This is a genomic window from Candidatus Brachybacter algidus, assembly GCF_016707225.1.
Lineage (GTDB): Bacteria > Bacteroidota > Bacteroidia > Chitinophagales > Saprospiraceae > Parvibacillus > Parvibacillus algidus.
The window spans coordinates 346028-403698 of record NZ_JADJID010000005.1; the positions used below are offsets into that span (position 1 = coordinate 346028).

Consider the following 57671-nt stretch of genomic DNA (forward strand, 5'->3'; position numbering starts at 1 on the left):
CATTCCATAATTGAAAGTTAACAACCTTTTCATGCCGAATGACTCCACCGCAATCAATAAAGTCCTTAGTGATCATACCGACCTCGGTGACATGGAAATGCTCCGGTACAAAGCTTCCATCACTTAACTGGAATTCGACATTGTCCAAATTGGTTAAAATGTCCTTAATTTCTGATAATTTCATTTTTAGAGTTTTTAATTATGTCAAAAAAATTTAGTTGTATGTGGATTATTAGCAACAACTTGAATCTTTGCTTTTAATTTTCTCAATAGCATTATCAAAGTATGAGGCTATTTTTTGCAATGCACCCTCTTCGATGCAATAGCAAATAGTCTTGCCGTCAATATTTCCTTTAATTATTCCTGCCCCTTTTAATTCCTTCAGGTGCAGTGAAATAGTTGGTTGAGCTAGATTAATTTCATCCACGATGTCATTACAAATGCATCCATCCACTTTTAGTAGATATTCCAGAATAGCTATTCTGGCGGGATGGCCTAAGACCTTAAGCATTGACGCCGTTTCATTTTGACTGTCTGTAAATATATCTGATCTTGTAGCACCCATGACTTATATTTTTATATTGCAATATTACAATATGTTTTCAATACGAAATACATTTTATCCAAATTTGTTTCAAATTATTTTTGAATTATAGAAATAGTTCGCCTGTAATGTGGTCAGCTACTAGCTTTCCGTTCAGACTGAGAGTGTATATATCATTATGTAAGATGATGTCACCTGAGGTGATAAAGGGGTGTGATTCTGTTAAAAAATGTTCAACATACAATGGATCGATTTTTGAAACATCGGACAGTGAAACTCCCCATTTCGTTCTCAATCTGGTTAGAATTAATTCATTATAAGCAGTTTTTTCATCGATAATTTCTTCAGTTTGAGGTAAAATCCTCAACTCAATTGACTTAATATATTGAGCATTGTTCGCCACATTCCAATATCGTTTACCATCATAAAATGAATGAGCGGAAGGGCCAATCCCTATGTAAGCAATACCTTTCCAGTAATTACCATTGTGAATAGCATTAAAGTCAGGGAGAGAATAATTGGATATTTCATAATGTTCATATCCATTTTTGACAAGAAATTCAGAAATCATGATGAATTGATCAGCAGCATGTTCAGAATCCGGCATTTTGTCCAAACCAAGTTTTACACTTTTGAGCAAAGGAGTTTTATCCTCAACGGTTAAACTATATGCCGAAACATGTTTTACCTTCCAATTATTTAGTAGATCGAGATTGTATTTTAATTTTTCATTCGTGAGAAGTTCGTAACCAAAGATCAGGTCGACAGAGAGGTTTTTGAATCCATGCTTGTATGCTAGTGGTATACATTCCATCGCCTGTCTTACATCATGGACTCTTCCCATCCATGCAAGATCATCCGCGTGAAAAGACTGGACACCAATACTCAATCTATTGATTGGCGTATCTTTTAATCCTATTAAATATGCTTCAGTTAAGTCATCCGGATTGGCTTCCATTGTGATTTCTGTAACTTCACTTAGGTCATAATTTTCCCCTATTATTTCAAATAAATGATTTATTTCATCCGCATTTAATAGGGATGGAGTGCCACCTCCGAAATAAATTGTTTGAAGTTTTTTTGTGCTAAATAATTTTCCAGACAACTCTATTTCTTTTGAGAGTGCAGCAAGTAAATTAGGCTTGTGCGCAAGGGATGTCGTAAAATGGAAATTACAATATTTACAGGCTTTCTTACAGAAGGGAATGTGGAGGTATAATCCTCCCTCGAAATTATTCAAGTTCATCTCCAATGTCGTCTAAGCTGATCTCTTTAGTGCTCGCCAAACCATCCAAATATTCGAGTTGCTCATAGAAACCTTCACCGAATTTTCTAATTAATGCAGCTTTGACGAATTTATATAATTGTATTTTATCAGCACCTATCTGATCACATGAATTGGAGCAAATGCTCCACCGATCATAATTCAAGGCATAATCAAAACCGCCCTTATTTTTCAAAACCCTTACCGGATATAAGTGACAACTGATAGGCTTATAGAAATCTATCACTCCATCTTTGTATGCTTGCTCTATGCCGCAACCAGCGATGCCAAGTTCATTTTTGGTCATAAATACACATGCCCCATTCGGCATCAATGAAGTACCAAAATCATCCATTCCTTCGAAAAATGTGGAAGTGCCTTTCTGGCGGATCATTTCGTTTGATTCATCTGAAAGATAGGGAGCAACTTTATCTTTGATGGAATCTAGGATATCAAGTTCATCAAATTCAAGCGGAGCACCAAAGTCTCCTTCCCAGCAGCATGCGCCTTTACAAGACTTGAGATTGCAGGCAAAGTGCTCTTTTACAACATCATCACTCACCAGCATGTCATCCACCATCAACATAATAACAAAGATTTAGGGTGCAAAGGTAAGGAATTCAGTTAAATAGTATTAGAGTAGAATAGTTTTGTAGTTAACCAGTAGAATAGTTAACCATTAGAATAGTATTATAGTTAACCAGTGTACCCGTGGATAGTGCACCAGTTCAATAGCCGGTAACCCCAAAAAAAATGTAGATACAATGCTTGTCGTTTTCCGAAAAAGTTTGGATACTTTAAGTTGACAAGTAATATACTTGACAAGTATTAGAGTTAACGAACATACCGTTAACTAGAAAGTTTAGCTTTCATATTAATAAAGTTTCAACAAGCAATTCTAGTGTCATGTAATTTAAAAATGGCTTCTGTAGGGACAGGTCGCGACCTTTCTCTACAGAAGCCATTTTTAAATTACTCTAATACTATCCACTCTAATACTATTATACTCTAATACTATAATCCTAGCTTTGTCTGAATAGTATCGTACTTAGGTAAAAATAGTATTAGTGATTTGAGGCATTTAAAATAATTTTGTATTTCAATTTTATTTTAGAATTCATCGATTTTAATATGAAATATTTAATACATTTTTTGTTGTTTCTTTTGCTCAATTCTTGTTCGAAAAAGGAAATAGAAATAGTTATAGATCCGGTAGAAATTCGGAATATGATGGTGGATAAAAATGCTACAGATGAGACTACAGCTTTGTTTTACAATCTTAAAACTTTTGCAAAAACGAATTTTGCTATCGGGCAGCAGGACGCATTCAACCATTTTTACCAAAATATTTCAGGGCCTTCTGACATCAAAAAGAATACAGGGAAAGATGTTGCAATGATTGGTTTGGATTTTTCATTCATCAATGATGATTTGAACACTGGTCAGCCGGAAAATTGGTTCTATCAACAAGAAATTAAGATCAGGCAAGACGCAATTAAAGCATATGATCAGGGTAGTTTTGTTACCTTCTGTTGGCACTTCAGAGAGCCATACAAAGGACTCGATTTTTACACAGACAAAATGGATGATTTTACCAAACAAAATGCATTCAAAAGTATTTTGCCGGGCGGTGAAAATCATGAATATTACAAAAAGAAGCTAGATAAAATCGCAGATTTTACAACTAATCTTCGTGGAAGCGATGGCAAACAAATACCAATCATCTTCAGGCCTTTTCACGAATTCGATGGAAGCTGGTTCTGGTGGGGAGCCGACTATTGTACTTCTGCAGAATACAAATCAATGTATACATTTACCGTAGAATATTTGCGGGATACAAAAGGTGTTCACAATATTATTTATGCTTTTTCTCCGGACAATAGGTTCTTTACAATACCCGACTATTTGTATAGATATCCCGGAGACAGTTATGTGGATGTGCTTGGAATGGACAACTATGGCGATTTTGATAATCAAGGTGACGCTGGTGTTGAAAGAGCAAACAATAAGTTGAAAATAATCTCGGATCTGGCAAGACAACGTAATAAAATTGCAGCTTTGACAGAGACCGGTTATCAAATAACAGAAAGCAGAGCGCCTCAAATTCAATTTTTTTCTTCCAAAATATACAAGGCACTCACAAATCAAAACATCGAAATAGCATATGTTCAGTTCTGGGGTAACAGCGAAAAAGCATACTTCGTCCCTGCAGCCAACCTTCCCGACTCTCAGGATTTTATTGATTTTATAAATCAACCAAGAGCGGCATTATTGGATGATTTAACTGATATTTACAGGATTAATAAATAAACCAAAGATTAATTGAGTGGATAGAAGGCATTTTATACAAAACAGTAGTTACGCATTGGGCGCTTTGCTATTTAGCGAAGTAGTTCCAAATGGCTTATTCTCTAATACTGAGAAGACCTTAATCACATATCCCGACAGCGTTTCGGCTATCCTCGGGGAACAAGTGGTACAATTAAAAGGTTCAGGCGCAAAATGGATCTACAATAACCTGACTGTTACTTTGGAAAAAAGTAAAACAGGCATACAGGTGTTTATTCGAAGCCCAAATGTTAGTTTAGAAAAAGTAATACTTAATTGGATTACACCTGATAAGACAAAATCAACTGTGCTGAATGACCACTGGGAAAGAACATATGGAGACATTTCTTGGCATCCAACAAAGTCAGAAGAAATGCTTCCTTGGTATTTCATGGAAATTGAAGGGGATGAAACTTTTGGCTTTGGAGTAAAGACAGGGACGAATAGTTTCTGTTCGTGGAATATTGGTATAAATAATTTAGCCTTACATCTCGATACAAGATCAGGTGGTAATGGTGTGAAACTGGGTGATCGAAAGCTAAAGGCCGCCGAAATAGTGACTATAAGTAGTAATACAGGGGAAACTGTTTTCCAAACGACACAAAGATTTATGGGCCTTATGTGTCCGGTGGCAAGAATGCCTGCAGATCCTGTCTACGGTATAAATGATTGGTATTTCAGCTATGGAAATAATTCAGAAAAATTAATTCTCGAGCACACATCTTTGATGTCGCCAATGGCTGAAGGTTTGAATAACAAACCCTTTTCTGTTATTGATGCCGGATGGTTTGCCACTTCACCATATCATCCTGATGACAGAAGCTGGGGTAATGTGGGAAAGAGTAATGAATTTTTTCCGGACATGGCGGGACTAGCGAGTAAAATAAGAGATCTAGGAATGCGTCCGGGACTTTGGACACGACCTTTATGTGGAAAGGAATCAGACAATAAAAATTTATTCCTGCCTATTAATAGTGGAAATACTCCAAATATGCCTGTCCTCGATCCCAGTATTCCCGAAAACCTGGAGACTATTGCAGGCTATTTTAAACTATATAACGAGTGGAATTATGATTTGGTGAAATTTGATTATACCACCTTTGACATCTTTGGTAATTGGGGTTTCCAAATGATGCAAAAAGGTGCATTGACTCAAAAAGGTTGGCATATGAATGATGTGACAAAAACAAATGCAGAAATAATTTTGGGACTTTATAAAACAATTAAAAAAGCAGCGGGAAATACCTATATAATCGCTTGTAATACTTTTAGCCATCTTTCCGCAGGAATTTTCGAAATATCAAGAATAGGCGATGACACTTCGGGAAATGAATGGGATCGCACACTCAAGATGGGAGTCAACACGCTTGCCTTCCGCGGACTTCAACATGGCAAATTCTATGCTTCAGACGCAGACTGTGTAGGACTTACCACGAAAGTCCCTTGGGAGAAAAATAAACAATGGATGGAATTAGTTGCTAAAAGTGGTACGCCATTATTCATTTCTGCTCAACCCGATGCCATAGGCAGTGAACAAAAAGAGACCATCAAAAAATGTTTTGAATTAGCATCAAAAAAACTCCCAGTTGGTGAGCCTTTGGATTGGTTGACAAATGCTTTTCCTAATAATTGGAAGTTAAATGGAAAGAATGAATCATTTAATTGGTAAATTATTTAATGTTTGGCATTTGGAGTTTGAACATCAGTTACAATATATAATTCTCCAAATTAAAATTTAATTAAAATCGCCAACTCTATTACTGGAAGAATTAATTAAAAAGTAATTAGTTTAAATATGAAGAAAATTCTATTAAAAGGTGCGATCACTTATTTTTTAATTTTGCTAATGGCGTCTATATGCCATGCACAATCTGTTAAAGATGCAGGGCAATTAAGAGTCATCGGAACTCAATTATCAGATCAACGTGGAAATGCAATAGCATTGCACGGTGCCAGTTTGGGCTGGAGTTGTTTTCACCCAAGATTTTACACTGAAGGAACAGTTAAATGGCTTAAAAAAGACTGGAATTGCACAATAATAAGGGCTGCAATGGGTGTAGAGCCCAAAAAAGGGTATTTGGAAGACAAACATACGTCTGAAGCTTTAATTACAGCAGTGGTTGATGCCGCCATCAAAGCAGATTTGTATGTAATCATTGATTGGCATAGCCATAATATTAGGACGGAAGGGGCAGTAGATTTCTTTGACAGAATGTCGAAAAAATACAATAAATACCCACATGTCATTTACGAAATATTCAATGAACCTGAGCGAATTGAATGGTCAGAAGTGAAAGCATATTCGGAAAAACTTATCAAAACGATCCGAACCAACGACCCTGACAATATTATTCTTGTAGGATGCCCGCATTGGGATCAGGACATAGATAAAGTGGCTGCGGATCCTATTAAAAATGTAACAAATGTCATGTACACTATGCATTTTTATGCTGGGACACATAAAAAATGGTTACGTGACAGAACGGATGAAGCCATGCAAAAAGGAATCCCGGTTTTTATATCCGAATGTGCCGGAGTGGAGGCCACGGGCGATGGCCCGCTTGATCTGGCTGAATGGCATGCGTATGTCGAATGGATGGATAAACACAAATTAAGTTGGCTCACCTGGTCAGTTTCTGATAAGAATGAAACCTGCTCCATGTTAAATACCACAGCATCTTCAAAAGGTAATTGGAAGAAAGAAGATCTAAAAGAATCAGGTATTCGCACCAGAAACTACCTCAGAAATTATGACAGTGGAGGAAGTAAAAAGAACATTTTCGAATGTAAGGGTCGTGTTGAGAAATTATCAGATTCAGAAGTAATTTTAATTGGTTCAGCTTCGTCGGTTAGTTTTAAAATAACAGGAAACAAATGTGATATCAATCTAAAAAGCTTGGACAATCATCACAATTGGGTTTCAATAGAAGTCGATGGAATCTATAAAGGTAGAGTGAAAGTAGAAGTAGGGGAGGCAAGAAATTATCCAATTTCAATTGCAAATAAAAATGAATCTTTGCAATTAAATTCAGATACAGTCAGTCATATTATCACTATTTACAAGGCTACTGAAGCAAGTAATGGAGGAGTTTTATTTAATGGGGATGATTTAATTACTGAAGAATTAGCTCCACAAACAATAAAGAAGAAAATTGAATTTATAGGGAATTCTATTACTTGTGGATATGGTGCTGATGAAACTGAAATCACTTGTGGTAAAGGAGAATGGTACGACCAGCACAATGCATATCTTGGCTATGGCCCCATTGTTTCCCGGATGATGAATGTTGACTATTTGCTTAGTTCAGTTTCCGGAATTGGCATGTATCGCAATTGGAATAATGAAAATCAGGAAGAAGCAAATATGCCTGACGTTTATCAAAATTTATATTTAGATAAAAATGTAAATAAGCCATTTTCCAATGATTATCAACCTGATCTTGTTAGCATTTGTCTCGGTACAAATGATCTTTCAGAAGGAGATGGAATAAAAAATCGAGTTACATTTAATGAAGATAAATTCATTTCTAATTATATTGAATTTGTCAAAATGATTTACAAAAAATATCCTGATACGCGCATTATTTTGTTGTCTAGCCCTATGCTATCAGGAGAGAAAAATCAACTTTTAATTAATTGTTTGAATAAAATAAAGGCTGAATTTAACACAGATTCAACTCTTAAAGCTATAGAGATATTTCAATTCAAACCTATGATTCCTGCTGGGTGTGATTATCATCCAAGTGCGGAGGACCATGCAAAGATGGCGGAGGAGTTTGAGCCATTTATTAGGAAAATGCTGGAATAAGGGACTAAAGTCATTTCACTTCTTGTTTCATATTTGTTGATTAAATCCGTTGACTAAAGTCAACGGCAATCTATCTTGAGCAATTCATTATTTAGATTTAATCAAGGAATAATTTGCCGTCGGTTTTAACCAACGGACCAAGAAATACACTCCACTTCCAACTTTAGTCGTCTTTAAAATTTGCTCGACCTAACTGCTTTAGCTGTTCAAGATATTAGGGGACTAAAGTCCGAGTTAAGCAACACTTTGGTCCGTTGACTGAAGTCAACGGCAAGCTATCAATAGCAATTTATTATTAAATTATATCAAAAAAAAATGTCATCAGCTCTCACCAATGACATTTTTTTCTCTCTATTAATTTCTTTTTAAAAAAACAACGTCGCATTCAACCTTGCAAAAAACGGAGTGCCAGGCGTAAAATGTATCTCTGATATTGCTTCCGGTTCATCTTGCAATCTACTTTCTGTGTCAAATTGTGTTTCCTTCCATTTTGTATTAAATACATTCTGGATAGCAATTCCTATTTCAAATCTTTTAGTAGTATAATTAACCGAAGCATCAGTGATAAAATAACCTTTCGCCTCTACAGAATTGTCTTCATTTGCCGGGCGGTCACCCATGTATCTATATCTTAGACTGCCATTCCATCCAACTTGTGTTTTATATGAAATACCACCGGTACTCGTAAAAGTTGGAGCCAAAGGAAGATAATTCGCTCCTTCAGGTTCTCCTAATGCTCTTGGTTTTGTAAAATTCAAATCCGCATCTACGTAGAAGTTCTTAAAAGGTTCATATCTTAATGATAAATCATAGCCATATCTTTGCGTTTCACCACTTGGCTCTACAACACCTTCATCACCTACATATACAAATTCCTGTTTCAAATATAGATACCAAACTGCTGTTTGTACCACTACTTTATCACCTAATTTTACCAATGTACCTAAGTCACTTCCCCATGCAGGAGTCACTACTTCTTTACCGTTTTGCAACACGGCAACTCTTGTATCATTGCTATGGAATCCCTTACCGTTGTATAGATACAATTGCCATTTTTCATTGACTTTATAATTAAAATTCAACTTCGGACTTACGATGAAAGAATTTGATTTTAGCTTAAGATCATTCTGTAAGTGATCCGTATATTGATTAGTAAAATAATCCAACCTTGCTCCAATTGATATATCCAAGCCTCCTCTTAATTTGATTGACTGTGTCGTCCACAATGCAGGATTTACTTCTATAATATCTCCTTTTTTAATAGGATCTAAAAGCTCTGTTCTTTCCTTTGTATGTGACAATTCGATATTGTCCACCATGTCAGCTCTGACTTGTACACCAATTGCAGACTCTGCATTTAAATTGCCAAGATTATAAGCATGCAAATATTTTGTATTTAAACCTACAATATCTCTTGATTCCTTTTGTTTGATCTGATCTCCATTAAGAGAGTCATTTTTAAAAAAAGTAAAATTGGAATATAATTCAAATGCATATTTGGTGTAAAAAAGCTGATTCGTCAATGTTGCTCCATTATTTAATTTTGTAGATAATTCTACATTCGCATTATATCTGCTGGTCTGACCACCTTCTTTATCATCAATCGCACCATAGAATCCTATTGAACCATTTTCCACCGCCCTGTCAGGGATTTGTCCACTTGCATCCCATGATGAGGTGAAACCACTTCCTGTCACTGACAAATAATTATTGTCATTTATTTTAGTTCTGAATTTGGCCATGCCATTGAACCTTTGGAAATTCTGTGGACTATCGAAGAAACCTTTTGTATATGACCCTTCTCCAGCGACGAATAAAGTTTGATTAGAGTTGGCAGGATCTAAAAGATTTGCACCTAATATACCTCTAAATGTATTGAACTGACCTGCTTCGACTTTCACAAAGTTATTATCAAGGAAGTTCTTAGTTTTAAATTCGACATAACCTGCAGTAGCAAGATTGCCATGTTCTGCGAAATAGGGACCTTTATTAAAATTAACTTTATCTATTAATTCAGGTATAACAAAATGCAGATCAGCATATCCTTGTCCATGAGCATGACTCACCATATTAACCGGCATACCATCCACAGCGACCTGTATATCTGTGCCGTGATCAATATCGAATCCTCTTAAAAAGATCTGCTCCGCCTTTCCTCCACCAGCGTGTTGACCGATAAAAAGACCAGGTACCATACGTAGTACTTCCTGGCTATTTACGATAGGTCGCAAATGAATATCAAGGTCTGATATCGTTTTAAATATACCTGACTGTGCAGAAGCCCTTATTTCTACTTCAGCAAGACTGGTGATTTTTTGAGTTAAATAAACAGTTGCAATCCCAGCATCAAAAGTAAGTGATGAAAGATCGATAGACATTCCTTCATATCCTATTCCAGAGATCAAGATAGTGGATATCTGTTGCTTCAAATTGTCAAGTCTGATATATCCGGCCGGATCCACATCCATTAAATACTGACCATCCCCTGACAGCACTATTACATCAAGAACAGGCTTTTTTGTCTCGGAACTTTTAAGATAAATACCCCGAGTTGCATTTTGCGCGAATGCTCCGAAAGAGCAGGTTAATAGCAAAATAATTAGTAAATTTAATTTCATGATATTTAAATATTTAATAGATTTTCAAATTTAGAAAAAAATACGCTCTACAGTCCAGTAAGAAGCTATTAATATAATTATTATTGACATTGGGATTACCACTCTTTTCCTATACACTATAGGATGAGCTTTAAATAATCTTATTATGATGGTTAGTAATAATATTATAGACAATTGTGCCATTTCTACACCGATATTAAATCCAACCAACGCCTTTACAAAATCAACTTTAGGAAGGTTTAAACTGGTCAATGCACTTGCGAATCCCATACCGTGCACTAATCCGAATAGAAATATTAAAATAATTCTTCCCGGTTTTACTTTATCGACAAATAGATTTTCTGCAGCAAGAAAAACGATGGACATAGCGATCAATGCTTCAACCCATTTGGTCGGTGGATCAATGATATCAAACATTACCAGTCCCAATGTAATGGTGTGCGCCAAAGTAAACATGGATGCCTGGAGAATGACTTTCTTAGTCGAAGTGCTTAGGAAAAATATACAGAGGATAAACAGAATATGATCCAGCCCCAGGGGAATAATGTGCCTTACACCTTCCCAAATATAAAATCCAAAAGAATTGGATTCTTGTTCGAGAACGTAGTCTATCGTGTGTGCCTGCATTGTAAACATACCAATACAGAGACAGAGAAGAAGTATATATCTTTTCAACATGTCTAATTTATATTTGCACTTTACTTACGAATGAAATTAACGTTTGGTTTTCATAAAAATAAAAAAGGGGAAACTGTTTAAAACAGCTGCCCCCCAATACGTGTAAAATATTCAAAAAATGAAATTTCAGAATTAATTTACCATTATTTTTGGATCTATATATTTCGAAATAGCAAGTGCCTCTTTTTTAAGTTCTTCAGCTTTTGCAGAGTTACCTGCTTTTGAATTGATGAGACTTGCTTTGTAAAGCATATCAGCGCTTTTTATTTTAGTAGTAAATACCTTATCTGAATAAACCATTGCTGATTTGTAATCTCCCTTCTTATAATTTATCCATGCCATCAAATCATTTGCATCTATATTATCAGGACGAATATCATAATCTTTCTTAGCATATTCAAGTGCTTTATCATACTGTTTAGCATCCATATAAGCCATTGCAAATTCTCTCGCGGCATTGTGACTGATATTGCCAACAACTGGTTTATTTTGAGCCTCAGCCAACAATTTTATCACATCAGAAAATACTTTATCCGCCTTATCTTGTTCTCCATTTAATTCATATAATTCACCTAAGAATGATACAAAAGCCGCTTCACTCATTTGTGTAATTGCTTTTTTTGCATGAACAATAGCAGATGGATAGTTTTTATTTAATTTATCGACTCTGGCAAGACCCATTTCTGCATGTGGATAATCCGGTCTGAATGAAAGTGATTGTTGATATAATGCAGCAGCTTCATTGATTTTTCCTGTGTATAAATAAAGGTCGGCCAAATGAATTCTGGTCCACTCTGTATTTTCATTACCAGGTATTCCTGCTTCCAGTGCCATCTTCATAGCATCTATAGCGGCTTGATTGTCACCATATATCTGTCTTAAATAAGATGCTCTTGAATAAGAACGCAAATCAGGACGAATGCTCAACATTTTATCACAATAAGCCACGGCTTCTTTATACTGACCTAGTTCTACACTTGCATCTACCAGTGCACCATAAAGACCTGCATTGACAGGATTGATCTTAATGCCTTCAAGTGCCATTTTACGACCTTCTTCGAATTGATGCATATTGAGGTAAACTGCAGATTTGAGACTATATGACTCTAGCTTACTATTGACATCCGATGCAGGATTATTGATCACTTTGTCCAGCATTTGAACTGCGGCATGATTGTAATAGTCTGCATTCCCGGTGATCCTACATTCTGTAATATAGATGGATGCCAAGGCAATGTAGGCTTTTGCATCAAAACCTTTTTCTTTGAGGGTATTTACAGATTCCTGATATTTATTACGGAGCATATCATACTCCTCTTTTCCTTCTTTGTCATTTTTCCTTGGCAATAATGCCGCAATAGATTCTTCGTCACTTATTTTTATTTCTAGATTACTTCCCTCACCTCTACTTTGAGTGCAAGAAGAAAAAGAAATAGTAGTGATTGTAAAAAGGAAAAATATAAGTGATAAATAGTGTAATTTTTTCATTGTTTTTGTGAATTATATTTTTTAAAAATGGGGTCATCCTTTAAAGTGAATGACCCCTGGAATTAACTGTTATCTATCAATTTTTGTCACTTTGACACTTTGGATCATTTTGTCATTCAACTGAATGTTAGCGAAGTAAGTACCTGATGGTAATTTACTTTGTTTGAATCTAGAAGTGTATTCACCCGGAGATTTAACACCTTCATTAATAGTCTGAATTACTCTACCTGAGATATCAACCAAATTAATTCTGATTGTACCGCTTTGAGCAAGTTTGTACTTAACGTTCAACTCTGCAGTAAATGGACTAGGATATGCGTTCAACATTACTTTTGGTGTATTAAGACCAAGATTTTTAGTGGCTAATACATCTCCTGCATAGCTATCTCCTTTGAAACTCTCCCATGGAGCAGCTACGAAAGGAAAACATGCCTGGAATGGCTTATCATTCTTAGTTACACCTGCATTGAAGCTCAATACACTTACTAGATTTGGAGTTACAGGGCTTTCACCTACCACATAATCATCATACCATAGACCTATTGCTGCAAGAGCAACACCAGATACTGCTTGTAATTCGATAGTCGTAACATCATCTTCCAATCTTCTTCCATTAGGAAATCCATCCATGTTTGGAATAAACTGAATGTCAGTAGTACCATTATATTTAGGATCTGTAAGACCCAATACTGCTGCGTTCACTATACCCAAAGAACTGAAATTAGGATCATCTCTCGGTGTAGCAGGAACAGCCATATTTAATCTCAACATGTCACCCAATGAAGGAAGAAAGTTGTTGATAAATGGTTTGCCAGCTGCTAGTGGATTACCATTTTTGCCTGTAGCTAATTGGTAAGGAGCTAAGTTTGGAACACCAGTATAAAATATTGGTAAAAGATCCACTGCACGAGGGCTGTGATCATCCGGAAGTAAAATTGTACCAAACAAAGCATCATCCAATGCAGTTCCGGCTAATGCAGGATTGCCTTTCAAAGGAAATAAGCCTGGTTGTCCATTTCTAAAGTCAAAAGCACCAAGTGATTTTGATTGGATTCTCAAAGCAGATAGACCTGGTACGGCACCACCGAATTGTGAATCATCCATGTAAAGAGCTAGCTCAGGATTCGTAAAGTATGGAGCGAATTGAATATCATCACCGTAAGGTGTAACTATGTTCCATAAGTCTTTTGATCCGATTGGAATAATCGCTTCATTAGTCAAAGGCATTCCAAGTCTTGAAACCTGGATCCAGTTGCCTGAAGTAGTTGGTTCTGTTCCATCAGCACTCAATACTGTCATCGCAGGACGGCTAGAAGAAGCCCATACACCAATCACAAATTCAGGATCAAGGATGCTTGCTGCTTTGTCAACTGTCTTACCATCTTTCTGAAGATTTTCAATCGGAACTTCGATTACGATTGAATGGCAATTAAATTTAGCCACTCCATCTCTCGCTTCACCTTCTTTTCTGAACCCACCAGCATCGAATATACCTCCTAGGTCAACAAAAAATGGATCGTCAACAGGACCGCAGAATACTTTTTCACCGGTGGTTGCTTCAGAAACTGCTGCTGCCATTAGAGCACTGTATGTAGTGCCAAGACCTACTGTAGAATTCTCGATAGAGCGTGGACCGATATTCGGTGGAGGTACTACTCCATTGATGATGATCGGTGTAAATGTTACACCTGCATCAGTACTTTTTTCACAAGTATAGGTTGTTTTAACATTCTGTAAACCTAATCTGATATTGAAGAAAGTAGAAGGATCTTCATCTATTCTACTGAAAGTGAATCTGTATGTGACTTCGTCACCAAGTTTAGAAGCGTCATTGTCGACGTGGATCTCATATCTGATATTCTGACCGAAAGTGTACCAATTTGGTCCACCTGCAGGATGCTCGAATGGAATGTAATTTGCAACCAAGATGATTGAATTAGTATTACATGGACTTCTGAAAGCATATACATCCGTATTATCCGCTAATGCATCATAAGAGATTAATGGTGCTTCTCTGTGCGAGGAAGCTAGTAAAGAATTATTCAGGATCAAGCACATGAATATGCCCAATAATGAAGTATATATTAATTTTTTCATTGAAAATTTATTTTATTATTTCAGTTTAACACTTGTTGTAAATTCAACTTTGGTCAATTATGAAATATATTAATTAAACTAATTTCTGTTTTTAAAATCTGTCCTGAAGTGTGTAATCGTAACCTCTCCATGGAATCTGAACATATGGGAAAGATTTCTTGAAAGGAACATCATTTTTAGTAGGTCCTGCTGTAAAGCTTAATACACTTACTAAATGAGGAGTCACAGGACTAGGATCGCCAGGTACATAATCATCATACCAAAGTCCGATAGCTGCAAGAGCGACACCGGCTACTGCCTGAAGCTCTATTGTAGTAACATCATCTTCAAGTCTTCTTCCATTTGGAAAACCATCCATGTTAGGAATAAACTGGATATCAGTCGTACCATTATATGCAGGATCTGTAAGACCAAGTACTGCTGCATTTACAATACCTAATGAACTGAAGGCTGGATCATTTCTATCTGTAGGAGGTACAGCCATATTCAATCTCAACATATCACCTAAAGTAGGTAGAAAGTTGTTGATAAAAGGCTTACCGGCTGCAAGAGGATTACCACCTTTACCTGTAGCTAATTGGTAAGGAGCAAGGTTAGGAACACCTGTGTAGAATATTGGTAGTAGATCTACTGCGCGAGGACTTTTTTCATCCGGCAAAAGAATAGTACCAAATATTGCATCATCCAAAGCTGTTCCGGCAACTGCAGGACTTCCTTTTAGACCAAACAAACCTGGTTTACCATTTCTAAAGTCAAACGCACCCAATGATACTTTCTGAATTCTAAGTCCGTTCAATGCAGGAACTGCGCCACCAAACTGAGAATCATCCATGTACAATGCTAATTCAGGATTGCTGAAATATTTAGCAAATTGTAGGTCATTTTCAGGAGTCGTTGCATTCCAAAGATCTTTCGACTGTAATGGAATAATCGCTTCATTAGTCAAAGGCATACCCAATCTGGATACCTGAACCCAATCACCACTGAAAGACATACTGCCATCCAGGTTTAATGTTTTGATTTGTTGTCTGCTGGCTGAAGCCCATACTCCAATGACGAAATCACCATCAAGAATACTTGTCGCAGCGGAAACATCTTTTCCGTCTTTTTGTAACATCTTGATAGGAATATTCAAAACAATGCTATGAACATTGAATCTGGCTACACCGTCTTTCGTTGGATTGACATCATTGCCTTCAGGTCTGAAATTACCAAGATCGAATGCACCTGCCAAATCCACAAAGAAGGGATCGTCAGCTGGTCCACAAAATGCTTTTTCACCTGTAGTAGCTGTAATGATACCTTGCTGTACAAGCACATCATAACTAGATACACCTAAACCAACCGGAGAACTCTCGATAGAACGAGGACCGATATTGGCTGGTGGAACTATACCATCTGTAATGATAGTAACAAATGTGGCACCACCATCTGTGCTTTTCTCACAGGTATAAGTTGTTTTAAGATTCTGAAGACCTAATCGAATGTTGAAAAACGTCGTAGGATCTTCGTTCTTACTACTAAAAGTAAATCTGTAAGTAATGTCGTCCTTTGTGGTTGCAGTGCTGTTCTTGATATGAATCTCATATCTTACGTTGGTACCAAATGTATAATAGTTAGGACCTCCTTCCGGTGATTGAAAAGGAATGTAGTTAGCTATTATAGTAATTGTGTTAGGATCATCAGGACTTCTGAAGGCATATAAATCAGTATTATCTGCCTGTGGATCTGATGAAATTAGTGGTGCCTCTCTGTGACTGGAGGCGAACAAATCTGAATTCAAAAAAAACATGATCGCTAGCAAGCATGTTTTTCCAACCAAATAAGTTGTGTAAGTACTTCTTTTCATTCTAAATATTTTTTAGTTATGATGTAGTTACGTACCTAAAGATTGTTTGGATGTTGAAATGTTAAAAAAATATTGAAAACCCTATAGTTGACTTAGGTCATAGAAATATTAGAACTATGAAGATATTCAGCCTTGCTATATAGAATCAACCAAGGCTGTCTTTTCAGAACATATTGAGGCCATTTCGTAACATCAACATGGAAATAAGATATCTTATAGATAAAACCACTTATTTTTGGAGTTGGATGAAGATAAATTATGCATTGTATTCCAGTCTTGTTGACCCAAATTTTGAAAGCTTAAATACTTAACTCTAATTATTAAATTTCTGAGTAAGCAATATCTTGATGGTTTGCATTATAGCATGGACTTATTGTATATTGCCTTTATTTCAAAGAATTTAAAATTTTATAAGCACACTTAAATAAAATTGAACCAAATACTTTTGCTCAATAACATAATGAAGTTTAACAGAATATCGATTATTAGGATTGCTTATTGCATAGTGATATTTCTATTTTCAAATATTGAAGCAACTGCACAGAACAATGAATTTTTAAAAAAGCAATATGAAAGGCTGGAGGAATTATTGTTAAAAGAAAATGACATAGAAGCAAACAGGATTGCTGATTCAATTATTAAACTTTCACCTAAGGGTTCATTGGACCATGATTTTCTAATGATACTTCATGAAAAAGGAAAGGCTCTGGAATTTCTTACCCGTTATGTGGAAAGTCTTAACATATATTTTGATGTTTTAAATAGAAGTAAAAAAGCTAAAGATCATTTTGCAGAGGCACTTACTTATTTATCTCTAGCCAGGATCTATGATAATTTATCAAGAAAAGAAGAGTTTAAAAGCAATTTGGATAATGCCCGATCAATTATTCATGATTATGATATCAATTATTTAAGAGCGGAACTTGCTATTCGGAGCGCATCTTATCACAGATTTTTTGGAGGAAGAGACAGCAGTCTATTTTATACAAAACAGGGAATTTATTATGCTAATAAATATCAAATCAAAAAACTTATTCCTGATGGCTATTTGATGATGGGACACCTATCTACTAAAAATGAAGAAAAAATCGGATATTATAAGAAAGCTGCTTCAATATTTAGAAAATATAAAAACGATTTTGGTGCCGCTTCTCAATACTTGAATGTAGCTCATTACTACAGTAGAGATAGTAATTATGTCAATGTGAAAATAAATTTGGATAGTGCCAGATACATGATTTTTAATAAATATTCAACGGATCTTGAATTATACTATCTGAAATATAGATACCAAAGTCAAATAGCCGAATATTATGAACATTTTGGGAAATTAGATTCATCCAATTACTATTTAAAATTAAGCCATATATATAGAGATTCGGCAGATAGGGTAGCATTGAGTGACAAGGTATTGAAATATGAAGTAGATATTGCTGTATTAAAGGAAAAGCAACAACAAAGTGAGCTAAAATCACGATCTTATTATTTATTAATTGCCCTAATAGCTGCGTCCACAATCTCCTTGCTTCTCTGGTGGTTTTTAAGAAAAAATACCAATAAAAATAATATAATTCAAAGGAAAAACGAAGTAATTCTGGATCAAAATATAGAATTGGAAAGGCTCCTTCTTCATCAGAAAAAACTATTATCTGAAGTGCACCATAGAGTAAAAAACAATTTACAACTTGTTATTAGCTTAATGGCCATTAAAAGTAATGCTTCAGACAATCAGATCTTCAAAGACGATCTGGAGGACATCGCAAGCAAAATACAAAGCATGTCGCTCATTCATGAGCAGTTGTATCGGGTTGGCGAATTTTCTGTCATAAATATTTCTGACTACCTGACCGATATAGCGAATTATTTTAAAGACATTCTTAAAAATGACATGCCCATTGAAATTAAAACTGATGTTAATAATGAAATAAATCTAAATATTGAAACTACATTGCCCATAGGAATTATTATAGTGGAATTACTAAATAATTCTATTAAATATGCACGCCCTGTAAATGATCATTTAATAATAAACATAGATCTTCATCAAGTAAATTCAGAGTATCTACTTGCTTATGCAGATAATGGAATTGAAATAACTCCCAATAAGAAAGGATTAGGCACTTTATTAATTGAAAATATGGGGCGTCAGTTAAATGGTAGAACAACATATCTGCAAACTGCCGGTTTTTCTTACAAACTTCTATTCATACAAAAACAAGTTTCTGCAATTGATATAGATCCGAACAATAATAAATAATGAAACGATAAACTTCATGAAATCAATTTCTGTAACTATTGTAGAGGACGAATTACTGATAGCCGAAAGTATTAGAATTTATTTAATTGAAAGAGGTCATCAGGTTGTCGACATATGCATTTCCTATGAAGAAGCCATCGCATCATTGAACAATAATCCTCCGGATATTTTCCTTTTAGACATTAGATTGTATGGAGACAAGTCCGGAATTGATGTAGCTCACCATATAGCTCAAAATACTTCAATTCCTTATGTATTCCTCACCTCTCAATATGATGAAGTAATACTTAAACGAGCAATTGCCACTTCGCCATTCGGTTACCTAACAAAGCCCTTTCGAAAAGAGACACTTTGGACCACTATCGAAACCTCCTTCCACCTTTCAGAAGGGCAAAAGTCTTCAGAGGTATACCTTCAGGTTTTCGACGGTCAAAAGAACCACAAAGTGAGTTTGAAGGAAATAATATATATAAAATCAGAACATGTCTATATCGAAATATTTCTTAATTCAGGTGAAAGTATTTTAATCCGAAAAACTATAACTGACTTTTTAGAAACATTAAATGATGATAATTTTTTAATGCCCCACAGGAGTTTCATTGTCAATACGAAGTACATTAATTCCTGGGATCAGAATAATATTTATTTAAACACTGTGGAAATACCTATAAGTAGGAGTAGAAAAAAAAGTGTGCTTGAAACTTTGACGAAAATTAACGAGAAATAATTCACATTTAAATTATAATTCTAAGCTGCTGATAATTTCCGTTTAATCCATATTATTATAAATCACTAATTCCTTTCAGAACATTATCACGACCTTTCAGAACTTGATAACGTATAAGTTTTCCTGGTCAGTCATTTGTTTATACATTTAATTCTATTTTTTAAGCATTTACACTTACTCGATACAATGAATAGAAATATTTTTGTAATAATACTGATATTATTATTATCAAATAATTTTATCAGTGCCCAGTTAAATTCTCTGGAAAACCTCGAAGAATTTGAAAAAAAGGGATTTATTAAAAACACTTTTAAGGGTTTTATAAAAGGATTCACTGACTTTGGAGAACCATTCCAATTGGGAGGAAGCCTAGCCCTCAATATGCGTTCCTATGATGCTTTTGGTGGACCACTTAGGCAAGATCCATTCTTCTATTCAGTTGCTGCAAATTTAAATACACGTATTTATCAAATAGATCTCCCCATTTCTATCGTCCTCACCGCTAAAAACACCACACATTCTTATCCAAGCATCTCAGATCTCAAAGAATCACTAAAGGATAAATTGAATGAAAAAAAGAAAAGTTTTGCCCGCGTTGGCATGAGTCCATATTATAAATGGACAAAACTGCACCTCGGTCATCGTGCCATGTTTTTTTCCAAATACACGATGAATAATATTAATTTCTTTGGTGCGGGTGTAGAGCTCACTCCGGATAAATTAAGATTCGGAGCTATGTATGGACGCCTTGCAAAAGCAGAGCCGATAGATCTTTCACTTGCTACACCAAATTTACCGATCTATAGAAGGATTGGTTGGGGTGCCCGACTTGGTTATGGTGATGATCTTGCATCGGCCGATATAGAAATATTCAGTGCAAAAGATGATTTAAATTCCATTGATATACCGGCTGATTATCCAAAACAAACAACTGCGGAAGGCAATGTGGTCATTGGAGTTCAGTTACAAAAGCTATTTCTAGAGAAAATCAGAGTAAAATTGGACTACAATGTAAGTGCTGTTTCTCCTAATGTTTTAGATGATAATTCAGAAGTAACAGGAATTAAAAAAATGGTATTTAATGCTAATAATACTACTAATTTTGGAACGGCACTTGAGGGTTCAGTAAGTTATGAAGGAAAGAAATTCACCGCCGGAGCTATTGTCAATCGCGTAGGGCCGGAATATAAATCACTTGGAGCGTATTTCTTTAATAGAGATATATTAGATGTCCAAGGATTTGGAGCATTTAGCTTTTTGGATGGTAAACTTAATACTAATCTCAAAGCCGGTATCCAAACTAATAATCTGGATGAAGCCAAACCTTCCACAACTAAAAGATTTATCTATGATGTACAGGCATCCTGGTCAGTTGAGAATTTAAATGTCAGTGGTAATTACAGCAATAACACCTCGAGTGTAGGATATGTATTAAACCAAAATCTTGACTCGCTCAATGCAGTAATAGTTACCAATGATGCCGGATTAAATGTTAATTATTCTATTCCAACAAAATCTAAAATTAATCATAATATTTCCCTGACCGGAAATATACAAAATGTAAGCGATGACATCGAAAAAGCTAGCCGACAAACTTCTTCCAGATTGATGCTTGCAAGTCTGTCATATGCATTGTCCACGCCTTCCAAATGGATGTATTCATTGCGAGCCAATTATAGTAAAAATACTATTCAAAACATTAAGTTGGACAGGACAGGATTTGGATTAGGTATCAAAAAAGCTTTTGATAAACCAAAGATTAGTATTGGACTGGATGGCAATTTATTCAATAATTCTAATGAATTAAATCTTAAATCCAGAAATATAATTACACAACTTTCTTTAGGCTGGGGAATCGCAAAGGGGCTAGGATTGCAAATCCAATGGGGCATACTTAACACCACCTCTGATAGTGCTCCAACCTTAACTGAAAGTATGGGTAATTTTGGTTTACAATATCAATTTAGCTATTCACCAAAGAAAAAATCGAATTGACACACACACTTAATTTGATGCACACACTTAATTTTATTTTTACACTTGCACCGAAAGGTTTTAACTCCTTTGACATGAGATTTAAAATTTCTACATTAATCGTATTAATTGCCCTGTTATCTAACGCAAATATATCTGCTCAAAACCAGGTTTATCCCGTTCAAGTGACAGGGAGTCTCATTCCTCCACATTCATTGGACCTCAAGGTATATGGCACCGACCGAAATATGGATCTGTCATTTAATGCACTTTTGAAGGATCCAACTCAAGCATTTCTAAGTGTAGTTCCCAGGATTACTATCGAGCAAAGTGGCAGTGAGATCTACGGTACGGATCCAAATTTTTTCGGAGGACAATTATTATTGAGCCAATTTGAGAACCAAACTATTGATGGACTTTTTTTAAATAAATACCTTTCGAATGCTGCATTGTCCGGTAAAGGTGGACAAGGCATGGGTTCGGTGGAAATACCTGAAGGATTTAACCAGGTTTGTTTGCAATTTTATGGGGTGGAAAGAAGTGTAGCTGTATCAAACAAATTCTGCGTTTCAGGTAATTTCAGATTAAATCAACCTCCACAAATTATCAAACCGGCATTTAACGAAAAGATAAAAATTCCACCTGTACAAAGCACCATTTTCTCCTGGCAACCAATGCATATTGGTAGTGGTAATAATCCCGGAATGGTGGAATACACTTTTGAAATAGTGGAACTTCCTATGGGTGTCATGAATGCTAATGACGTCTTCGAAACTGCCTTGAAAGTATACAATACGACAACTAATGCAACATCACTTTTATACACACAAGCAGAACCAATACTGGAAGCCGGCAAGATCTATGCCTGGAGAGTGACAGCCAAAAGTGTCCTATACCCCACAAGTAAGTTATTCCAAAATGATGGGAAAAGTGAGATCTCTACCTTCATTATGTATGATGGAGACGTCCCTTCTGATCTCATCAATCCATTGGACAATCCATCTCCAAGGGGCTGTTCCGTGTACGAAACGTCTTATGGTCCGGTCATTAAAAGTGACAACCAGCCTTCCGTATTGATTCCAAATCAAATAGTGAAAGTTGGTTACTTTAATTTGGTCACTTCTCAGTTGAATGGTGGATTGGATGGATATTCAGGTACAGGATGGATCGAATATCCGATGCTGAGATCTAAGATTGAAGTGAAGTTTGAGAATATAAAGGTCAATAAGGAAAACCGGGTATACGAAGCAGGTAATATTGAGTCAATTATAGATCCTTCACTCCTGTTAACTCCGGATCAATTGAAAGCCGATGTAATTGGACAAAATGTAGAAATCAATTATGCCAATAAATTAAAAAAAGCAACTCCAAAATCTCAGATAGTTTCAAACTTATCTCCCGGAAATCTGAAAAAAAATAAGTTGCCAATGGCGCTTAATAATCCGGAATTTCCAAATGCTAAAATGTATGTCACCGGAGTTAAATTCACCCCTCAAAATGCTTACTTGACTTTAATTGGTGTTGAAAATGACCAATCTAACACCAATGGAGGAATGAGTATTTCTGCTGCCACAGCTATTTCTTCAACTCCTTATGGAGTGAAGCATGATGCATATTTGGTGCCATTGAAATCCGCATCTTCCGGCAAAGTGAATATAATTCCTGCAATCCAAAAGTCTATTAGCGCATCAAATGACAGCAGAATTTATTGTGATTGTAATGGTTATGGTAAATCCGATGTAAAAGAAATTCTGACAATTAATCCTGATCTTTTGTTACAGGCTAAGAATAGCCAACCAATACCACTGGGTCTTAAAGATAAAAAGCAGGCTATTGATACATATTCAGGAGATATTGCGGGAATTCCTGACTTTAGAATGCAAGGGTTTGAAGCTTATACTTTTTCTTCAAATAGCGGTAATTTAAAGTTAAACCCATCCGTGCCATTTGACAATCTTCCTGCAGATATTGCCTCAAGAATTAACAACTCAGTCTCCAAGGGTGTTTGGCTCCAGGAGGCTAAAATAGCATTGCCGACCAAATATGATCTTCCAAATAATAAAAATATTGTTTTAGACCGTGGTGATATGTTTATAAATGAGGAAGCAATTGAATACGCCAAATTCTCTAAATCCAATCTCCTTCCAGTAGAAAAAGGTACCATCGAAAACTGGCGCTTCAGCATAGACGAAATGTCTATCCTCATTGATAAAAGCGAATGGATTGGCCCAACTTTAAAAGGGCAATTAAAACTACCAATTGCTTCCAATCTAATTGGATATTCCGGCAGCTTCAATCAGCAAGACAATGATATTCCAACAATTGTAACAGATGAATTACCCAAAACACTGGATATGCCTATGTGGAAAGGAAATTTTATTGTTGAAAAAGAATCAACCATATCTGCGGACCTGAGGAATATTAATGATGAAAATACATTGTATCCAAAAGCTAATTTATTCGGGACATTTTCAATGAAAATGGGCGCTGAAGAATTTAAAAATTCACTCAAAGGAAACATCGCTAAAACACTTCAAAATATTGAAAATGTTTTAAAGCCGGCAAATAAGGAATATTCATTCGGTCTTACAGGAATGAATTTTGAGAATTGGAATATGGAACCCTATTCTTTACCAGAAGAAAAATATAAAGCAAATAAAATTGATGTCTCGAAAGCCAATTTGACCCTCGGTAATAAATCATTTCCTTTAGCAGATGCTACTACCAAATATGTGATAGAAGATGGTGTAGAAAAAATGGCACTAACCTTCACTGTGACTTCCGGAAAGAGTAAAATGGGATTCACCATTTGGGCGCAATTAAAAGGTGATAGTTTTGTATTTGATCATATTGAAGATGACTTTATAGAACTCAATTGTAATTGTGAAAATGGTCAAACGTATGGGCTGATAGATTTTAATAAAGTCTATGATAAAATCATTCGAAATAAATTATTACCTGACGGCAAAAACGATTATAGTGGAAGTCAGGCTTCAGTTGTAGAAGATAATACTCCATTCAGTTCTGCCTACAATTCATTAAAGAATATTTTAATAGAAAATACAAAAAATGATTTTGTATTAGTAGATGAAAAAACACTTTTCTGGCCTTTAATTGACAAGAATTTAAATATTGTTAAAAGTGGAAATAAAATAACTTTTGATGAGAAGATTCTTGTCGATGAGAATTTGTTTAATAAACTTGGGTTTAAAGTACCCTTTAATATTCCGGCCGGTTCAACTTTATTTATTTCCAGTTTAAAAATAGAGAATTGGAAAGCTGAAGGGGCACAAGCTTCTGTTACTTTCGAATTAATGTCGCAATATGACGCAGCGAAGACATCAAATCTAATGACCTTCAAAAGCAAAGGTTTGACGGCTTCCGGAAGTTCAATTGAATTGGTTAATGTAGATCTTTTTGTAGTAAATCCCGCCAGCCCAGAAATATGGAAAGTTAAAAACTATATCTGGAAATCAAGTGACACTAAATCCAAAAAACAAGGCTCCGCACGTATAGATTGTAACTCAGGGTTTGTTTCCTTTGAAATGTTTGGTGAGGTGGAATTAGCAAACATGGTGGATAAGTCAAATGACGAAATTGCAAAAATACCCTTCGAATTAAATTCCGCCACCAATGGCAACAAGCATTCGTTGACAGAATTCGTTGCAGTTTGTAACGATTATTTACCAAAAGATGCTTCTAAGAAATGGAATATTCACCCAAAAGATCAGCCACAGGTCAGTTTCAAAGCCGGTGATAATTATTCTATTTATTTCGATAGCGCTCCAAATATTAAAGTACCCGGAAATCTTGTTTCTCAAACATTCGGCAAGAGCTCATCAGATAATGCATTCGAAGGAATTGTTTTTGCAGAAGTGAGTTTTGAATTAACAGGATTTAATGATTTGAAAAACTTACCTGTTACCGTAGAAACTGAAGATGTTATCTATGTTTTTAATGAAATTGGCAAGGGTTTTTATTCAAATTTCGAAGCAGAAGATATTGTAGATAAATCATTAAATTACAAACTTTCAGGCTGGAAATATGGACTTTCCTCAGTGAAATTTTCCATACAAGAGACCGATTATTCTAACGACCTTGAACTGGAAGGTTCGATTAATATTCCACTGTTCAAAACCAATCCGGACGATATAAAAAGTGTGGAATTTGATTCAGCCTGGGTTGACTTTTCTGGCAAAATTTATATAAATCAACTTACAACTACCAATCATTTAGAAAGTTATTTTGAGCTGGATGACATTTCAGGCAAAGTCTTTCAATCTGATTTTATTCCCGGCCTTGGATTTGGATTAACTGATGATTCTAACGTGGAATTAAGTTTTAATAGGACGACAAAATCATTTGAACCAAAAGGGGAGTTCAACGGAATTGGAATCGTGTTATTGACCACACAGACTGCAAAAGACTACGGTATCAATGTGCCTGATGGCATAGACTTCTCTTTGAGTTGCTTAAAATTTGAAGGCCTGAAACTTAATCATAGTGCTGCATCAGCCAGTCAGAACTCGATAAATGAGTATGGTATCAAGTCAATTGAATTCGGTAGTTGGGGAGTGATTGGCAAGAGTGAAATATCCGAACCTGAGGAGGATGAAACTGAAGCAAAACCTGCAGAAACCGGTAAGAAGGAAGCGCAAGTTCCGGAGGTATCAAAAGCAAGCGGCAAGATCATCAGAAAAAAGGACGGCACAGGAACAGTTTCCACTACTTCAGGTTCCGTTAAAGTGGAAAAAGTTGCTGAAGTATCTAAAGCAAGTGGCAAAATCGTCAGAAATAAAGAGGGTGTAAAGGTAGTTTCTACGGCAAGTGGATCTGTCAAAAGAACTAAGAAATCTGCCGTTGCAGCTACACCCAATCCTACAATACCTCCCTCAGATACGGAGCCGGAATTTAATGGTTTAAAATTTAGTGTGGATTGTTCAGGCGTAAAAGCAGTAGGAGATAATTTTGAATTAGGTATTGGAATTACCTTAAGTTTATTAGGAGATAATAAAGAGAAAAAGGAGCAGATAAAGATGTATCAACCTGTGCCATCAACGCAAAAGGCGGGATTGGCTTGGTTTTTGAACGAAATACTCAGCAAAAATTTGTTCCAAAGGACATAAGTTTCAAATGCCTTAGTCTGGATGGATCAATAGGACCATTGGAGTTCAAAGGAGGTCTAAATATTCTTCGTACACCTAGAGATAAAGATGGAAATGTAATCGCTTCCGGCAATCATGGATCCGGATTTAAGGCCTATTTATCCGCAACGATCATGGGCGCTGGTGGCATTCAGGCAGTAGGACAGTTTGGCAAAAAAAGCACTTCGAACGATGAATCTTTCTATTATGGATTCGTGGATATCGAAGGATTTTTACAATCGGGTATTCCTCTTCCGCCACCTACCGCTGTAAATCCTCCCATCATTGACCTTTATGGTGCAGGTGGAGGTATCCGCATTAATATGAAAAGCTTAAATCCTGTGGTGGATATGCAATTGAAAAAAGATTCCGGTCTTCCACCAGCAGATGAATGTACTATCCCGGATGCTAAGTATTTGTCACCGGGTGTTGGTTTTTCTCAAAACTATGAACCTCAAAAAGGAAGTTACGGTGGCAATTTTTATCTTATAATGGGTCCTTGGAACGAACTTGACAATGGTCCTGAACCTCAGTATACCATCATTGCGGAGCCGGGAATCGACATTGAAATATCCACAAATAAAACTTCAGGAGAATTGCAATTTGAGAAATTCAAAGCAAACATTCATGGATATTTCAAACCTAAAAGTCTGGCAAAAAGACGCGACGAAAATATCGGTGATGCTTTCGTCTCGCTGGAAATTAATTTTGCAGAGCGGGCACTGATAGGACAGTTCGGAATGCGCATGAAAGTGGACGCACCGATCGGAGATAATCCAATAATTCAAATTCCTTCAAATTATTCCAGCACTGATTTTAATACACAAGCTAATTATTGTTCGGGTTTATTATTGTGGTCATTTGACAATAGAAATGACAAAAAGCCTTCTTTCAATTTCAAATTCGGAGGGAGCAGTGTAGGAAATTATAAAAGTGCAAGCAAGCTATCCTACAATACTGCTAAAATCTCTTTGACAGAGGCATTGACAATCGAAGCAGGAGCATATTTTCAAATTGGAAGTGATGTGGATGCCATGGCACCTTTAAAGGAACTCATTCCTCAGATATCAGACGAGGAATCAGCCGAAAAGGATTTAACGAGTAGCAATTCTTCAAAGAAAGACGTCAATTTAGCAGATGCTGCACCGGGCATAGCATTCGGAGCAAAACTCAATGTAAAATCCGATATTTCGATGGGGCCAATATCTGCGGCTTTCGATTTAGGGCTGGGTTTTGACATTAATATGAGGAAATACGATAAAGTAACCTGCTTAAATAATGATAACAAAAAAATTGGAATTGAAGGATGGTACGCTCAGGGACAGGCATTTGCTTATGCGAAAGGTGATATTAATCTCGACTATGATTTAATATTCGCAAGCGGGCAAGTCAACATCATGAAGGTGGGTGGATTCTTACTGATGGAAGCTAAAGGTCCTAATCCATCTTATTTTAGAGGGTGGATCAATGGTAATTACAGTGTTTTAGATGGACTTTTGGAAGGAAGTTTTAATTGCAAAGTGGAAGCTGGGGCCAAATGTGAAGGAATGGAAGCACCATCACCATTAGAGGGTATTTCGATTTTTGCCAATGCAAGCGTAATTGATGGGCAGACCAATGTAAGTCGCTACGATGACATCAAAATAAATACCAACATCGCCTTGCAAAAAGACTTCAACGTGACCAAGGTAGATGTAGATGGCAATCCTGCTGCAACTGAATCATATATAGCTGATATAAAAGATATTCAGATTTATTATATTATAGAACAAAGATTGCCTAAACCGGGTGGTGGCTCGTTTACAAAAAAGTTTGAACGAAAATTAAATAATAATATTCAAATTAATGCAAATAAAAAAGGGATTGTATTATCATTTGAGGATGCACTTCCACCAAATACCGAAATTTCATTAAAATACACCTTCGTTTGGAAGAAAAAGGAATATAAAGATGGCAAACCAATCTATATAGAAAATTTTCTTACCGGCAAAAAGGAAGATAACAGTATGGAACCTAAAATAGAAACCGGTACCATTAAATTCACTACTGGAGGTCAACCTACAACTATTGTACAAGGTATGGTAGAATACATGGCGCCCGGAGTGAGTCAAAGATATTGGCACAAAGGTTATGCAGATTCCGAAATAAAATTCAAACTGAAAGCCCTTGAAGATGCGGTTAATTTATTTCCGGAAAATTGTGAAGCATGTGGTTTAATAGATGGAAAAACTGTCAAGAATGACTATTATGTTTTATTGAAAGAATATGGTTTGGACGGAAAATATAAAAGTGAGCAAAAAATTCCAATCACCAACCATCCAAGAGCATCAGAAAAAGCCAAAATATTACAAGCTGAAAAACTTTCAATCAATAATGGCCAGTACAACATTAATGTTCTGAAGGAAATAGAAATACCGGTTAGTAAAGTTTCATTTCCTGATTTGGAGAATATGGAATTAACCAAGGGTGCAATGTATGAATTGAGTGTTTTGAAAGTTCCACTTCTTCCGGTAAGTCCAAATTCCAATGACAATAATAAGAATCAGAAGATTTTAAAAGATAATACTTCCACTTTACATTCTTCCTTTTTTGCAGTAAGTAATTACAATAATCTTCAGGAAAAACTGAATCTGACGGAAGTCAAACACATGGAATCTACAGTAAAACGTCGAGATTTCCAACATCCAAATGACAGTTATGACGCACAAAGATCAGCGGCGATCTCGCAATTAGGCGAAAGTAAATTCCATTCCGTAAAGGATGATTATTATGCCTTTAATATCAAAAACGACAATCTGGAAGGCTTTGATCAATACGATATCATGCGCCTGAAAAGAAATATTCAACTAAAATATGACCAGGAGTATATTCCGGAGACAAGAATTAATCAGGATCGATATGGGGGAAAAGGAATTTTTATTGATTTTGATAATTGGCTGAGCAGTTACAGTGGCATCGGAAGCTACATGAGGAAAGTATTATATGATTACACTCAGGCTGAGAATAAAGGAATAGCTCAGTATGGCAATTTGCAGACAAGCGATGGAACGAAATGGAATTATAATATCTCCGGACCCGCTGAACCCAAAGCAGCACTGCTTCAATCGGACGAAATAGCAGCAAAAAAAGTAATACATAAAATAGGATATAAAACGAAGTCCGATCCAAATTATTCCACACCTGTTTTTGAACGAGAAGTTGAATTTGATTTCCTAATTCAGGATCTGAGGTCAAGAATTGTAATTAATCAAATGGCCTGGTTGTCAAAGTTAAGCCAGAAAGGAATTACTAATGAAGCCTTCATAAATAAGGGATTTGGTTTTCTTGCTGAAAACCTAAAAACTACCCCAGCATTGAATGGTTGGTTTCCCGGCAATTATCCGATGGGTGAATTTCTTAGTAGCAATAGAAGGGTGAATGATTTTGACTGGATCTTATACAGTGATAATCAAAAGAAAGGTAAAGGTAATCAATATACTTATATAGCTTCTGAACCGGGTTATCAATTTAGCTACCATGGTCCATCTACGATCACCTTCCCCGATGGTAAAGAATGGGGTGAATTGACAGAATCTAAAAGGGATCAAGCTAATACATCAATGAAGGCAACTAAGACCTTTCAGCCAAATCGTTCAACATCCATAAATACTGAATATCCTGTGACTGATGCTACAGAAATGATGGAAAATTCCTGGTATAAATTTAAATATGGAGGTAAATATTTATATGGTAGTAATGAAGAGAATAATTGGAGTCGTTTATGGGGCGTTGGTTACCCTTACAATGATTTTAGCTATCAAAGTGGGCAATATGGTTTGTTCAATCTTGGTGCCAATGGTTGGTTGACCATTCGCAATATATCAGCGGTCGATGATCTGGAAGGTGGATATGAAAATGTATGGAGTCTATACACTAACTCAAACAAAACTCATGGAGCGGTCAATTATCGATATAGAAATGATGATAATCCTGAAGACAAAAACTTCCCACAATTAATCAATAGACTGGATGGCAAGATCAAGCCTGAAAAATCCAACGGCAATAACAACATGGAAATAGTCGAAGTAGCGAATCCTACCTTCCATCCGGAGAAATGGTACTATTTAGAAGATCATGGTTATAGAATTAAGGACGACAAAGGAAATGAGAAATGGCGTATTTTGGTGGAAGGTAAGTTTTTCAAATTTGTAAGTGGGAATGGATATATACTCAAGGGTCACCACTATGTTAACAATCGATTTGGCATTTTAAGTAGTGGAAAGACTGATTATTCCGTGGATGTAACAGATAAGAGCTTTCCTAATAACTATGACGACGCGAATGCTTATTTCAGAGCAGTCTGGGCAGTAGTTTCAAGTGGGAGTGGAAATTATTATTATATTAAAAACATATTTTATCCACAACATTTTCTATCGATCAGCAACAATCAGGTCCAACTTAAAAGATCTGACTATGGCGATCAAATCAAGATCACTGAAATAAAATAAGCAATACGATGAATTTCTACGGTATAATTAATATTTCTATTTGTTTATTCTCTGCCTACTTAGGTTTGGGACAAAATAAATCAACCATTATTATTCAATGCAGCGTTGCAAAAAATGCGGTTGAATTAAATTATTTCCCTAGTGAAATCATGATGTGGAAAGATGGATTGACTTCCGGATATACAGTGACAAGAGAGGTCATCAATGAAGCCTCCGGATCAGCTTCCAGGCAGTTTGCATCTCAAAATATTCTACCAAAAGATGCATCATGGTATAAAAAAAATGTTACACAAACGGATGGCGTATTATCACCTATAGGCCAGTTATTATATGATCCAAATTTCTCTCTTCCTTCATCAGGAAATAATCAAACCTGGGAGATCAAATACAATTACATCGTATATGAATCGACCAGGAGTCAGGAAGTGGCATCAGCAGTAGGCCTTGGTCTCACTGATGTGAACATAACTCCCGGATCGAAATATCGTTACACTGTAAAACACAATAAAAGTGGTCAATCCGCTTCGATAGAGGTGCTTTGTAATGCGGGAGAAACAGGCCAGCTTCCGGCAGATTATAGTCCAAATTTCGTGTTTCCTGATGGTATTTCCCTGAGTGAAATGGCAGAAATGTCTAAACCATTTGTCCTTGAAGCCATCATTGGAAAAGCAAGACCTAAGATTGACTCCATCATGCTGAGATGGGGTCCTTCTACCCCGGAGATCTGGCGAAGTGCAATGGAAGATGGTTATGAAATATACAGGACCGATGCCGGTGACAAAAAAGTTAAAATAGCAACTGTATTTCCCTGGAAAGAAAGTAAGTTTAAAGAAATATCTTTAAAAGATACCTTGTCATTATTGGCGGCTTCTATCGTCAAAGATAAAGGCATTCCTCAAAAAATGGCTAACACCAATTTTTTCGAAAAGGCCTCCACTGCAGGTAATTATTTTGGATTTGCTTTATATGTTGCTGACAGATCTCCTTTGGCTGCACAAATATTAGGTCTTAGTTATGTCGATAAAGATGTGAAGCCAGGCGAAACATACATTTATGAAATTACCACAAAAAAATTGACAAACAGCACGATTCCGATGGATATTATTGTGGCAAATGAATACGAACCATTACTTCCGCCTGAAGGATTTTCTATAATTAAAGGAGAAAAATCGGTGGTATTACAATGGCTTGCAAAAAGCAATCTGACGAATTATTCTTCTTATGTCGTAGAACGCTCGAGGTATAGAGATACATTATATGAAGTGCTAACAGATCCTCCCCTGGTATTTATTAAAGATGCAACGAATCCACAGGCTTTTTTCAAATTTGAGGATAAATTACAAAGCAACAATCAGGTATATTTTTATAAATTAAGAGGTTTAAATGCATTTGGAGAATGGAGTGACTATGCAACAGCTAAAGGTTTTGGAAAAGATCTTACCCCTCCCGAACCTGCAAGTATTCTTTCCGGACTTTATCTAAAAGATTCAATTCAAATCAGAATTTCCTGGACACAGAACAAAAAAGACAAGGATATTAAATACCAACAGGTGTTGATGTCTGAAGATAAAGAATATAATTATGCAGCCATAAGTAAGGAATTGAACCCTCGCGATACTAATTTTTATTTCAGCGTAAAAGAAATGGAAACAGATCGTCCCTTTTATTTCAAAGTAATGACTGTGGATAGCTCAGGCAATGAAGCCACCTCTATCTTAAAGTATGTATCGGTGCCGGATCTGGAGCGCCCTGAAACTCCACAAAATGTAAAAGCCATCATTGATTCTACAGGAAAAGTCAATATTTCCTGGAGTCCAAGTAAGTCTAAGGATGTTACCGGCTATTACATCTATTACTCAAATGACGATGCTTCAGACCTCACGATGATCAATGATTTTCTTCATGAGGACACCACTTATTCCTGGACTATCCCACTTAATACAATTACTAAAAATTTGTATATAGGGATTAAAGCAGAAGATGATAATTATAATAAGAGTTTTATTACTGATGTAGTCACGCTTAGACGACCGGATACAATAGCACCTGCAAAACCATTTATTGCATTGATAGAATTAAAAAATGATTTTGTAAATATTCAATGGAAGAAAAGTAGTTCATCTGACATTGAAAAGTATGTATTGTACAGACGCCAAAAATTAGACACCTCATATACGTGGATCGCAATAGATACGCTCGATAGATCGTCCCTCGATTATACTGATATGAAGCCACCTTTCGGAACCTCGGTTCAGTATTCTTTAATAGCCTTGGATGATTTCAAGAATGCATCTGTAAGGTCTAATGAAGTTCAGATCAAGGTACCATTTCCAAAAAATAAATACAAGCCTGAAATAATTAAAATTGGTGCAGTTGATAAATCAAGTATTGCCCTTTCATGGAAAAGGGAAACGTATAAAATTGCAGATCAGGATATGAAATACAAGTTTGAAATATTTAAATCAACAGGATCTAAGGAACTCGCCTTATATAAAGAATTAAGCCCTGCCGAATTCGGAATGACCGATATGGAAGTATTTGCAGGAGTGCTTCATAATTATGCAGTTCGAATTAAATACGACAACGGCTGGACCAGCGCACTCAGCGAAGTAAAATCAATTATAATTAAATAAATCAACTCTAAAAAATGATTTACAACTACACATATTTATTGCTCCGAATTATTTCGCTAAGATTATTAATTTGTATTTCCCTATTTGTTTTTTCTGTGAAATGTATTGCACAATGCCCTCCGGGACTCGTAAATTTATCTACTCAGGCGGAGGTAGATAATTTTATTATTCAATACCCCAATTGCACAGAAATCACGGGAGATTTAAATATCGATGGTGCAGCAGGTGTCACCAATTTAAATGGTCTGAGAAATCTGGAAACTGTAACCCGGGATTTAAATATTGTAAGGACGAGCGACCTGACAGATATAAGTGGGTTGAGCAAAATTAAATCTGTAGGAAGAAATCTTTGGATCGATGACAATGCAATGCTGAGTTCAATTAATATTTTTACAGATCTCGAATCCGTGGAAGCATGGTTCCACATAGGAAACAATGACCAATTAACTCAAATAGGATCATTTAATACATTAATTAATTGCAATATATTTGATGTACAGAATAATTTAATACTGACGACTATCAATACTTTTCCTGTATTGACGACACTTTCCGGCAATGTTACCATTGCCAACAATCCGCAATTAATTAATTTTAATTCATTCCCAATTTTAACTACTATAAGTGCGAATCTCTCAATTCAAAATAATAACCTTTTAAACAATGTCAATACGTTCAATGCATTAACTCAAATCGGAGGTGGACTTAAATTAGTTGGCAATAATTCAATGAACGACATATCCGGTCTCCAAAACATCAACCCTGCTTCAATCACAGGTGATGGATTGACAATACAAAACAACCCAAATTTGTCTGTATGCGACCTGGACAATTTTTGCACCTACCTACAGGGTGCAGGATTAAGAAATATCTCTGGCAATATAGGAGATTGTGCAAATGAACAAGCTGTCAATAACAAATGCCAACAACCTGATTGCCCACCGGGTAATGTGTTTATTTCTTCCCAGGCACAATTAAACAACTTTAAAGTTCTATATCCAAATTGTACTGAAATCAACGGCAAGCTCGGTATAGAAGGTAGCTCTATAATTAATCTGGATGGCCTAAGTAATATAGTCACCATCAAAGGTAATTTGGAGATTCTCTGGAATTCATCCTTAGAAAATTTAGATGGTTTGAACTCATTGAGTATTGTAGATGGATACTTCCATCTACAAAACAATGAAGTATTGACCAACATTGATGCTCTAAGTTCACTAAATTCTGTTGGTAATTATATCAGCATTTCAAATCATCCATCACTCATCAATTTAAATGGATTAAACTCATTGACAACTTTGGGTGCCTATTTATCAATCACCAACAACACTGAGCTTAATGACATCAGTGGAATTTCCAATTTGGACCTTTCATTAATTCAAAACCTCAATATTTCGAATAATTCAAAGTTGTCCGTTTGCAACTTACCAAACATTTGCACTTATCTGCAAGGCACCGGCTTTAGAACTATTACAGACAATGCAGGGAATTGCGTTACTGAACAAGCAGTAAACAATGCGTGTAATCCCACTGATTGTCCGCAGGGAAGTATCACTCTTGCGACTCAGTCAGACGTTAACCAGTTTCTGATCGATTATCCAAATTGTACAGAAATCACAGGAAATCTTTTTATTGGTATTGGGACCGGAACTTCCAACATTACTAATCTTTCTCCACTAAGCAAATTGACAACTGTAGGTGGCTATTTAGCTATATATAGTACTTCGGCTTCCAATCTGAATGGATTGCATAATCTGACCTCTATTCTGGTCGACATAGACATTCGGAATAATGCTTTTCTGACCGATATTTCTGCATTGCAAAACACGACCTTCAACCCGGACGGCACTTTTGGATTGACCATTATTAACAATCCTGCTCTATCAGTTTGCAACCTGCCAAATTTCTGTACTTATTTAACCAATCCTGCAGCAACTCATCCAAGAAATATATCCGGCAATGCAGGAGACTGCATCACTGAGCAGGCTGTAGTAGATGCCTGCGAAAACGCTACTTGTATTGTTTCCATACCTGATGCCAACTTTAAAGCTTACCTGGTGGGAAATTTAGCGATCAATACAAACGGTGACAGTGAGATCCAATGCACAGAGGCAGAAGTTTATTCCGGAGCAATATTATGCCCATTTCAAAACATCGCAGATCTGACCGGTATTGAGACCTTTGTAAATATCACAAATCTTGATTGCGGAGCCAACCAACTGACAAATTTAAATTTGAGCAATAATACAAAACTGACAAGAGTTGCTGCCGCTACCAATCAATTGACCAGTTTGAATGTAAATAATTGTGTTTCTCTACAAAGACTTTATTGCGAGACGAATCAATTGACCAATCTGAACGTAAGCACAAATAGTGATTTAATAGAATTACTCTGTGTCAATAATAAGTTGACAAGCCTTGATTTGAAAAACAATGGAAGTTTAACTGATCTGGATTGCAGTTTTAACCGGTTGACTAAACTTAGCCTAAAAAATGGCAATAATACGATCATAACCTCTGTTAGAACCAATAACAATCCTGACCTGACATGTATAGAGGTGGATAATGCTACATTTAGTGCAGACAACTGGATAGGTGGTAATTACTCATTCGATGCTCAACATTCTTTCAGTGAAGATTGTGAAGATGTTCCTATCCTGGAGGGAGATCAATGTACGAATGCAGTGAACATCCAGACATTATTCGGGCACCCTCAAGACGAACCTCAGGCTTCACAGACTTATACCACGGAAGGTATGACATCCAATGGGAATCCAAATACAGGAAATGATTGTCTGGATATTGAAAGGAAGACCATGTGGCTGACTTTTACAGGCGATGGTAACAGATATTATATCAGGTCCAATTATTGCAGTGCGAAGGTTTTTAATGATCCAAATGGAGCTCTATATACCGGTAATTGTAATGGCGGATTGGAACAGATTGATTGTAATTATTGGATTTCTAGTTCCGATATAGATCCGGATGCCAATTTTCAATTTACATTGCAAACGACTCCAGGCCAGACCTATTATATTCTGGTCGCGGTGTCGGCTACTGACGACTTTGTTATTTACGATGATTTTGGCAACTTCTGCTTAGAGGTGACCAGATTGGGAGAAGAATGTTTGGTTCAGATACCTGATCCGAATTTTAAAACATATCTGATCGAAAACTTTGATATTAATAAAAATGGGGATGATGAGATCCAATGTGAGGAAGCTGAAGGATATTTCAATCAAATCGACTGTTCACAATTAGGAATCGCCAATCTCAAAGGGATAGAAGCCTTCATCTATATTTCAGGACTGAATTGCAGTGGCAATGAATTGAATTCGATAGATCTTTCAAAAAATACTTTTCTGGGAACATTAAACTGTTCGAATAATAATTTGAGCAATCTTAATCTTACGAACAATATCCAACTGTATGATATCAAGTGTTTCGGAAACAGGATTTCTACCTTAGATGTGAGCAAGTTGGAAGGTTTGGATGAACTTGGTTGTAACGATAACTTTCTGGTGAGTTTGGATGTAAGTAAAAACACCATTTTGAGAAATCTGTGGTGTTACTCCAATCAACTGGTCTATCTTAATGTGGCCAATGGTAGCAATGTAAATATGACCATGATAGAAGCAAATGACAATCCTGATCTAACCTGTGTTCAGGTGGATGATGTTGACTATAGCAATGAAAACTGGACAGGAGGGGCTTTTCTCTTCGATCCACAATCCATTTTTAGTGAATATTGTGAACCATGTATAAGCACCGGAAATATTTCTGCCAATTTCTTAATAACATCATCAGCCTGTACCGGCGACGATGTCAGGATCATTGAATATGGTGTTTTAGATACCATTCCTGATCCGGTGACCTTCTCGTGGGACTTCGGCAATGGTCAGAAGTCTATTGAAAGAGATCCTATCGTTAGTTTCAACGCTCCGGGCACTTATACGATCACCTTGGAATTGGGCAATACGGAATGTCCAATGAAATTGGTAAAAGATATCAACATCCTTAGTTGTCTAAGGAATCCCAAAGGCAATGCTTATTCTGAGGTCATGCCCAACCCATCTTCGGGGCCAATACATCTTAAGACACGGCTTCCGCTTGAAAGTGATGCTGTCGTCTCCATTTACGACTTAAACGGCAAGGAGATTTACAACAAAAAGTTTAGTTCAGTGGATGCAATCGACGAAAACATTACAATTGAGGCAACTGGCACATATATTCTTGAAGTCAGGCATGTACTAGGATCAGAAAAAATGAAGCTGTTTGTGATCGAATAGAAATCCAAGCAAATAGTAAAGAACTATAAATAAGTTATTCAAAAAAAGTTGGGATGAACTGTGTGCTCTCCCGACTTTTGTTTTTAATACTCGAATGCAGGTCATGTTTTAGGCCATCTTTAGGAATAAAAAAAGCCGATCAAAAATGACCGGCTTTAGCTCCCCCTGTAGGACTTGAACCTACGACCCTCTGATTAACAGTCAGATGCTCTAACCAGCTGAGCTAAGGAGGAATGGTTATTTTAAAAATCAAACAAAAGTTCTTTTCTTAAAAAGCTCGGCAAAAGTAAGAGTAATTATTTTAATTTTATAATCTTTGTGCAAAAATATTTTTATGAAATTAGTAACTGTAGGTACAGTCGCATTTGACGACATCGAAACTCCTCGCGGAAGAGCGGAAATGGTGATCGGTGGAGCAGCCACATATATTAGCCGTTCAGCTTCGTTTTTTGTTGAAAATCAAGGAATTGTATCTGTCATCGGCGGAGACTTTCCAGAAGATGAACTCGAAGAAATGAGAAGTCTGGGCATTAACACAGATGGAATCGAAATAAAAAAAGAGGAGAAATCTTTTTTCTGGGCAGGTCGTTATCACGATAATATGAACAAAAGAGACACCCTTATCACCGATTTGAACGTCCTTGCCAACTTCGAACCTAAACTTCCGGAAGCATATCGCTCTGCTGAATACCTTATGCTAGGCAACCTTACTCCGGATATCCAGATGGATGTCCTTAATCAGATGCACAAGCGCCCGAAACTAGTCGTGCTTGATACGATGAACTTCTGGATGGATATCGCGCTGGATGGCTTAGTAGCTGTGCTAAAACGCATAGATGTACTTACTATCAATGATGAAGAAGCAAGACAACTCAGTGGAGAATATTCCCTTGTTAATGCTGCGGCAGTGATCCATAAGATGGGACCTAAATTTCTGATCATCAAAAAAGGCGAACATGGTGCTCTATTATTCCATGAAGGCTTAGTTTTCTCTTTTCCTGCACTTCCAATAGCTGAGGTAATGGATCCTACAGGCGCAGGTGATACTTTCGCAGGTGGTTTCATAGGTTTCCTTGCAAAAACAGAAGATCTGTCGTTTGAGAACATGAAAAGAGCAATTGTGTATGCTTCAGTATTGGCCTCTTACTGTGTAGAAGATTTTTCTTTGGCAAAGTTAAAGGAATTGACACAGTCTGATATTTCAAAAAGGGTGGAAGACTTTAAGTCGCTGACCCAATTCTCAATCTAAAATAAAAATACCAAAGACTTCCGAAAAGAGCTGTTGTGGTGCAAGTATTTGAAAGAAGGTTTCATTAGGTGAAGTCGGGTAGGTGTTGATCGAAGAATGTTGTTCCAAAAATTGATCCAACGTGGTTGTTTAGAAATGTGTTTTGATCATGTATTGTGACAATATGCTATAAAATAACTTTAGCCAGAATATAAAATGTCCGGAGGAATTTCCCCTCCGGCTTTATAATTAATCACAGATTAAACAGTTCAACCTTAATTTATAACTGCCTTGAGTGATTTAATGATAAAAATTGTGGTAACAATTTTATGTTCAATAAATGAAACTCTTTTGGTTAAATATTTTTTCTCAAATTCATTCACTTGGATTCCTAAGTCGAAGAGGATTTTTATAATCCCACAAAATTATTTCACCAACTCCCTCTTCATCACCCGCTCACTCTCCTCATCAAAACACACAAAGATCACCTTTTCAATTACCTTTGTCGTCTCCAAAAATTCTCTGACAGTTTCAACAGCGATCTTCGCAGCCAATGCTTTAGGAAAGCCATAAATACCGGTGCTAATATTTGGAAAGGCGATGCTGGAACAACCATGCTCTACTGCCAACATCAATGAATTCCAGTAACATTCAGCCAATTTTTCCGCTTCATTATTCTTTCCTCCGTTCCATACCGGGCCAACTGTGTGAATGACATATTCTGCCGGCAATTTTCCGGCTGGAGTAATAACTGCCTGACCGGTTTTGCAACCGCCTTGGCGGGCAATGATCTTTCTACAAGCTTCAAGGATAGTAGGACCACCTGCGCGATGGATGGCGCCATCTACTCCACCACCGCCAAGCAAAGAAGAATTGGCAGCGTTGACGATGGCCTCGGCTGCGACTTTTGTGATATCTCCTCGGATTAGTTCGATCATTTGGTAAAAGTATGGTATTAAATTGGTTCACACAAAGGGCGCAAAGGGAGACCACGCAAAGGATGCAAAGATTCAGCACAAATCATTTTTAATTAAATTTGCAAATCTTCCTTGCATTCAACATTTAATTCAAAATTTCACCACGTTCGGGTTTTGATTGCCAGTATTGCGGACAAGGGCAAGCCTTGTCCCTACTATCATAATATCTTTCTGATTTACTGTTTTCTTGGCGTCTTCGCGCTTCTTCCTCCCTTTGCGCGAAATCCTTGGCTTTTGTCTGAATCACAGATGATCCGGATTACACAGATGGCACAGATTATCCCGTTCAACAATCTGTGGAATCCTTTAATCCATTAAATCTGTGATTCAGAATAATTTCAAATTAGACACGTATGCCACTGAAGTCCTAATCATTTCCCGAAGTACTTCTTCATCAATATCTGAAAGTTTATTGACATAAATACAACCTTTGCTGGACTTATGCTTTCCGAATTTTGACAAATATTTTTCTCTGTTGACTTCATCTAGCGCTATATACAATGAGATGGCACTCTTCCTAGGTGAAAATCCAGATATAGGTGCGTCTCCTTCATGTCCACTCTCATACTTATAATGATACGAACCAAAGCCAATGATGCTAGGTCCCCACATCTTTGGCTTAAAGCCAGTCTCTTTTTGAAATATTTCAACCAACTTGCAGCCGTCCGACCTTTTTTTCTCATCCGGCACAGCATCTAAAAATTCAAGAACACTTTGCTGGGTTTCTTCTGTTTTATTCTTAGTCATTTGATAAAAACTTATAATTCACTTTTCAATAAGGAATATAAATATAAGTCGATATATCCAGTCCTCAAAAACTCCCCTTCCCTAATTATTCCTTCTTCTGAAAAGTTTAATTTTTTCGGGATGTTTTGGCTTTTGTAATTTTCAGTACCGCATTTTATTTCTATTCTGTTCAATTTGAGAAAGTGAAAACAGAATTGCACAATGCTCTCACAACTTTGCATCATGATCCCTTTTCCTTCATATTCAGCGCCGATCCAGTAACCTATTTCACCGATCCTGTTGTGAAGATCTATTTTATGAACACCTATCCTTCCTACAATTACATTATTATAAAAGATTGAAAAACCGTATTCTTCTCCTCTTGAATTGCGGTCCATACTGCCTTTAATAAAGTTAGCTATAAAGTCCTGAGATTCCATAAAAGGGGGCCATGTAAGCCATTGGGAAAGGTATTCCCTATTGTCTTTTGCAAGATTATAGATTTCAGGTGCATGCGACTCATTCAATAACATCAATTCTATTGATTCATTAACTTCAAGTTTCATGGGTTTTGTTTATTGTTTGTTTTATTTCAAGTTACTATCCTTAATTTTCTTATCGATTTTCTCCATGACATCTCGAAAAGAATACTCAGCACAATGGCCTTCCATCGGAGAAAAATTGATATTTGCATCAGAGACGGGATTCTTGGTTGTCTTTAAATATTCATCCAATGCCCTTGTAGCAGGATTCAAATAAAAATGATCCATATCTCCCATCCATATGTAGATCTTGCCCTGTAATTTAGGACCAAGAGTCTGCCAATTTTTATCAAGGTATTTCTTCATATCATACTTTGTCCAGGTCTTGGCAACCTCTGGATCTATATCACCTGTCACAGGATCGAAAAGGGGCTTAGGAAGACCATCTTTTCCCTTAGGGCTGAATAGCGCTGTATGTGCACTGAATTGGCCACCTGATGTTACATAAGTATCAGACCAACCAAGAACATTTTCATAATTAATGAATTCCTTCAAGGCAAGCATTGGTTCCCCACTTATGTCCCGCATAACAGGTCTTGGATAATCAAATTCATTGACAAAGGCATTTTTGTCTTTATAAATATCTATAAGCTGATAATTTTCAAATTCAACCGCATCAGGGCTATAAGAAAAACAGCCATTAAACATTTCAGGATAATATACCTGAAGTGCCAAAGATACCCAACCACCGGTAGAGCAGCCTTCTACAAATCTTGTTGCAGCAGAATTTGTATTTCTATATTTGGATTCAATAGCCGGAATTAACTCATGTATTAATGAATAACCATATGCACCACTATTGTCAGAATCCATTTGATAACTATCTCCAAAAGGACCTTCACCATCAAGCATGACCACGATGATCTGAGGAGCATCCGCAGACGTCCACCAATACATGCTTCTCTTACTTTTGGTCAATCGATTTATTCTGTCATATCTTCCACCATAACCTGCGACATTATAATCAATTGGATAGGCTAATGTTTTATTTTCATTATATTTAGAAGGTAATAAGATTGAAGCTTTGACATATACGTCTTTTTTCCACCATTTAGAAAGTGTATCACTCCGAATGCTAATTTCTCTAACTAACGGATGTTCATTAATTTTAATTGGTTCAATTACTTTATTTAGAGTTATTTCTAAAGTCTTATATCCATTTAATTCAACTTTTTGTTTTTCGCAATAAATATTTCCCTCAGAATTAATGTTAGATTCTGTCGTATTCTGATCCCATAGAATTTGAATATAATAAGTTCCAGAAGGTACGTGCTCAAGATCCCATGCAGGTGTCTTTTGCCAATCTTTTCCTACTATTAAAATCGACTTTTTTGAATCAAATTTTTCATAATTTTTTGCAAACATATAATTCCCCTTACTAGGCCAGGTCTGAGTCATAGGTTCAACACCGTCCGATTGATTGAGAAATAAAAAGAGCCTCCCTTTTGAATTAAATGACTTTTGAACAGCCTTATCTATTGTCAAATTCACTTTTATTGAATGACTTCCTACTTGCGCATTTAAATTATTGAATAATAATAGGAGCGAAAAAAACATGTAAACTGAAAACTTCATTGTTTATTGAATTTAATCTTTGAATAAAGTTAATATTTTTATTTAAAAATGTAATAAAGTATTGATAATTTGCCAACCAAACATTGGCTTTAAGGTATATGTTTTGTATATTTTGTCCAAATATTATTGATATCTACTTGAATTTTTTTTAATTTAATGCACCATCATATCCTTCCTTATAAGCATAATAACAACCCTGACTCATTAAGCGGTATAGATTATCTTCGTTGATCCAATTGTATTTTAAATTTAAATACTCTTTCAATCTTACAAACAAATCAGCACTACTTATGGTAACATTTTCTTTACAAAGCGCTTCCGAAATATTAAAGATGAAATCATGACCTGCCTTCATTTCATTTTGGCATTTTGTGTTATAATCAGCCAATTCATTCTCAGACAATTCAGGGAATTTTTCTTTTAATTTTCCTTCTATTTTGTCCATCCATTTTTCACCCCATTCCGAAGCCAGGTTATGTCTTATGTTTAGTATTTGATCCTTCAAAAGGTAAATTATCAAGTATGTTAATTATTTAGAAAAGTGCCAATCGCCCTCATGTACAAATCCTTTCTATCCAGCCATCCATAGTGACCGCAATTATCCAATAAAACCAATTTCGAATTATGAAATGTTTGTTTGATTTCTTCGGCAGTTTCTACTGAAATTATATCATTTTTACCCTGAATTATTAATACAGGTTGTTTAAAATCAGGAAACTTATTAAGGTAATTATATTTAATTTTATCCAGGTCCTGTATAACCAATGAATTGATTTTAAAATCTATCTGAGGCAGTCTAGCGGCCACAGTTGGCGCATTTCCTTTATAGTATACATAGGCATTTGCTAGAAAAGAAGCCCTTTTATATATTGTCCTAACTGAATTATCGCCGGCATCAAGTTTCTTTTGGTAGTAATTAAGGCTGTCTCTTTGCTCCTTTGTCATATTATTATTAATACGGCCCTGCAGATAATTCCTGAAGTTCATGTTTACTCCACCCGAAGAGGAAAAAATCAGTTTTTTGATCCGTTTCGGGTATTTAGCAGCGTAATGTGTGGCCAGGATACCTCCGAAAGAATGACCAAAAACCACCCATTTTTCTATTTTCAATTTTTTTCTAAGATCCTCAATATCCTGCACCATTAAGTATATGGTGATTGTTTCACTATTTACCACATTTAGTTTAGAGCCACCTGTACCGCGTTGATCATAAATGATTGTCTTATATCCAAGATCAGCAATTTCCTGAGCAATAAAAGCAAATCCTTCACTATTGAAACCCGGGCCACCATTGATGATAAGGATAGGTTCTCCTTGTCCAAATGTTTCGTAATGAGTTTCAATAGGTGGTTTTAAATCTTGTTTGTCAACAAATGAAGTTTCTCTGCAAGCCATGAGGCTTATTATTAAAAATAGAAATATCATGATAGAGCTAATTTATAACTCTAATTTACTTCTTACCAAGGATTACATCATTGACATTATACAGACGATCAATTATTTATGACCAATGCATCATTTCATGTCATGTTCCACCCAAACGAGTGCTTCGGTATTGTAACCAATTTCCCTTGCTTTTTGAAGATAACCTTGTTTAGTGTTTTCAGGAATGGATGTTTCCCGAGACAGAAGCCATAAGTTCTTAAAACTATCACCTGCTACTAGTGCGTATTTATAGTCCTTGTCAATAGCAATCACGTTGTATCCTGCATAAAATGGGCCGAAAAAAGAGACTAATAGTTTTGCTTCATCTTTATCACCTGCGTATTTTGCTTTTCCAATAGATTGTTCCCATTCTTTCTTCTTGAAATTATAGCCTTTATTATCTACTTTTATTTTACCATTATCTTTTAAAGAATAATCAGCAGTTACATTATTTAAATTACGTTCGTATTTAAAATCAAGTCTGGCGATCTCATACCATTTTCCTAGATACTTGTTAGTATCAAATGGCTTTACTGCTGTCACACCCTGAGGAATTGATTTACATGAATTAAGTAATAAAAAAGAAACTGTGAACAATGAAATAGAAGTGAGAACGGAATATTTACGCATAATAATATGTTTGTTATTAATAATTAGAAAGGCAAAACAACCTTTGTTGATTTGATTTACCTTGCGAAAGAGAAAGGGAGTGTTCTATAAAATGCAATAAATTTTGGTGTTTGGAGTTTGGTGTTTGTTAATTGAAATTGAGGAAGAATTTACATTTTCCTATCCACCAAACTCGCTTTTAATTCTTCTGTTCTGGTTTTGGTTACAGCTTCAAGACAGGATGAAATCACCATAGGCTGTGCGCTGCCACCTTCATACATTTGTCCTTCGAAAGCACAATGTGAATCTCTAAACTTGATCCAATCAAGTTGAGCTTTTTTCAGTAAGATCTTTGCCTGCGGATCGAGTTCTTTCATCAGAAGCTTATATGTTTTGTTTAATTCGAGATCAGCGGTCTCGTATGATTTCTGGGCATCCATATTCATTTCTACCTGGGTTTGAGCACAAACAAAGGAGCTATAAACAACTGTTAAAATGCAGATTAATAAGTATTTCATATTAACATTTTAGATTGATGAAGTTGAAATTAAGAAAATTGGAAAGATTTACTGAAATATCTTTTGGTTGAGACAATCTTGCAAAAAACTTTAGGTATTATGAATTTTCTTTGATTAATTTCTCCAAGGTATGACCAGGAACCACTCCTGACTGCCTCCAAATTATCTTTCCTTCTTTGAATAATAGGAGCGTCGGAATACTCTGTATTTTATATTTTGCGGACACTTTTTGATTCTTGTCTACATCGATTTTGATTACTTTGGCGCTATCGCCTATCTTTTGTTTCAAATCCTCAAGAATAGGAGCCATAGTCTTGCAAGGTCCGCACCAGTCGGCATAAAAATCCACTAGGGTAGGGGTATTACTATTGATGATTTCGGAGAATGATTGTGGCATAATATTTTTTTGTTTAGTTCAAATTTGTGAATTCTTTTAACAAACTTTGGATATTAATAGTTGCAAGAAGAAGTCAGAGGTCAGTAATCAGTAATCAGTGGTTAGTGGTCAGTAATCAGTGGTCAGTAATCAGTAATCAGTAATCAGTAATCAGTAATCAGTAATCAGTAATCAAAAAGTCCAAAATTAGAGGATTAGTTCCATCTGTGCTATAATTTTATCGAAGATAAAATAACTCTGTGACCTCTCTTGAAAAACAAAGTAATAAGTAACTTTTTGTAAAAGTTTTATTAAGATCGAAAATCAAAATCCTAGCTCTCAAATCAACCTTAAATCTTTGGATCACTCCTTAAAATATTTGTGCTGCTTATATTGGAGTAAATAGCCTCTGTGATAAAAAAAACAGTAACCAGTGGTCAGTGGTCAGTGGTCAGTAATCAGTGGTTAGTGGTTAGTGGTCAGTAATCAGTAATCAAAAATTCCAAAATTAGAGGATCAGATCCATCTGTGCACAATTTTGTCGAAGATAAAATACCTCTGTGACCTCCCTTGAAAAACAAAGTAATAAGTAACTTTTTGTAAAAGTTTTATTAAGATCGAAAATCAAAATCCTATATCTCAAATTAGCCTTAAATCTTTGGATCACTGCTCAAAATATTTGTGCTGCTTATATTGAAGTAAATAGCCTCTGTGATAAAAAAAATCAGTAACCAGTGTCAGTGGTCAGTGGTCAGTAATCAGTGGTCAGTAATCAAAAAGTCCAAAATTAGAGGATCAGTTCCATCTGTGTGAACATTTTCAATTTTTAATTTTCAATTTTCTATTCAACGCTTTTTCTTCAGCATTTCCTTAGCATGCTCATTCGCTGGATTTAATTTGAGAGATTTTTTGAAATTTTCTTTGGCCAATTTTAATTCTTTATTTGCATAATAGGCATCACCTAAACTGTCATAAACATTAGATGAATTAGGAAATTCGGTGGCATTTAATTTGAAAATTTTAATAGCAGCTATTATTTTTCCACTATTTAATAGTCGGTAGCCAAGTTTATTTAATTCACCTTCGCTTTCAAAATTATAACTATCTTTTTTATCATTTTTTAATTGATAATAATATGCCATTCCGGCATCTGCATTTTCTTCGACAGTAATCCTAATAGTTCGGCCAATTGATTTTTGTCCATAAGGTTTCAGATCACTTTCCAGTCCTTGGATCACATCCAAAAGTTGACCGGCAGTATTGGATCCGGATTGATTTATTATAACAGAAAATCCAATCTGATAAGCCGGGTAAACAAAAAAGACATTTTGAGTTCCGTATGCGCCACCATGTTTCCAGTAGAATTTATTTCCTTTTATATCCTTTCCAATATCCCAGAAATAGCCCATCTCATCCTTACCATCATCAAATATCGATCGGTGCGACTCTTTGACGATTGCATTAGTGGTATCTAATTGATACTTCATGTATTTTAAAAGATCGGCCATGGTTGACTTCATACCACCACCGGCTCCCCACATCGCATTCGCAAGGAAGGGCATCAATACCCCCTTATCATCGTATCCATTTGCTACAGATAAGTTATCATCAATACGGATACTTGTATGGTTCATTTCATTAGGTTCCATGATAACTTCCCGGAGTTGAACATTGAAATCCTGCTGCATTGCATTTTCCAAAATATGTGCAGATAATTCGGGCCCAAACTGTGAATAATAATACACTGAACCCGCAGAAGTATCGGGCCTGACCCACAGAAGATCCCTGAAAAATTCCCGTTTATCGTAGTTCTCCTCCATCTTTCGCACTTTAAAAGCTGTGCTGTCATCCCTGTTTTCGAGCAACTTGGCATAATTGGGAAATTGCCGAAGAATACCTGTTCTATGAGTGAGCAGATCTTTAATCGTAACCGGCTTCCCCTTGTATTGTAAATTAGCAAATTCCTGTCGCAAATAATCCCTAACATCTGCATCCATTTTAACTTTTCCCTCCAGGACAGCCCGTGCCATCAATGTTCCGGTAAATGTCTTGGTCACAGAAGCTATTTCAAACAGGGTTTCATCTGTCGCTTTATTCTTCTTTCCTTTGTCTATTTCACCATAATGTCTTGAGTATGTCTTACCATTCAAATACACTCCAATTGAAACTGAATTTCCACCGGACTCTTTCAACAAATACTTTGCATTTTCATCCAGTGAGCGGTACACTTCAGCCTCTGATGGCGCTTTTGGGGAAGTTTGGCCGATACAAAGATTCGATATAAATAATAATATAAAAGTTAATTGCTTCATTTGAGAAATTGCTTCTTTGTCAGTTTTGATATTGTAGTGATGTTTGTTGTTTGGAGTTAGTTACAAATCTAAAATAAAATACTCGTAGGGAGCTAAAGTGATTTTAGTACCGAACGTCTTTGTTCCTCCATTGACAACGTCCTTTGCTGTCTGATCCACCAGTCCGACAGGAATAGTCAGATCCACAGATTTATTCCGAACATTGGCCATAATGAATACTTTTTTGCCATCCCTTTCTTTGGTAAAAGCGCACACATCAGTGGTAGAAAAAGTTGTCAAAACACCCCGTTTAATGGCGTCACTTCCTGCTCTGAATTTCAATATCTTTTTGTATTCCTCTTTCAATGCAGGATTCAGTGACCAGTTGATCTTGGTTCCTGTAAACGGAAAAACGATTTTGGTAGGAAATCCTACTTCCTGGCTGCCATAGATCATCGGAATGCTTTTCATCGTAGATGCTATGACAAATGCAGACATGGATCCGCGGAGTCCTCCGAATAGACCAAGGGGTGTTCAGTCTGAGCCATTGACGTCATGATTGGTCGTATATCTTATTATTTGCTGACCATTGGTGGCACTGGAATATTCAGTATTGTTGAGACCATCGATGGTCAATGCAGAATTATTGTTGCCAAATATTTTCTTTAATTGATCAAAGAATCCGAAGCCAAAATTATAATCGAAACCTGCCGAAAAGTTAGCTGTCCTGCTTCCTTCTGCAAACATCAGCAACTTGTGTGTACTGATACTCCTCATTGTATCAACGGCTTGTTTCCAGAAGTCAACCGGTGGGCCATCCGTATAGTCCATTCTGAATCCATCCACATTGGCAGCATAAACCCAGTACTTCATGCTGCTGATCATTTCTTTGCGCATGTCACCATTTTTGAAGTCCAGTTGAGCGACATCTGTCCAGTTGAAACCCGGAGGATTAATGATGGCGCCTGCACTATTCTTGACATACCAGTCAGTATGAGCACTAATCCAAGGGTTGTCGAAAGAGGTATGGTTGGCCACCCAGTCAAGTATGACGGACATGCCGCGAGTATGAGCACCGTCGACGATAGCTCTCAGATCATCCAGATTTCCGAATTCAGGATTTACTTTTTGATAATCCATCACACAGTATGGCGAGTTAAAAGCTTTGAACTTACCGACAGGATAAATGGGCATGAGGTAGATGACATTGGCACCCAGGGCTTTGATAGAATCCAACCTTTCTACAACTCCCGCAAAATTACCTTTAGCGCTGAAGGGTCTCATGTTGACCTGGTATATGATGGCATCTTCTCTGTCCGGTACTCCGGAGAATGGTGTACCATATTGTATAAGGCCTGTCGGTGTAACCACGGGAGGCGTAATTATAGGTTCGTCTTTGTCTTTGCAAGAAATAAACAATAGTGTAAAGAAGAGGTATAAAGAATAGCGCAACATGTATGTTATTTTGGTATAAAAGTAGGGAAAAATGGGGAAAGGGGGCGAGGGCATCGAGCATAATCTCAAAATAAAGAGAGTTGAAAACTATTTTAACTTTAAATAGGTATGCCTTGGTTTAAATATAAGACAATATTCTCAAAACACTTATTCAATTCTTGTAATAAAGATCATCAATTTCAATTTTCGTTACAGTAGGGACAGGTCGCGACCTGTCCCTACTGTAACGAAAATTGAAATTTACCAAGCAAGAAATGATTATATTTCATAACTTTATTATTAAATCAAACACCAACCCATGATACCCAATCGAAAACCTAATAGATTAAAAGAGTTCGATTATACTTCCGACAATCTTTACTATATAACAACTAATGTTAAATATAGATACAAGTGTTTTGGCCATATCCAGAACGAAATAATACATTTAAACATTTTAGGAGATATCGTTAAAACTCGATGGTTATGGCTTGAGCAGAAATATTCATATATAAAGCTTCATGAATTTGTAATAATGCCGGATCATTTTCATGGTATCATAGAGATTAACAGGGTTTTGATAGATTACCCAAATTTTGAAGTTCCTTCTGTAGGGACAGGTCGCGACCTGTCCCTACAGAAGGAACTTCAAAATTCACCAGATGCTTCCCGTACAAAGGTTGATGGAATTAAAATTAAATCTCTTTCAGAATTAATAGGCGCTTTCAAAATGACTGCTTCCAAAAAGATACATGAACTGGGTTTGGATTTTGAATGGCAAAGGTCTTTTAATGACGAGATAATAAAGGACGAAGAGGCAAATTTTTATATCTCGAATTACATCCGAGAAAATCCAAGGAATTGGAACGGGTAAAAATAATTATATCTGTAGGGACTGGTCGCGACCAGTCCCTACAGATATAATTATTTTTACAAACTCTACCTCACCACCACCGTACTTATACTCCTAGCCTTAGCCACCGTCTTCGCTGCCTGGCCATCTACCCACACATAATAATCTACATCCTTGTCACTTTCATTCATCACGATGGTCGCTACACTGCCATCAGGGTTTAAAAATGCGGTGGATATCAACTGGCTGCGGGTCGGAGCTGCAATGATGCGCTTGGCGCCGAGCTGGATGTATTTAGAGAAGTGGCCGATGTAATAATAGGCATTGGTGTATATCAATTGACCGGTTTTGGTGTCTCCATGGATAGGAGCGAAACAGAAATTCTTGACGTGATTTGGGCCACCTGTTTGATCCAGGAAGATATTCCAATCCGTGAATCCAACCATCCCGTTGTTAAAATCATTGATCATGCTGCGGCCGTATTCTTCGCCAAGCGCCCAATTGTTATAACCGCCGGACTTGAAACTTTCAGCACAGCCTTCGGTGAAGAAAAGATGTTTATCGGGATAAGCCTCATAGACTCTGCGGAGATTGTCAAACATTGGTTTGCCACCGCTCCAGTCCTCGTACCAGTGAAATCCGATGCCCCAGATATATTTCGCGGCTTCCGGATCATTTAGATAAGTACTTGCTCTTTGGTATATCATGTCCCGATTGTGATCCCAGGCTATGATCTTTTTATCTTTTAATCCTTCCTTTTCCATGGTTGGCCCAAGGTGATCTTTTATAAAATCACGCTCTTCTTCAGCCGTATAAATACAACTTTCCCATGTTTGAGTGGCCATCGGTTCATTTTGAACACTGATACCCCACACGGGAATGTTTTCCGCTTCATAGGCTTTGATGAATTTGGTATAATACATCGCCCAAACATTATGGTATTGATCCAGCAATTTTCCACCTTTTAGCATATTATTATTGCTCTTCATCCAGGCAGGTGGTGACCAGGGGCTGCCGTAAAACATGATATCCTTGCCGATCAATTGCTGTGCTGCTTTAATCATCGGGATCTTGAATTTTTTATCGTGGTCGATGTTGAAGGTCGTTAAGGTGCTGTCCTTTTCAGCGATGTATGTATAATTATCACTGCTGAAGTCGCAGCTATTAATATTGGTACGAATAATATTATAACCGATTCCTTTTGTTTTGTCGAAATATGCGGTTATCAATTCATCTTGTTGTGCTTTAGGCATTTTATAGAAAGTCTCCGCGGAAGCATCCGTGATCGCTCCTCCGATGCCCACGTATGGTTGGAATGTTTTGCCAGGGTCAACAAATACACAAATCTCCGTTTCGAGTGGTTGCTTCTTTTCTTCGAAACCTACCGTGTCAAAGGCAGACATTTTGAGATCAGTATTCAATGCGGTGGTATAAACGAATGCTTTTTTTCCACTCATTGAAAATACTACATCTGATTTTGCATCCTCCGAAGTTTTGGCCGACTGACCTTTCGGATTTTCACTGTTTTGTTTGCAGGAAGAAAGTATGAAGATAAAGCTCGCTAAAAACAAAATTGATCTGAACATATGCAGGATATATTTAATATTTATCTAAAAATTTGTGCGCAAATGACTTAAAGAAAAGTAAGTGTAGTCACAGCATGATTATTCTAGAGCGACTTTGTGTCACTTTGTGCATTCTTTGTGAAACTTTGTGACATCTACCAGATGAAAGTCCCTGCCGACTGAGCCTGCAATAAAGCCGTAACTCTCTTTCCCTTAAATTCTATATTGAAAGATTGACTGGCAGAAGCAGTGTTTAATACAAGTAAGACTTTCTTGCCCTGTGGAGTTAAGAAGGCGACACTCGGCATATTCGGAGCTATGTCTGACTGAATTCTCTTTGATCCCGGTGGAACCCATTTGGAAATTTGCCCCAGTATATAGTAAGATGGATTTCTAGTAATAGAGCCTCCAATAGTCAGAGCACCTTTGCATTCCGTGCAGCCACCCTCCGTATGAGGACCAAAGGATGGGTCATTGGCAAGATTCCATTCAAGAACGACTTTGGACCAATTGCGAACTGAACCAATCAACACTTGTTGTGTATGCCACATGAAATTTTCAGCAAATGATTCATTCTTTCCTGTCCATTGTTCTGTGAAATACAAGTTCCTATCAGGATGCGCATCATGGACTGTGCTCAATGCACTTATGTCGCCGCCATACAAATGGAATGCAGATCCATCCACATATTTCTTTGCTTCCGGATCATTCAGAATGGTAATTGGATAGTCAGGTCTGTCGCAATTGTGATCGTAAACAATGATTTTTGTTTTTATACCGGCTGCTTCAAATGCAGGTCCTACAAATCCTTTGATAAAATCTCTTTGTTCTGCAGCTTGCATCAGCAAACTTGGGTTATTGCCGGGATGTAATGGTTCATTTTGTAAAGTGACTGCATCAATAGTAATGCCCTCAGCCTTCATTCCTTGAATATATTTTACAAAATACTGTGCGTAGGTGCTGTAATATTCCGGTTTTAAACTACCACCGACAGAACTATTATTGGTCTTCATCCAGGTAGGCGGACTCCATGGTGAACCCATTATTTTAATGTTGGGATTGATAGCCAAAATCTCTTTCAATACAGGTATTAAATGTGCCTTATCCGGTGCAAGGCTAAATTTGTTCAGATTGACATCTGTTTCTCCAGCAGGCAAATCATTGTAAGAAAAAGGAAACGGATCCAGATCGGATGCACCGATGCTGATCCGCAAATAACTGATGCCCAAAGAAGCTGAATCGCTCCCAAACATTTCTTTTAGTAAAGCTGCTCGAGGGGCTGGCGCCAATGCATAGATCACAGAAGAACTACCACCTGTAAGACTGTATCCAAAGCCATCTATCTCTTGAAAGACCTGTGTACTGTCGACTCGTATGATTGGATATGAATTGGTAGCTGTACCAAATCTAAGTTTGAAATTTTGTTTCTTTAATAGGGACGTTTGATTGGCAGAAGTGAGATAAAAATCAACATCTGACTTGGTAACTATTACTGGCTTAGTGTCTTCGTTGTCATTGTCCTTTGAACATTTAAAAGAAGAAAATGCCAAGAGTAATAACATTAAACACAATAAATTAGTCTTATTTCTGTGACTCATTACAATATGATTTTTATTTAGATTGGGTTTAATTTCATAATTAAACACGACTAAAATAAGTTGAATTAATTTATATAAAGTGGCCCGAAATTCTTTAAAATAATTAATATTAATTTGTCATGAAAATCCCTTCTTTATACATTAATATTTTTTCTAATTATTCACTGAGATTAATAAGGTCAAACACCCCGCCTGTCGGCACCCCTCTGATAGAGGGGAAGCACAGATCGGTCACTCCTTTTATTATATTAATATCTTATTTAAAATTAAATTTATTTAGTTAAAAAATGATTTTAAATAGTCTTTGTCAATTAATAGAAAGCTTGATTTATTATCAAATTAATTAAACGTATAAATTAATTACAATCTAATTTGTAATATCATTTAACTACATTAATCACTTAATTAAATTAGTAGCCCGGATTCTGCTTTAAATTGATATTTTTATCCCTTTCGCCTTGTGGAATTGGGAACAAAAGTTTGTTTTCGTTGAGCGTATAACCCAGTGCTGTCATTGTTTCGATTGCCTTGCCTGTTCTCTTAAGATCATACCATCTATGACCTTCGAAAGCTAGTTCAAGACGTCGTTCTTTAGCAATAGCTGTTCTCAATGCATCTGCAGTGGTTGCAGTGGTTGGAGCAAGTTTAGCTCTACTTCTTACCAAATTGACATAATATTGAGCACCTGATACTGCATCCAATTGGCCTAATTCAGTCAATGCTTCTGCTTTGAGTAGAAGTATATCTGCAAGTCTCAGTAGTATTTGATTTTGAGTACCATTAGTGTTTCGCATTTTATAACAAAATGGATAATTGCTAATATCCCAATTTACATCTGTCCAAGAGGTTATTTTTTGGAAAAGTATGCTGGAATTTTTACGCACCATATCCTGTTCTGCATCGAAAAGGTCTACAAGATCGTGTGTAGGAGTATTGAATTTTTTCCAATCTTTTCCTACAAACATAGATGAACCCCAATTGCTCCCTGTGGCTCCACCGATACAATCCAATTCAAATATTGATTCAGCGCTATTCTCATGCATTCCATCCCACAATTGCTCATAAGAAGGAAGTAAACTAAACCCTGATGCTATCACAGCATCCGCATGTTCATTTACTTTGTTCCAATCTGCAGGTTGTCTTGTAGCGTATACTTTTGCTAAAATGGCGTGGGCAGCGGCCTTTGTTCCTCTCATCTTTGTAGGTCCGTAAGCAGTAGGTGCCTGATTAACGGCTGTGGTGAGGTCATTGATGATCTGGGTATAAACCTCATCCTGCGTTTTACTATCAGGATAGAGTATACTATATACTTCAGCAAAATTGTCAGAAGTAATCTCCGGAACGGGTTTAGTTACGATAGGCACTCCACCCCAAAGTTGGACCATTCCAAAATATAAAAAACCCCTCATAAAGGAAGCTTCTCCAATGATCTCATCTCTTCTGCCAGCATCAAGGCCGACAGCTTTTGGAGTTCTTTCAATCACACCATTACATGTGCCTATTAAGCCATAGAAATATTTCCAATCGCGTGAGATGTTTCTATTTGTTGAAGAGATTTTATAATCGTCAATCTGAAAATTGTCCGGGTTATCAGCGCCGGCATAACTGTTGTCCGATTGTGCATCGCCATTCACGTAATGATCGAGAAAAAATAATTCAGACTGAGATGTTTTCATGCCGCTATATACTGCAGCAATTCCAGTCTCAGCGTCTGCTCCTGTATATACAGATGCGGTATCCGCAGATTCGTCTATGATTTGTGACAATGGTTCTTTATCCAGGAAAGAATCACAAGATGTCAACGCAATTCCTAAAGTAAAGAAAGATATAAAATATAGTAAATTTTTCATGTTTATCTATTTGAAAGAATTAAAAAATGGGAGTTAATTAGAATGTTACATTGAGTCCAAATACCATCTGTCGTGTCTGAGGATATGTTCCATAATCTACGCCAAATTCTGTACCAAGGCTGTTGACTCCATAAGCATTCACTTCAGGATCAAATCCGGTATATTTAGTAAACGTCAATAAGTTCTGTGCGGTTGCGTAAACAGAAAGGTTTTGCATTTTTACCTTTTGCAGCCATGTAGTCGGGAAATTGTACGCCAGTGTCAAACTTTTAATTCTAAGGAATGAACCATCTTCGACGAATCTGGTAGAATTGTGAATGTTGTCTAAAGAGCCATCGCCTGCGGCATTTGCCTTAGGTACGTCCGTTATATCGCCCGGTTGTTGCCATCTGTCAAGGACATTCGTTGATTGATTTTTGCTGTCAAACATACCTTCCAAATCCATTTTGGTAGCATTGAAGATCTGATTTCCCTGCACGCCTTGAATAAAAATATTTAAATCAAATCCCATGAAAGAAAGGCTATTGGTCAATCCGTAAATAAATTTAGGAGCAGCATGTCCTATCACAGTTCTGTCATCCGGGGTAATGGTTCCATTGCCGTCAACATCTTTGTACATGATATTGCCGGTCTCCGGATTTACACCTTCAGAAATATATCCAAAAAATGTTCCCAGCGCCTGTCCCTCAGTCATTCTGATGGCGGATTCACCATTGGAATAAATGCCAGCATAGTCATATACTTTCTGTAACTCAAGTTTCGTCACTTCGTTTTTATTGAATGAAATATTAAAATCTGTAGTCCATCGCAATGATCTATCTTTTAAGTTTTGTGTAGAAATAGCAAATTCAACTCCTTTATTTTCCAACTCTCCGTCATTTCTTACGAATGGCCTGTCGACACCTACACTTGATGGAAGCGGGATAGACATGATCAAATCCTGAGTTCTTTTCCAGTAAACATCAGCCGTAAATGTCAGCCTATTGTTCCAGGTCGTGAGGTCAATACCAAAGTTGGTCTGGGTAGTTTTTTCCCATGTTAAATCCGGATTGGCAATGGAATATCTTCTGATACCGGGTCCTATTAATGTCGTGCCCGGAGTAATTCTAGAAAAATCAAGCAATCCATAAGAAGCGAAATCGCTTAACCCTTCTTGATTTCCTGTCTGACCCCATCCACCGCGGATCTTAAGATCATTGATAACATCCATTCCTGAAAAGAAACCTTCCTGAGAAAGTCTCCATCCTGCAGAAAAGGATGGGAAAATGTCCCAACGATTATCAGCCGAAAGTTTGGAAGAACCATCACGTCTTAAAGCAGCTGTCAACAAATATTTGGTGTCAAAATCATAAATGATCCTACCAAATTGTGAAACTAAAGCCGAATGTGTTTTGGTATTACCTGCACCTTCAATTTGGTTACCGGCATTTGTAGTCTTGACATATTGAAGTGGAAGATCTTTCGTATTGATATATGCATGGCCGAAACTATTGTCTTGAACCGACATACCAACTAAGGCAGTCAAACTGTTTCTGCCGAAATATTTAGAATAAGTCAATGTATTTTCTGAGAGCCAACTTAAGTATTCCTGCTTACTAAGATTGGAAACACCATGATTCTGACGACCATAAACCGTGCGGATGGGGTCAACGTAGAATTCATAAACGCCGTTTGAAACATCAGCTCCAAGGTTAGATCTGAACTTAAGGTCTTTGAATAATTTTACTTCAGCAAAGACATTGGATAAAAATCTGTTATTGGTATAATCTTCCTCTCTACTCATGTATGATAGGGGAGTCTCCCATGCTGCCTGGAACGGATTTGTAGCAAACTGCTCAGGTTTTTCCGCATCGTAGACACCAAGATTTGGCGGTGAATTCAATGCACTGAGGATGATGCCTCCTCTACCTGAACTTGCA

The 57671-nt window shown here is 36.6% G+C and carries 37 protein-coding genes and 1 tRNA gene (2 of these 38 running past the window's edge); 12 read left to right on the top strand and 26 right to left on the bottom strand.

The window, feature by feature from the left end; translation table 11 throughout:
• The 4 genes from IPI15_RS15895 to IPI15_RS15910 all read right to left on the bottom strand — a co-directional run.
• Positions 1-184 carry the start of a DUF6428 family protein gene (locus IPI15_RS15895; protein WP_287405516.1) on the bottom strand. 281 nt of this gene lie to the left of the window's left edge, so only the first 184 of its 465 coding nucleotides appear in the window; it begins with the start codon at positions 182-184; its stop codon lies off the left edge, out of view.
• 48 nt (positions 185-232) lie between these two features.
• Positions 233-565 (bottom strand): ArsR/SmtB family transcription factor, encoded by a 333-nt coding sequence (locus IPI15_RS15900; protein WP_287405517.1) that lies wholly within the window; start codon positions 563-565, stop codon positions 233-235.
• Positions 566-650: 85 nt separating this feature from the next.
• Positions 651-1784 carry a radical SAM family heme chaperone HemW gene (gene hemW, locus IPI15_RS15905; RefSeq protein ID WP_287421187.1) on the bottom strand — a complete coding sequence of 378 codons (1134 nt, stop codon included), beginning with the start codon at positions 1782-1784 and terminating at the stop codon, positions 651-653.
• Entirely contained in the window at positions 1777-2394 is a 618-nt protein-coding gene (locus IPI15_RS15910) for a DUF3109 family protein (RefSeq protein WP_287405519.1), read from the bottom strand. The genes hemW and IPI15_RS15910 overlap by 8 nt, the downstream gene beginning before the upstream one ends.
• 545 nt (positions 2395-2939) lie before the next feature.
• Here IPI15_RS15910 and IPI15_RS15915 point away from each other — a divergent pair.
• From IPI15_RS15915 to IPI15_RS15925, 3 genes are all read left to right on the top strand, one after another.
• The gene (locus IPI15_RS15915) at positions 2940-4118 is read left to right on the top strand and encodes a glycoside hydrolase family 26 protein (RefSeq protein ID WP_287421189.1); all 1179 of its coding nucleotides are present in this window, start codon (positions 2940-2942) and stop codon (positions 4116-4118) included.
• Between the two features lie 16 nt (positions 4119-4134).
• Complete coding sequence (locus IPI15_RS15920; RefSeq protein WP_287405521.1) at positions 4135-5805, top strand: alpha-amylase family protein; 1671 nt, start codon at positions 4135-4137, stop codon at positions 5803-5805.
• A gap of 126 nt (positions 5806-5931) precedes the next feature.
• A complete protein-coding gene (locus IPI15_RS15925; RefSeq protein WP_287405522.1) occupies positions 5932-7944 on the top strand; it encodes a cellulase family glycosylhydrolase in 2013 nt (670 codons plus the stop codon).
• Positions 7945-8309: 365 nt separating this feature from the next.
• Here the strand turns inward: IPI15_RS15925 and IPI15_RS15930 are convergent, their stop codons facing one another.
• From IPI15_RS15930 to IPI15_RS15950, 5 genes are all read right to left on the bottom strand, one after another.
• Positions 8310-10562, bottom strand: a complete 2253-nt coding sequence (locus IPI15_RS15930; protein WP_287405523.1) for a TonB-dependent receptor — start codon at positions 10560-10562, stop codon at positions 8310-8312.
• Positions 10563-10592: 30 nt separating this feature from the next.
• Positions 10593-11237, bottom strand: coding sequence for a HupE/UreJ family protein (locus IPI15_RS15935; protein ID WP_287405524.1), 645 nt, complete (start codon positions 11235-11237; stop codon positions 10593-10595).
• A gap of 135 nt (positions 11238-11372) precedes the next feature.
• Positions 11373-12728: a tetratricopeptide repeat protein gene (locus tag IPI15_RS15940; protein ID WP_287405525.1), complete on the bottom strand. Its 1356-nt coding sequence runs from the start codon at positions 12726-12728 to the stop codon at positions 11373-11375.
• Between the two features lie 69 nt (positions 12729-12797).
• The gene (locus IPI15_RS15945) at positions 12798-14825 is read right to left on the bottom strand and encodes a DUF4331 family protein (protein WP_287421191.1); all 2028 of its coding nucleotides are present in this window, start codon (positions 14823-14825) and stop codon (positions 12798-12800) included.
• Between the two features lie 91 nt (positions 14826-14916).
• Complete coding sequence (locus tag IPI15_RS15950; RefSeq protein ID WP_353738788.1) at positions 14917-16617, bottom strand: DUF4331 domain-containing protein; 1701 nt, start codon at positions 16615-16617, stop codon at positions 14917-14919.
• A gap of 517 nt (positions 16618-17134) precedes the next feature.
• Here IPI15_RS15950 and IPI15_RS15955 point away from each other — a divergent pair.
• The 7 genes from IPI15_RS15955 to IPI15_RS15985 all read left to right on the top strand — a co-directional run bounded on the left by IPI15_RS15955 (position 17135) and on the right by IPI15_RS15985 (position 38185).
• A complete protein-coding gene (locus tag IPI15_RS15955) occupies positions 17135-18931 on the top strand; it encodes a sensor histidine kinase (protein WP_287405528.1) in 1797 nt (598 codons plus the stop codon).
• 16 nt (positions 18932-18947) lie between these two features.
• Positions 18948-19658 carry a LytR/AlgR family response regulator transcription factor gene (locus IPI15_RS15960; RefSeq protein WP_287405529.1) on the top strand — a complete coding sequence of 237 codons (711 nt, stop codon included), beginning with the start codon at positions 18948-18950 and terminating at the stop codon, positions 19656-19658.
• A 186-nt stretch (positions 19659-19844) separates the two neighbouring features.
• The gene (locus IPI15_RS15965) at positions 19845-21653 is read left to right on the top strand and encodes a porin family protein (protein ID WP_287421193.1); all 1809 of its coding nucleotides are present in this window, start codon (positions 19845-19847) and stop codon (positions 21651-21653) included.
• A gap of 74 nt (positions 21654-21727) precedes the next feature.
• Positions 21728-26758 (top strand): hypothetical protein, encoded by a 5031-nt coding sequence (locus IPI15_RS15970; RefSeq protein WP_287421195.1) that lies wholly within the window; start codon positions 21728-21730, stop codon positions 26756-26758.
• A complete protein-coding gene (locus IPI15_RS15975) occupies positions 26710-31263 on the top strand; it encodes a hypothetical protein (protein WP_287421197.1) in 4554 nt (1517 codons plus the stop codon). Before IPI15_RS15970 ends, IPI15_RS15975 begins: the two co-directional genes overlap by 49 nt.
• 8 nt (positions 31264-31271) lie before the next feature.
• Entirely contained in the window at positions 31272-33896 is a 2625-nt protein-coding gene (locus tag IPI15_RS15980; RefSeq protein WP_287421199.1) for a fibronectin type III domain-containing protein, read from the top strand.
• 95 nt (positions 33897-33991) lie between these two features.
• Positions 33992-38185 (top strand): T9SS type A sorting domain-containing protein, encoded by a 4194-nt coding sequence (locus IPI15_RS15985; RefSeq protein WP_287405533.1) that lies wholly within the window; start codon positions 33992-33994, stop codon positions 38183-38185.
• Positions 38186-38344: 159 nt separating this feature from the next.
• Here the strand turns inward: IPI15_RS15985 and IPI15_RS15990 are convergent.
• Positions 38345-38418: transfer RNA gene (locus IPI15_RS15990), tRNA-Asn, on the bottom strand.
• Between the two features lie 101 nt (positions 38419-38519).
• On the opposite strand from IPI15_RS15990, the gene IPI15_RS15995 reads away from it, so the two are divergent.
• Positions 38520-39434: a PfkB family carbohydrate kinase gene (locus IPI15_RS15995; protein WP_287405534.1), complete on the top strand. Its 915-nt coding sequence runs from the start codon at positions 38520-38522 to the stop codon at positions 39432-39434.
• A 404-nt stretch (positions 39435-39838) separates the two neighbouring features.
• Here IPI15_RS15995 and IPI15_RS16000 read toward each other — a convergent pair whose 3' ends face one another.
• From IPI15_RS16000 to IPI15_RS16055, 12 genes are all read right to left on the bottom strand, one after another.
• On the bottom strand, positions 39839-40351 hold the full coding sequence (locus IPI15_RS16000; RefSeq protein ID WP_287405535.1) for an O-acetyl-ADP-ribose deacetylase: 513 nt from the start codon (positions 40349-40351) through the stop codon (positions 39839-39841).
• Positions 40352-40717: 366 nt separating this feature from the next.
• Positions 40718-41137 (bottom strand): DUF1801 domain-containing protein, encoded by a 420-nt coding sequence (locus IPI15_RS16005; RefSeq protein ID WP_287421201.1) that lies wholly within the window; start codon positions 41135-41137, stop codon positions 40718-40720.
• Between the two features lie 11 nt (positions 41138-41148).
• The gene (locus IPI15_RS16010) at positions 41149-41682 is read right to left on the bottom strand and encodes a GNAT family N-acetyltransferase (protein ID WP_287405537.1); all 534 of its coding nucleotides are present in this window, start codon (positions 41680-41682) and stop codon (positions 41149-41151) included.
• A gap of 21 nt (positions 41683-41703) precedes the next feature.
• The gene (locus IPI15_RS16015; RefSeq protein WP_287421203.1) at positions 41704-43233 is read right to left on the bottom strand and encodes an alpha/beta hydrolase-fold protein; all 1530 of its coding nucleotides are present in this window, start codon (positions 43231-43233) and stop codon (positions 41704-41706) included.
• Positions 43234-43381: 148 nt separating this feature from the next.
• The gene (locus tag IPI15_RS16020; RefSeq protein WP_287421205.1) at positions 43382-43738 is read right to left on the bottom strand and encodes a hypothetical protein; all 357 of its coding nucleotides are present in this window, start codon (positions 43736-43738) and stop codon (positions 43382-43384) included.
• A gap of 20 nt (positions 43739-43758) precedes the next feature.
• The gene (locus tag IPI15_RS16025; RefSeq protein ID WP_287421207.1) at positions 43759-44628 is read right to left on the bottom strand and encodes an alpha/beta fold hydrolase; all 870 of its coding nucleotides are present in this window, start codon (positions 44626-44628) and stop codon (positions 43759-43761) included.
• Positions 44629-44748: 120 nt separating this feature from the next.
• Positions 44749-45288 carry a lipocalin family protein gene (locus IPI15_RS16030; RefSeq protein ID WP_287405541.1) on the bottom strand — a complete coding sequence of 180 codons (540 nt, stop codon included), beginning with the start codon at positions 45286-45288 and terminating at the stop codon, positions 44749-44751.
• A 149-nt stretch (positions 45289-45437) separates the two neighbouring features.
• Positions 45438-45785: a lysozyme inhibitor LprI family protein gene (locus tag IPI15_RS16035; protein WP_287405542.1), complete on the bottom strand. Its 348-nt coding sequence runs from the start codon at positions 45783-45785 to the stop codon at positions 45438-45440.
• A gap of 97 nt (positions 45786-45882) precedes the next feature.
• On the bottom strand, positions 45883-46182 hold the full coding sequence (gene trxA / locus IPI15_RS16040; protein ID WP_287405543.1) for a thioredoxin: 300 nt from the start codon (positions 46180-46182) through the stop codon (positions 45883-45885).
• 824 nt (positions 46183-47006) lie between these two features.
• The gene (locus IPI15_RS16045) at positions 47007-48473 is read right to left on the bottom strand and encodes a serine hydrolase domain-containing protein (protein ID WP_287405544.1); all 1467 of its coding nucleotides are present in this window, start codon (positions 48471-48473) and stop codon (positions 47007-47009) included.
• Between the two features lie 60 nt (positions 48474-48533).
• A complete protein-coding gene (locus IPI15_RS16050) occupies positions 48534-48950 on the bottom strand; it encodes a hypothetical protein (protein WP_287421209.1) in 417 nt (138 codons plus the stop codon).
• Between the two features lie 36 nt (positions 48951-48986).
• Positions 48987-49907, bottom strand: a complete 921-nt coding sequence (locus IPI15_RS16055) for an alpha-amylase family glycosyl hydrolase (protein ID WP_287421211.1) — start codon at positions 49905-49907, stop codon at positions 48987-48989.
• Between the two features lie 298 nt (positions 49908-50205).
• On the opposite strand from IPI15_RS16055, the gene IPI15_RS16060 reads away from it, so the two are divergent.
• The gene (locus IPI15_RS16060) at positions 50206-50760 is read left to right on the top strand and encodes a transposase (protein WP_287421213.1); all 555 of its coding nucleotides are present in this window, start codon (positions 50206-50208) and stop codon (positions 50758-50760) included.
• 65 nt (positions 50761-50825) lie between these two features.
• Here IPI15_RS16060 and IPI15_RS16065 read toward each other — a convergent pair whose 3' ends face one another.
• From IPI15_RS16065 to IPI15_RS16080, 4 genes are all read right to left on the bottom strand, one after another.
• The gene (locus IPI15_RS16065) at positions 50826-52325 is read right to left on the bottom strand and encodes a glycoside hydrolase family 30 protein (protein WP_287405547.1); all 1500 of its coding nucleotides are present in this window, start codon (positions 52323-52325) and stop codon (positions 50826-50828) included.
• A gap of 134 nt (positions 52326-52459) precedes the next feature.
• Positions 52460-53902, bottom strand: coding sequence for a glycoside hydrolase family 30 protein (locus IPI15_RS16070; RefSeq protein WP_287405548.1), 1443 nt, complete (start codon positions 53900-53902; stop codon positions 52460-52462).
• A 410-nt stretch (positions 53903-54312) separates the two neighbouring features.
• Positions 54313-55752, bottom strand: coding sequence for a RagB/SusD family nutrient uptake outer membrane protein (locus IPI15_RS16075; RefSeq protein ID WP_287421215.1), 1440 nt, complete (start codon positions 55750-55752; stop codon positions 54313-54315).
• Between the two features lie 37 nt (positions 55753-55789).
• Positions 55790-57671, bottom strand: the 3' portion of a protein-coding gene (locus IPI15_RS16080) for a SusC/RagA family TonB-linked outer membrane protein (protein WP_287405550.1). Its footprint extends 1130 nt past the window's final position; 1882 of the gene's 3012 nt are visible here — the last part of the coding sequence; its start codon lies off the right edge, out of view — the gene reads right to left on this strand; its stop codon occupies positions 55790-55792.

Bases quoted from the DNA above. Each gene is read 5' to 3' on its own strand.
- IPI15_RS15910 (WP_287405519.1), bottom strand. From the start codon at position 2,394: ATGTTGATGGTGGATGACATGCTGGTGAGTGATGATGTTGTAAAAGAG.
- IPI15_RS15950 (WP_353738788.1), bottom strand. From the start codon at position 16,617: ATGTTTTTTTTGAATTCAGATTTGTTCGCCTCCAGTCACAGAGAGGCA.
- IPI15_RS16015 (WP_287421203.1), bottom strand. From the start codon at position 43,233: ATGAAGTTTTCAGTTTACATGTTTTTTTCGCTCCTATTATTATTCAAT.
- IPI15_RS16075 (WP_287421215.1), bottom strand. From the start codon at position 55,752: ATGAAAAATTTACTATATTTTATATCTTTCTTTACTTTAGGAATTGCG.
- IPI15_RS16030 (WP_287405541.1), bottom strand. From the start codon at position 45,288: ATGCGTAAATATTCCGTTCTCACTTCTATTTCATTGTTCACAGTTTCT.
- IPI15_RS15970 (WP_287421195.1), top strand. From the start codon at position 21,728: ATGAGATTTAAAATTTCTACATTAATCGTATTAATTGCCCTGTTATCT.
- IPI15_RS16065 (WP_287405547.1), bottom strand. From the start codon at position 52,325: ATGTTCAGATCAATTTTGTTTTTAGCGAGCTTTATCTTCATACTTTCT.
- IPI15_RS16055 (WP_287421211.1), bottom strand. From the start codon at position 49,907: ATGTTGCGCTATTCTTTATACCTCTTCTTTACACTATTGTTTATTTCT.
- IPI15_RS16050 (WP_287421209.1), bottom strand. From the start codon at position 48,950: ATGTCTGCATTTGTCATAGCATCTACGATGAAAAGCATTCCGATGATC.
- IPI15_RS16060 (WP_287421213.1), top strand. From the start codon at position 50,206: ATGATACCCAATCGAAAACCTAATAGATTAAAAGAGTTCGATTATACT.
- IPI15_RS15940 (WP_287405525.1), bottom strand. From the start codon at position 12,728: ATGAAAAAATTACACTATTTATCACTTATATTTTTCCTTTTTACAATC.
- IPI15_RS15955 (WP_287405528.1), top strand. From the start codon at position 17,135: ATGAAGTTTAACAGAATATCGATTATTAGGATTGCTTATTGCATAGTG.
- IPI15_RS16005 (WP_287421201.1), bottom strand. From the start codon at position 41,137: ATGACTAAGAATAAAACAGAAGAAACCCAGCAAAGTGTTCTTGAATTT.
- IPI15_RS15965 (WP_287421193.1), top strand. From the start codon at position 19,845: ATGAATAGAAATATTTTTGTAATAATACTGATATTATTATTATCAAAT.
- IPI15_RS15930 (WP_287405523.1), bottom strand. From the start codon at position 10,562: ATGAAATTAAATTTACTAATTATTTTGCTATTAACCTGCTCTTTCGGA.
- IPI15_RS15945 (WP_287421191.1), bottom strand. From the start codon at position 14,825: ATGAAAAAATTAATATATACTTCATTATTGGGCATATTCATGTGCTTG.
- IPI15_RS16025 (WP_287421207.1), bottom strand. From the start codon at position 44,628: ATGGCTTGCAGAGAAACTTCATTTGTTGACAAACAAGATTTAAAACCA.
- IPI15_RS16010 (WP_287405537.1), bottom strand. From the start codon at position 41,682: ATGAAACTTGAAGTTAATGAATCAATAGAATTGATGTTATTGAATGAG.
- IPI15_RS16045 (WP_287405544.1), bottom strand. From the start codon at position 48,473: ATGAAGCAATTAACTTTTATATTATTATTTATATCGAATCTTTGTATC.
- IPI15_RS15900 (WP_287405517.1), bottom strand. From the start codon at position 565: ATGGGTGCTACAAGATCAGATATATTTACAGACAGTCAAAATGAAACG.
- IPI15_RS16035 (WP_287405542.1), bottom strand. From the start codon at position 45,785: ATGAAATACTTATTAATCTGCATTTTAACAGTTGTTTATAGCTCCTTT.
- IPI15_RS15960 (WP_287405529.1), top strand. From the start codon at position 18,948: ATGAAATCAATTTCTGTAACTATTGTAGAGGACGAATTACTGATAGCC.
- IPI15_RS15925 (WP_287405522.1), top strand. From the start codon at position 5,932: ATGAAGAAAATTCTATTAAAAGGTGCGATCACTTATTTTTTAATTTTG.
- trxA (WP_287405543.1), bottom strand. From the start codon at position 46,182: ATGCCACAATCATTCTCCGAAATCATCAATAGTAATACCCCTACCCTA.
- IPI15_RS15980 (WP_287421199.1), top strand. From the start codon at position 31,272: ATGAATTTCTACGGTATAATTAATATTTCTATTTGTTTATTCTCTGCC.
- IPI15_RS16070 (WP_287405548.1), bottom strand. From the start codon at position 53,902: ATGAGTCACAGAAATAAGACTAATTTATTGTGTTTAATGTTATTACTC.
- IPI15_RS15995 (WP_287405534.1), top strand. From the start codon at position 38,520: ATGAAATTAGTAACTGTAGGTACAGTCGCATTTGACGACATCGAAACT.
- IPI15_RS16000 (WP_287405535.1), bottom strand. From the start codon at position 40,351: ATGATCGAACTAATCCGAGGAGATATCACAAAAGTCGCAGCCGAGGCC.
- IPI15_RS15915 (WP_287421189.1), top strand. From the start codon at position 2,940: ATGAAATATTTAATACATTTTTTGTTGTTTCTTTTGCTCAATTCTTGT.